We start from the raw sequence: 57671 nt of genomic DNA on the forward strand, positions 1-57671 counted from the left end.
CGCAACAGAGCAAGCACAACCGGCTAAATTGAAAAACAACATCAACCATTCGGTCTGTCGGTGGTGCTTCAATGACGTGCCGCTCGACGAGCTGTGCGCGGCAGCCAAGAGTATGGGCATCAAGGGCATCGATTTGGTGGGCCCTAAAGAGTGGCCGACGTTGAAAAAGCACGGTTTGGATTCGTCTATGTGCAATGGGGCCGAGATAAACCTGACCGACGGCTTCAACGACCCGCAGTACCACGCTACACTGTTCAAGAACTACTCGGAGATGATACCGCTGGTAGCCAAGGCCGGGTACAAAAACCTGATTTGCTTTAGCGGCAACCGCCGGGGCAAAGACGACGAAACCGGAATTGCCAACTGCGTGAAAGGTTTGGCCCCCTTGATGGACCTAGCCGCCAAGCACAAAGTAGTGCTGGTGATGGAGCTGCTCAACAGCAAAGTCAACCACCAAGACTACCAGTGCGACCGGACGGCTTGGGGAGTGGCACTTGCCAAAAAGCTGGGGTCCGAGCAGTTCAAGCTGCTCTACGACATCTACCACATGCAGATAGACGAAGGCGACGTTATCCGCAACATCACCGACCATCACGCCTACATTGCCCACTACCACACAGCAGGTGTGCCCGGCCGCAACGAAATCGACGATACGCAGGAGCTGTACTATCCGGCTATTATGCGGGCCATCAAGGCAACAGGGTTCAAAGGGTACGTAGCGCAGGAGTTTATGCCCAAGCAAGCCGACAAGCTGGCCTCCTTGCGCAAGGCCATCCAAATCTGCGACGTTTAGTTTTCACCTTCGGCAGCGGGCAACCGCTTCTACTTCTCTCCTCATGATGCAAAGAAGAGCGTTTCTCAAACAAGCGGGCCTGGTGTCGGCGCTTTCATTGATTGACCCGCGCGGCCTGTTTGCGGCTCCAGCACCCATGAAAATTGGTCTGCAGCTGTACACATTGCGAGAGTACATTGGCAAGGACGTGAAAGGCGTACTGGCTAAAATAGCTAAGGCCGGCTACCAAGAGGTGGAAACCTACGGCTATAGCAAGGAGAAAGGCTTCTGGGGCTTGAGTGCGCAAGAATTCAGTGCTGCTCTGAAAGCCAACGGCCTGACTTCTTCCAGTGGCCACTACGAGATGAACGGGTTTGTGCAAGACGGCAACCCGGAAGCGCTGAAAACATACATCGAGGCCGCCAAAATCTGTGGCCAAACTTATGTGGTAGTGCCCCACCTGAACGACCAGCTCCGCGCCACTCCCACCGATTTCAAGGCCGTTGCCGACAAGGTGAACAAGGCTGGGGAACTCTGCAAAGCGGCGGGCCTGCGGGTGGCATACCACAATCACGACTTCGAGTTCAAAACGGTAAGTGGCACGTCGTTGTATGATGTTCTGCTCAAAGAAACCGACCCCGCACTGGTTGATTTCGAGCTGGATTTGTACTGGGTGGTGCGGGCCGGCCTCGATCCGCTGAAGCTGATGGCCGCTCATCCAAAGCGCTTCACCATGTGGCACGTCAAGGACATGGACAAGGCAAAGCCGGAGCTGAACACGGAAGTGGGTGCGGGCTCCATTGACTTCAAAAAGATATTCCAAAGCGCTTCCACTTCCGGGCTCAAGCACATCTATATGGAGCAGGAGAACTTCGCCAAGGATGCCTTCCAAAGCATCACGCAAAGCGCCGCTTACATCAAAAAGAGCCTGCTGGTATAGAACAGCCGCTGCCGAATAGTGCCTACTGGCCAGGACGTGGCACTACACTTCCATTCCCGATTCCCGCAACTCCCACCTCCATTTCCATTCCTATGAAACGTTGCTTGGCTCTCTCTGCCTTACTGATTGGTAGCTTAGGTGTCGCTAGCGCCCAACAAACCGCCAAGCCCGAAGACACCGAAGTGTGGGAGCCCGTACCGAAAGTGGTAGTTCCAGGCAAAACCAGCAACGACGCCCCCGCAGACGCTTTGGTTCTGTTCGACGGCAAAAACCTCGACCAATGGGTGATGACCGACGACCGGAACACGCCCGCCAAGTGGACGGTAGCCAACGGGATGTTCACCGTGAAAAAGGACGTAGGCAACATTGAAACCAAGCGCTCCTTTACCAACTATCAACTGCACTTAGAGTGGCAAGTGCCCGCCAACATCAGTGGTACCGCGCAGGGCCGCGGCAACAGTGGGTTGTTTCTGGCGTCGTTGGGCAAAGGAGACTTAGGGTATGAGCTGCAGATTCTGGATTCGTACAACAACAAAACCTACGTCAATGGCATGGCGGGCAGCGTGTACAAGCAGATTATTCCGCTGGCCAACCCCACGCGCAAGCCCGGCGAGTGGCAGACGTACGATGTAATTTGGACTGCGCCCACATTCAGCGCTGCCGGGGCCATGGCCACCCCAGCCCGGGTAACGGTGTTGTTCAACGGCGTGTTGGTGCAAAACAACGTAGCTCTGCTAGGACCCACCGTGTATATCGGCAAGCCTGCCTACCAGAAACACGGTCCGGCTCCTATTAAGCTGCAAGCACACGGCGACAAGAGCGAACCGCTTAGCTTCCGCAACATCTGGATTCGGGAGCTTCCTACCGTTAGCCAGTAGAACCCCACGCAAAACGGCCCATCAGGCAGCGGCAAGCCGTGTCTGATGGGCCGTTTCAGTTCAACCAAGCGTCTACGCCAGGTTCTTCTTGATGTAGGCAATGCTCTTCGTTACGCTGTCGAAGGGCGAACCGGGCGTAGCGTCTTGCTCCACAAAGAAGTATTGCAAACCCGCTTTATCGGCTTGCGCGAAGATCTTCTTGAAGTCGATGCTGCCGTTGCCAACCTCCGTAAATGCCTTCTGGGGTGTTTTGTCCATGTCTTTGACGTGCCAAAGCGGGAAGCGGCCGGGGTGCTGCTGAAACAAGGCCAATGGGTCTTGGCCAGCTTTAGCCACCCAATACAGGTCTAGCTCCATCTGCACTAGTTTCTTGTCGGTGCCGCTCAGCAGGAGGTTATAGGGTAGTTGGCCGTCTTGGGCATTGAACTCGAAGTCGTGGTTGTGGTAGCAGAGTTGCAAGCCTGCCTTCTGGCACCGCTCGCCGGCCTTGTTGAGTTGGTCGGCCACGTATTTGTAATGGTCCATGTTGCCCCGCTCAGACTCCGAGAGGTAAGCGCACACCATGTATTTAACGCCGGCCGCTGCCGCATCGTCCACCGCCTTATCCCAGCCGTGCAGCATGGTGCCTTGTACGGGGGCGCCGTTCATCTGCTCTTCGCCCAAGCGGTAGTGGCTGCTGGGCATAATCAAGCCGTTCTGCTTGAGCAAGGCCGCAAACTCCTTGGGCGTCATGCCGTAAAATTTCTGCGAACCGGTGTAGGTAGCACCCTCCACCGAGTTGTACCCGATTTTAGCAAGCCGGGCCAAGGTGCCCGCTGGGTCTTTCTCCATGGCCTCGCGCACAGTGTACAGTTGGAGGCCTACATAGCGCTTGTTGTAAGCCAGCAAGGAAGGCGAAACCAATAGGCCGGCGGAGAGAAGTGCCGCGGAGGTGAGGAAGGATCTACGAGTGGTCATGAGCTTGGTGGGTTATAAAAAGGATGTTGGCCGTGGGAGCCAGGTGGAAGTGCACAGCAAGATAGGATTCTCTGCCATATAGCAGCCCAACCAACTGATTTGCCGTTGCCTAAGGCGAGAAACATGCCAAGCTTTCAGGGTGGAGAGAAATAGCGCCTGGCCTTTGCTGTCGCCCTTTGCGCTGCCACCAGCCACCGTTGCTAAATGCCGCCAATAGTTGTCTGTAAATAGTTGGTTATTGCCAATGCCTTAGCGTGGTAAGCCGCTGCATTTTTTCGTTCTCGAATCTCTTTCACCCTCTTCCCAACTATGCCCACTTCCCGCCGTCGTTTCCTGCAAGACGCCACCACCTTGGCGGCTGCCCTAACCGTAGCTCCTGGCCTACTGGCCGCTGAGCGCGCAAAAGCGCCTTTCTTCGAGATATCCTTGGCAGAATGGTCGTTGCACAAGTCATTGTTTGCCAACAAAATCAGTAACCTCGACTTTCCAGTCATTGCCAAAAAGCAGTTTGGTATTAGTGTGGTCGAGTACGTCAACCAGTTTTTCAAGGACAAAGCAAAAGACCAGCAGTATCTGAGTGAGCTGCGCCAACGCTGCCTCGACAACGGTGTGAAGAACCACTTGATTATGATAGATGGGGAAGGCGATTTAGGGTCAACCAACCAACAGGAGCGAACAACGGCCGTGGAAAACCACTACAAATGGGTGGATGCCGCCAAGTACCTCGGCTGCCAGACCGTGCGGGTGAATGCCTTCGGCAAAGGATCGGCCACCGACGTGCAGCAAGCCGCCACCGACGGGCTAGGCAAACTGAGCGAATATGCTCAACAAGCCGGCTTGAACGTGATAGTGGAAAACCACGGTAGCTACAGCTCCAACGGGCAGTGGCTTCTAAAAACGATTCAGCAAGTCAACAAGCCCAACGTGGGTATCCTGCCCGACTTCGGCAACTTCTGCATCCGGCGCGACACCGGCGAGCTGTACCGGGGCAACTGCATTGAAGAGTACGACAAGTACCAGGCAGTGAAAGAGTGGATGCCCGTCTCGAAAGGTATCAGTGCCAAGACCTTCGACTTCGACGCCAAAGGCAATTGCGTGGAAACCGACTACTACAAGATGTTCAAGATCATCAAAGATTCGGGCTTCAAAGGCTACGTGGGCATAGAATACGAAGGCGAGAAAACACCCGAAGCCGAAGGCATCACCAAGACCAAGCAGCTGCTAGAAAAAATAGCAAAGAGCCTCGGCTAAGCTGGTTGTGGTAGCAGGCTTCTCAGCTTAATGCAAGTGCGTGAAACTCGCGCTGCTTCACCTACGGGCTTGCGCTTTCTCGCTAGTCACGACCAACTAGTATAAAATCAAAACGACCGGAGTTCCTCGCTCCGGTCGTTTTGCAGTATAGCCTCAGATAAGTATAGATAGCGCTTAATTCATAGAAAGCTTTTGCATCGGATTAGCAGAGCCGTTGCTTACGGCCTGTAGAGCCTGCTTCACTTCAATGTCCTGCTCGTGTAATACTGCGTAGTAAGTCGGCTTGCCGTAGGCGCTGCGTGCAATGTGCGCCTTGAGCTGGTTGCGCAACAAGTTGGCGCAACGGCGCAAATGAGTGGGGTTGGCTGGCATTCCGTCACGGGCCGCCAGTTCAGCTAAACCCTGCAGCTGTGCGTCGCTGATGCGGAAAGTGGTCAGAAACTGCTCGGGCTTTAGCGCTTCCAGTTCCACCTTGTGCTCTTGAAAGTAGTTCAGGGCGTATTCTCGCACCAGATTGTGGCTCTGCAGGCGCGTATAGTATGCCGAGAAAGCGGAAGTATCACGAGGTACAAACAAGTCGGGCATAATACCGCCGCCGCCGTACACTGTGCGCCCGTGGTCGGTGTGGAAGCGCAACGAATCAGCAAAATGAATACTGTCAGCGTGGAATAGTTCTCCGTGGCGCAGGCGGTTCTGAAGGTCCTGCTCGTAAGCAGCCAAGCCCTTCCGGTATGACTTCTGGATACTGCGGCCGGAAGGAGTGTAGTAACGCGCAATAGTCAGGCGCAACTCAGAGCCATCGTTCAAAGCTATAGGCTGCTGCACCAAGCCTTTGCCGTATGTGCGGCGACCAACTACCAAGGCGCGATCATGGTCTTGCAATGCGCCAGCTACCACCTCGGCGGCGGAGGCACTGCCTTCATCCACGAGCACCACCAACGGGCCTTGCTCGAACTCACCAGCTACCCGCGAAAAGGTTTGTGTATCGTACTGGTCGCCTTTGCCGTCCGTGTACACAATCTTGCGGGTGCCACCAATAAACTCGTCGGTTAGCTTGGTGGCGCGGTCGAGGTAACCGCCAGGGTTGCCGCGCAAATCCAGCACCAAGCTGGTCATTCCCTGCCGGCGAAGGTCGCCGAGGGCTTGCTTGAACTCATCGAAAGTGCCATTAGCAAAGCGACTCACTTTGATGTAGCCCGTCTGCTTGTCAAGCAGATATGCTACATCAATTGAGTTGTTGGGAATGCGGTTGCGCAGCACAGCTACATTCAACGGCTTAGCCTGATGGCGGCGTAGCAGTTGCAGAACAACCTTCGAGCCGCGTGGTCCACGCAGCTTGCCAAACATCACCTCCGTGGTGATGTGCATTCCCGATACCCGCTCACCGTTCACGGCCAGAATACGGTCGCCGGGCTGCAAACCTGACAGCTCGGCCGGGCCACCGCTCAGCGGGGCCACTACCGTTACGGTATCGTGAAAGATGTTGAACTCCACACCGACTCCATCAAAATCGCTCTGCAGAAAAGAAGATGCTTGCTGCTGTTGCTTGGCGGGAATGAAGACGGAGTGCGGGTCGAGTTGTTCCAACATCCGGCCAATCGCATAGTCCGATAATGCTTCTGCATCCACTGAATCCACATAGTCGCGGTCTACATAGCTCAAAATTTCCTTGAACTTGAGGTAGCCGCGGGCTGTGCCGTCAGGGTTTTGGTTGGAGGGTCGGAAAGGGTTAGCCCCCACCAACACCCCACAAGCCAAGGTCAGAGCTAGCAACAGCGGCTGCCGTACCTGCCGCCACGAGTTGCGAGGCAGGTTGTTTGGGGCAGACTTCACCTGGGGCGTAGACTCTGTTGCCATATGACACTGGAGAGAGGGAGAAGATCAGACTGTGAATGATGCTGTAAGAACTGCTGAGCATTCAAAAATATTAAAACTTTTCTAAGAAATTGAGGCTGTTTCTAGGTGTATATGAATTTTCAAATAACAATGCAATTTGTTCTTTATTTTCATCAAGATATTCGTCGAAAATGCTGTTTGCTCACATCGCCAACACACGATAAGGGCTGCAATGGCGTAGCTTTATTTTATGATTTTATGGATATGTTCCGTTAGTGGCTTCCTCACGTGGTAGTAGGGAATGCAGATAGTTATAGCAGTGGCAGTAAAATGATGATATTCGGTCGGTTCTAATGGTCCGTTGTATCTTTGAGGCAGCAGCCACACTGGCTCCGCTGTAGCCTCACTCTGAATATCTTTCCGCAATGGGCCGTATTCTCGCCATTGATTATGGCAACAAACGTGTCGGACTTGCCGTGACGGATCCGCTCCAGCTTATTGCCACGCCCCTCGACACGGTCCATAGCAAAGACCTACTCGTGTATCTGAAAGCGTATCATCAGCGTGAGCCACTAGCCGCGTTGGTGGTGGGTATGCCCAAGACGCTGCTTAACGAAGCCACAGACAGCACTAGTGCGGTGGTAGGCCTATTGCGGAGTCTGCGCCGGGAGTTTCCGGAAGTGCCTGTGCACGAGATAGACGAGCGGTTCACCTCGCGTATGGCCCACGCTGCTATGCTGGCGGGTGGCCTAACCAAAAAAGACCGCCGCGACAAAGCAACCGTAGACCGGGTGAGTGCTACCCTCATTCTGCAATCTTTTCTTGAATCCCGATGATTTACCCCATTGTTGCCTTTGGCGACCCCGTATTAAAAACCCGCGCCAAAGACATTCCGCAAGATTTTCCGGCCAGTGAGCTCAAGCAAATCGTGCAGGACATGTTCGAAACTATGTACCACGCCCACGGCGTAGGGCTAGCTGCCCCACAAGTAGGCAAGAGCATCCGTTTGTTTGTCATTGATTCGGAGCCAATGATTGACACCGAGGATGAGGAAACTGGCGAGGTGCTGCCCGATGCGGAGAAACCAGTGAAACGCGCCTTCATCAACCCCCAAATGGTAAGCGAAACCGGCGAGGAATGGGGCTTCGAAGAGGGCTGCCTGAGTATTCCTGGGGTGCGCGAAATGGTGTATCGCCACGAAAGCATCGTGCTTCGCTACGAAGACGAAAACCGCCAACTTCACGAAGAAGCCTTTAGCGGCATGACGGCCCGTGTTATTCAGCACGAATACGACCACCTCGAAGGCGTACTGTTTACGGACCTGATTTCCGGTTTCAAAAAGCAGCTCATCAAAGGCAAGCTCACGCGCATCAGCAAAGGAGACGTAAACGCCGACTATCGCATGCGCTTCACAGGCCAAGGCCGACGCTAAGAGCCTGTTTAACTGCCACCGCAACACAGGCATAGATGCGGCAAAGGCAGAGAAAGCAAATGATTCAGCTCTAATGCTGCCGTTGATCTTTATGCGTGTTTTGTATAGGATTGAGGAATAAGGGTTATGCTATAAGATAGGATTGGCTAATGAAAAAACTTCCGTTTCTGTTGCTTTTGGCATTGCTTCTACTGCCTCAGCAGCCGCAGGCGTGGGGTTTTTTCGGACACCGACTCATCAACCGGCTGGCGGTGTTTACGCTGCCACCGGAGATGATAGGGTTCTACAAAACTAATATCGAATACCTCACCGAAAACGCCACCCGGCCGGATTCCCGTCGCGCTGTGGTTCCCGGTGAAGCCGCCCGCCACTTCTTGGATGTTGATGTGTATGGAGACTCGGCTCTATCTAAGCTGCCCCGCTCGTATGCCGATGCGGTAGCCAAATACGGTGAGGATTCCTTGATGCGGCATGGCATTGTGCCGTGGCAAGTGGTACGGATGAAAAGTCAACTTACTGAAGCCTTCCGCCAGCGCGATGCCGACAGAATTCTAAGTTTGTCGGCTGATTTGGGCCACTACGTAGCTGATGCTTGCGTTCCGTTGCACACCACCCACAACTACAACGGCCAGCTGACCGGCCAGCGCGGTATCCATGGCTTGTGGGAGTCTCGGCTGCCGGAAATCTTGGCCGCCAACTACGACTTCTTCACGGGTCCTGCGCCTTACCTGGAGTCGCCGTCCAAGACCATCTGGGCTGCTGTGGCGCGCTCCAACGCCGCCGTCGATTCGGTGTTGCGGTTTGAAAAGGAAGTGACCAACAAGTTTGCCGACGATAAGAAGTACGGCTTCGAGGAACGCAACAACCAGACGGTACGGGTATACTCGCGAGAGTTCAGCCGGGAGTATCATCAGCGGCTGGCCGGCCAAGTGGAGCGGCAGATGCGGCTGGCCCAACGACTAATTGGGGCCTTCTGGTACACCTGCTGGGTGGATGCCGGGCAGCCCGACCTAGACAAACTACCCAAGCAACCTTCGCAGAAAGAGCAGCTTCGCTTAGCTCAGGAGGCCAAAGAGTTGCAGCAGGCGCCTACCGTTGTAGTGCCGGGCCATGAGGAGTAACGCGCAACACCAGAATTAAACTAGCTTCTTTTGGTACTGCCAAGAGAGTAAAGATTTATAGTGGAACTTTGTGGCTTGTCTGATTGCTGAACAGATTCTATGCCTAGCTCCGCTTTTCTAGCTCAACCTCTCCAACCCGGCGACTATTACCTCACACCGGAAGGCTATATGGTTTTCACAGAGCAATATCACCGTCGCCGGGGCAGCTGCTGCGGTAACGGGTGTCGGCATTGCCCTTGGCGCAAAAACAAAGCAGACAAGTAGCAAACCCCACTTTGTCTCCTAGTGCCGATTGAACCAAGCTGTAGCGTAGAGTGGCTGGCAGGGCGACTTACTTGGCCCGTAGCGAGGCTCGAAGCCTGCTTTCCACTGCAGAAAGCAGGCTTTAGAATTTTAGTGGCACAAACTGATACAGCGCCTTCAGTGTAAGAAAGAATAGTTGCGAGGAGTAGCTTGGCTGTTGCAGATGAGTCGGCAGCTGATAGAGCCACGAGAGTTTCTAAGCTTCTCTTTTCGGCCTTGCAAGCACCCTACAAAAGAAAGTACAATACTTTCCTATCGACTTGTTGAGGAAGCATTTGGCTATTGTCAAACTTATACCGATATTTGCGCCCCTGTTTCCAGCATTGTAACATCAACCTTCAGATATCATGGCCCGAGTTTGTGATTTGACCGGCAAGCGTACCCGCGTAGGCAACAACGTGTCGCACGCTAACAACAAGACCAAACGCAAATTCTACCCGAATTTGCAGAAGAAGCGCTTCTACATTCCCGAGGAGGATTCTTGGGTAACGTTGAAAGTAGCGACTAGCACCATCCGTACCATCAACAAGAACGGCATCATGTCGGTCCTGAAGAAGGCCAAGGAGCAAGGCTTCATCGTTTACTAGTCCGGCAAACAGCCAACTCTAGAGCGAGCATCTTATCTGACGCGTACCCGAACTGAAAAGCAATTTTTGGTTCGGGTACGCGTCTTTGTTGTGTTCACCCTAGCTTCGTTCACGTGCTCCTACCTTCTGCCATGACCCGGTTTTTACGCCCGCTGCTACTGGCCTTTGTCTTAACTGCCTCATTGGCTGAAGCTAGTGCTCAACGCGCGGCGGGAGCAGGCCGCCCCGCCGACTTTCTAGACCCTGCCTTCCACAAAAGCCGCCGCGAGTTGCTGCGGCAGGCCTTGCCTGCGGGCTCGGCTGCCGTGCTGTTTGCGGCCCCAACCCGCACCCGGGCCAATGATGTCAGCTATATCTATCATCAGCACCCGGACTTCTATTATCTAACTGGTTATGATGAGCCGGATGCGGTTCTGGTGCTTTTCAAGGAGCCCCAAACGGTAGGAGGGCAGGTCGGCGTTACGGAAGCGCTGTTTGTGCAACCTCGCGACCCGAAAGCGGAAGTTTGGACGGGCCGCCGGTTGGGAGAGGAAGGTGCCAAGCAGCAACTCAAACTGCAATTCGTTGCCAACAACACCAGCTTTAGTGGGGCTGGCATTCGGTGGGTGGACTTTCAGCACATCCATTTCCTGGACTTGCCCACCGATGTGCGCGACGATGCCCAAGACCCCGCCGACCTCTTTGACCTAATAGCCACTTTCCGCCAGCAAGCTGGAATTCCGGCAACTTCCGATGGCGGGAAGGCCGAACTGTATCATTCGGTGGAGCGCTACGGCGTCACGAATGCGGCCAGCGTCAAAATGTACGTGGAGCGTCAGATGAAAGCACATCCTGTCCTAGCTGCTGATACCTATTTGCAGGGCTACCTGCAAGCGACTACGGATACCGAACGCCAGAAAGCAATGGCGGCCCGCCCCACTAGCCGCTTCGAAAGTAGCGTGTTGAATAATGCGTTAAACGAGTTGCGGGCCGTCAAGACCCCGGAAGAGCTGAGCTTGCTGCGCCGGGCCATTCGCATCAGCACGGTGGGGCAGCAAGAGGTGATGAAAGCGTTGCGCCCCGAAATGGGCGAGATGGAAGTGCAAGGCCTACACGAATACGTGTACAAAAAGTACGGTGCAGAGTTTGAGGGCTACCCGAGCATTGTAGGCGCTGGCAACAACGGTTGCATTCTTCACTACGAAACCAACGACAAGCCCCACGTCGGTAATGATCTGGTGCTGATGGATTGCGGTGCCGAATACCACGGCTACACGGCTGATGTAACTCGCACGGCTCCGCCATCTGGTAAATTCAGCGCTGCCCAGCGGCAGATATATGAGTTGGTGCTGGCGGCGCAAGACGCGGCTATCAAGGAATGCAAGCCCGGTAACGACTTTCAGGCTCCCAACAAAGCGGCTCAAAAGACGGTGGCGGATGGTCTGATCAAACTGGGTATCATTCAGAAGCCAGAAGAAATGCGCCGATATTTCCCGCATGGCACCAGCCACTACTTAGGCCTTGATGTGCACGACCGAGGACCCTATGGACCCTTGAAAGCCGGCAACGTTATTACGGTGGAGCCGGGGATTTATATTCCAGAGGGGAGCCCCTGCGACCAGAAATGGTGGAATATTGGAGTCCGAATTGAAGACGACGTACTCATCACGGCCACGGGTGCCGAAAACCTTTCCAAAGAAGCTCCACGCACCGTAGCAGAGGTGGAAGCCATGATGGCCAAACCCAGTGTCCTCGATGATTTCAAGCTTCCAAAGCTGTAAATAGTTGAATAGCTGAATCGTTAAATAAGAAGGTGAACGGTACTTCGTTTGGGCAGCAACCATTTAACAATTCAGTTATTTAACAATCAACTGCTTGTACATTCCGAAAAGACCCGTACCTTTGCAGTCCTTAATCCCAAAAACCCCGTCGAGATGGCTAAGAAAGGAAACCGGGTGCAGGTAATCCTCGAATGCACCGAGCACAAGAACTCGGGTCAGCCGGGCACCTCGCGCTACGTCACCACCAAGAACCGCAAGAACACCCCTGAGCGCATTGAATTGAAAAAATTCAACCCCGTGCTCAAGAAGATGACCGTTCACAAGGAAATCAAGTAATTGAGTTATGGCTAAGAAAGTAGTAGCAACCCTGAAAGTAGCAGGCGGCAAAGACTGGGCGAAAGTTATTCGCGCTGTCAAGTCCGACAAGACTGGTGCCTACACCTTCCGCGAGGAAATGGTGCCCGTTGACAAAGTGCAGGAGTACTTAAGCACTGGCGTTAAGTAGTTCAGCGCCTTCGTGGCTCCCTGACCGAAGTGAAGAAGTCCCGCCAGTGTGGGACTTTTTTGCGTTGTATATAGAGGTAGCGCGCAGCTCCAGCTTCGCATACTGTTGAACGAGCGGGAAGGCTTTCTCTCGTTTATTCTCCGCCACGCCGCGCGAAGCTGGAGCTTCGTGCCACACCCTATCTCATGGGCCTCTTCGATTTTTTCAAAAAAGACAAGGAAAACAAAGAGCAGCAGGAGTCGTTGGACAAAGGGCTGGAAAAAACCAAAACCAGCTTTTTCGACCAGCTCAGCAAAGCCGTGGTAGGCAAGGCCACCGTGGACGAGGCCGTGCTCGACGATCTGGAAACCTTGCTGGTGCACGCTGACGTCGGTATTGATACCACCGTGAAGGTCATTGACCGGATCGAGAAGCGCGTGGCGCGCGACAAGTACGTAAGCACCTCAGAACTGGACCGCATCCTGCGCGAGGAAATTGTGGACTTGCTCCAAGACAACCGTACGTCTGGCTCCAATGCTATTCTGGACCGACCAGACAGCCCCGGTCAGCCCTTCGTGATTATGGTGGTGGGCGTGAACGGGGTGGGCAAAACCACTACTATTGGTAAGCTGGCGCACCGCTTCCACAGCGCCGGTAAAAAGGTGGTGCTGGGTGCCGCCGATACGTTTCGGGCCGCTGCCGTCGACCAACTTATTATTTGGGGCCAGCGGGTTGGGGTGCCGGTTATTTCACACGGTATGAACACCGACCCGGCTTCTGTGGCGTACGATGCCATCAAGCAAGGGGTGGAACTCGGCGCAGACGTGGTGATTATTGATACGGCGGGTCGTCTGCACAACAAGGTGAACTTGATGAACGAGCTCAACAAGATCAAGCGCGTGATGCAGAAAGTGATTCCGGATGCACCGCACGAGGTATTGTTGGTGCTGGATGGTAGCACGGGCCAGAACGCGTTTCTGCAAGCCAAAGAATTCACCAAAGCCACCGAGGTATCTGCGTTGGCTATCACCAAGCTCGACGGCACGGCCAAGGGCGGCGTGGTCATCGGTATCAGCGACCAGTTGCAGGTGCCAGTACGGTACATTGGGGTGGGAGAGAAGATGACGGACTTGCAATTATTCGACCGCCGCACCTTCGTTAACTCATTGTTCAAGAAATAACAGGCTGCTTTGCAAGCCTTATAAGTGCGCATGCAGAAGCCCTACCGGTAAGTAGCCGGTGGGGCTTTGTGCTTGTTGCCCCTAGCGTAGGTACTTGCCAACGAACAGGTGACACAGCAGATGCAACGCTGCTTGGATTAACTCTATAGCGTTTGGAACATTCACAGTAGGAAAAGGTGTTGCCGACGTCGTACCTTTGCGGTCCAAATTTCGCCGCGGGCTTGCGGAGTCAAGTTTCTCACTTAGAAGAAATTGACTGGTAGTCCGTTTATTCCATTCGCATGAAAGTTAGAAGCCAACTGGCTAATAAAGTAAACGTCATCACCCTGGGTTGCTCGAAAAACATCGTCGATTCGGAGGTGCTGATGGGGCAGTTGCGCGCCAACCAGTTCGAGGTGACGCACGAAGCCGACAAGAGCGACGCCAACATTGTGATTATCAACACGTGCGGCTTCATCGACAATGCTAAGCAGGAAAGTATTGACACCATCCTGCGCTACGCCGACGAGAAGGAAGCAGGCAAGCTGCAAAAGCTCTACGTAACCGGCTGCCTTTCGCAGCGCTACAAAGACGACTTGGAGGCGGAAATTCCGCAGGTAGACGCCTACTTCGGTACCCTGGAACTTCCGCAGTTGATGAAAACGCTGGAAGCCGACTACATGCACGAACTGGTAGGTGAGCGGCTGCTAACTACGCCGCAGCATTACGCCTACTTCAAAATTGCGGAGGGCTGCAACCGCCCTTGCTCGTTCTGCGCCATTCCATTAATGCGCGGCAAGCACGTAGACCGCCCGATGGAAGACTTGGTGCGGGACGCCAAACGCCTGGCCTCGCAGGGAACCAAGGAACTGATTCTGATTGCGCAGGACTTAACGTACTACGGTCTGCAAGCGTATGGCGAGCGGAAGCTAGCCGATTTGCTCCGTCATCTGTCGGATGTGGAAGGCATCGAGTGGATTCGCATGCAGTACGCTTACCCGTCGCAGTTCCCGCTGGAGGCGCTGGATGTCATGAACGAGCGGAGCAACATCTGCAAGTACCTGGATATGCCCTTGCAGCACGTTTCCGACAGTATGCTGAAGACCATGCGCCGTGGCATCAGTCGTCGGCGGACCGTTGAGCTGGTGGACACCATTCGGCAGCGGGTGCCCAACATTGCGTTGCGCACCACGCTGATTGCTGGGCACCCCGGCGAGACGCAGCAGGACTTCGAAGACCTATATGAGTTTGTAGAGCAAACCCGCTTCGACCGGCTGGGCATTTTCACGTACTCACACGAAGACAACACGCATTCCTACACGCTCCCCGACGACGTACCGGCTGATGTCAAGCAGGACCGCGCCGACCAAATTATGGAGCTGCAGCAGGGCATTTCGATGGAGCTGAACGAGCAGAAAGTGGGACAAACCTACAAAGTGCTTTTCGACCGCAAGGAAAGTGGCTATTTCGTGGGGCGTACCGAGTTTGACTCCCCGGAAGTGGACAACGAAGTGCTGGTGCCTGCCAACAAAAGCACGTTCGTGCGCCTCGGCGACTTCGCTAACGTTCAGATCAACGAGGCTTCCGACTTCGACTTGTACGGCCAAATAGTGTCGTAAACCGCTAGCTAGTAGTACAAACTAAACGGGCGCTCTTCACAAAGAGCGCCCGTTTAGTTTGTGTAGCTCCTAAGCAGAAGGGCTTGCCAAATCGAGATGCATCAGTTGCCCAGTCGGAGTAACAACGGGTTGAGTAACCTCGCCAGTGGTTGCTACCGTTGTGACGGGCTTGTGCTTGTTCTTGAGCAGCAGGAAGTACTTCTCAAAGTACGTGTAGCTCAGCCACGCCAGCCCGGCGCTAATAGGCAAGCCAACCGCAGCCCGGACAAGGGTGTTGAGAGGAGAAGGCGTTAGATGTAGGTAGTCGGAACCGGCAGCCAGGGCTTCCAACACAATGGGGTGCAGGCAGTAAAAACCGTAAGTGAAAGTGCCCCAATACGTAAGCCAGCGAAACCGCTCGATCTTAAACCAGGAGCGGGAAGCGTAATTCTGCTCTAGGATAACGAGTACAAAGAAGAGGGATTGGACAATGTGCTGACCAACCACTGTGCTCACTGCTGCCGGAAGAAGCTTTTGAGGCGCCAGAATCAGAAGCCCCAACAGATAGATTCCGGCAATCGACCAGCGGGACCACCCTGCTATGTGTTGGCGGAACGCGGGGTAGCGGAAACACAGCCACCCCGCCGCGCCCCCCATGGCCATATCTGATACTACCGCCAACGAATGCCGATAAACCAGAAAGAAATTATCGTCGTGGGTGTAGCGAAACCAGGTGGAAGCCACGATAACCAACACAAAGGCGCCGGGCCGCCACCAACGAAATAGGAACATCAGCAGCACCGGCCATACCAAGTAGAACTGCTCTTCGACAGCTACCGACCACAGTACGGCCAAGCTATGGGAGGTAGGCTGCATTCCTTGCCACACAGAATCCAAATTGCCGAGAAAGGCCACGTGTAGTCCCAAACTTGCCCTTTCCTGATAAGGTAGGCCAAGCAGGCGCATCAGGAGTGGGAACACCACGAAGCCGTACACGATGCAGGCGTAGAACACCGGCCAGATTCGGAGGATGCGGCGCCGGTAAAAAGCTAATAGGTGTATCTGGCCGTGGCGTTGCTCTTCCTCTAACAAGAGGTGAGTGATTAGAAACCCGGACAGTACGAAAAAGAAGTTTACGCCTAAAGTGCCCCGCATGAATACGTTGAATACAGGGGATGTAACGTTGCCCTGAGGCACAATGGAAATGAGGCTATGAAACATATAAACGCCCAAGCATGCCAGCGTGCGCAATCCATCTAGGTTAGGAAAATATGTTTTGAGCTGTGGAGATGTAGCACTCATATAGGATAGCATTAAAGAGTTTTAATGTGCGAACCACGTAGAAGCACGGGAGTTGGTTGCTTCGCTTCTGTTTTTTCATTTCAAGCATCCACTTCTCACTTCCTTCTGCGCAGGCCTGCCATTTTCACCCTTCCCCGTCCCCGATGCTTTTTACACCACGCATTACGCTTGCACTGTATGCAGTGGAGGTACTTTACTTGCCGTAGAAGATAGTATTTGCTTTCTCGATTAAGTACTTGGAAAGTAAGAAGTTAAATAGTGTAATACTAGTAAGCTTGTGGGAGGTCTACGCCTTCGGCTGGTTGATCCCACAAATTGCCAGTTACTTTGTGGCGGCTGGCCGGTTATAGCCGAATTATTCTCCTCTGTATGTCCGTCACGACCTTGCGCTACGCCGACACCGGCGCGTTTTCCCCTTTGCTTACCGCATATCTGGCCCGGCACGAAGCCCTGACCCCATTTTACCACCGCTTCCCTGCCCTCGAAGAATTTCAGGCGCAAATAGAAGAGAAGAAAGCCCACTACACCCCCGAAGTCCGACAGCGGCTGGTGGCAGCTCTCCGCGAGCAATATAGCGTGCTCCCCGAGGTGCACACGCAGGTGAAAGCCAACCTCGACTTGCTGGAAAAGGATACCACTTTCACCATCACGACGGGCCACCAGCTCAACCTACTGACTGGGCCTCTGTACTTTGTGTACAAAATAGTAACGGCCATAAAGCTTAGCCGCCAGCTGAAAGAACAGTATCCGCAGTATGATTTCGTGCCTCTGTATTGGATGGCCACCGAGGACCATGATTTTGCCGAAATCAACCACCTGCACTTGTTTGGCAAGAAATACGAGTGGAATTCCACCGAGCAGGGCGGGCCAGTGGGGCGCTTGAAGCTAGACGGTTTGCGCGAAGAGCTGCTCGACCACTTGCCGGCTGATGTACCAGCAGCTTTCCGCGAGGCGTACCAAGAGTCGCAGACGCTGGCTGAAGCTATGCGCCGGCTTACACACAGTATGTTTGGCGAGTATGGCTTGGTAAGCTTAGATGCCGATTCGCCGGCCTTGAAGCAAGTGCTGGTGCCGGTGTTGGAGCGCGAAATTCTGGAGCAAGCATCCAACAAAGCGGTGCAAGCAGCCAACGGGCAGCTGGAAGCTTCTGGCTTCAAGCCGCAAGTGTACTCGCGCCCCCTGAACCTGTTCTTCCTGACCGATACTGGAAAACGTGAGCGGTTGGAATACGATGCCGCCGCTGATTGCGTGCAGATAACGGTACGCAACACCAACCGCTGCCACTCGCAGGAAGAGCTGCTGGACTTGGCCCGGCAGCACCCCGAGCAGTTCAGCCCGAACGTAGTGCTACGGCCGCTGTATCAGGAGCTGCTGCTGCCCAACCTTTGTTACATCGGGGGTGGTGCCGAGGTGGCGTATTGGTTTCAGCTGAAACAGGTATTTGCCGATAACCACGTGCCGTATCCGATTCTGCTGCTCCGTAATTCAGCGCAGTATGTTGGCAAGGCGCTGGCAGGCAAACTGCGGAAGCTGGGCTTAACAGCAACCGATATTTTCCGGCCCCTGCCAGACTTGAAAAAGCAAGTAGGAGCCTTGCTCGGGCAAGAGGAAGTGAGCTTAGCCGCGCAGCAGCAGGCGCTGGCAGCCGTGTTCAAGGAAGTGTCAGACGTGGCGCAGCGCCTCGACCCCACCTTGGTGCGCACCGTAGCCGCCGAACAACAGAAGGCTGCTGGCAGCCTCGCCGGGCTGGAAAAGCGCCTCAGCAAAGCGGCCGAAGCCAAACACGAAACGGCCTACAGCCAGCTTGCAGCCCTCAAAGACAAGCTCATGCCGGAAGGCCAGTTGCAGGAGCGCATCGACAACGTACTTAGCATCCTCATCAATAACCCGCAGTTCATCGAACAGCTGTTGGACGCTTTCGAGCCGCTGGCGCTAGAGTTCACCGTGCTGGAAGAGGAATAAGGCAGCTCAAATGCACGTTTGCGTTCCTACACGCTCGTCACCAAGTTGCTACGCGCAAGAGCAGTTAGGTGACGCGCGTGTAAGAGCGCAGAAAAGCAGTTGCCATCGGCCTATCTCCCTACGTCATTGCAACGCTCACTATGCTTAAAGCAGACTTACGGCGCGAGATGCTGGCGCGCCGCCGCTCCTTATCGGCGACGGCGGTAGAAGAGCGCAGTGACAAGCTGCGTGAAAAGTTGTTCGAGCACTTCGAGGTGCGCCGCTGGAAGTGGCTGCACGTGTTTTTGCCCGCAACTCACCAGAATGAACCCGATACCTGGAAAATAATTCGGTGGATCTGGGCCCAAGAGTTCCCGGTGCAGGTAGCCGTGCCAGTGGTGCAGCCAGATGGCGTAAGTCTGCGCCACTATCATCTTACCCCAGCCACCCAACTAGCCAACAACCGGTGGGGTATCCCGGAGCCGGTCGGGGCTCCCGAGGTTTTGCCGCATCAACTGGACGCCGTTCTGGTGCCCCTCTTGGCCGTTGATGAGGCTGGGCACCGGGTGGGTTATGGCAAAGGCTTCTACGACCGTTTTCTTGCCGACTGTCCACAGACCACCCGCCGCATCGGCCTGAGCTTGGAGCCACCAGTGCTACGTATCGACGATGCGTGGCCGGGTGATGTGCGTTTGCAGGCTTGCGTGACGCCAACCCAGGTGTGGCAGTTTTGAAGAGAAGTAGCTATGCAGGGTTAAGAAAATAAGGCAGTGAATAGCTCACAATAAGCTGCTTAGCGGCACCGTTGGGATGTTAGCACTTCACTATATACTCTTTCCGTTATGGCTGAAATTCAATCCTCCGCTCCCACTGGACGTGGCACCAAGTCGCGCGGCAAGAAAATGTCGACCCGCATCGACATGACGCCCATGGTCGACCTGGCCTTTCTGTTGCTCACCTTCTTTATCCTGACGGCGTCCTTCAACAAGCCAACGGTGATGGAACTGACCATGCCCGATGGGAAGGGGCCCCGAACTCCTCTTTCTGAAAAGAGGGCGCTTACCTTGATTCTAGGCAAAAACGGCCAAGTGCATTACTTCTTCGGCCTGAACACCGAAGCCGAGCCTGCCACTTTGCACACCACCACATTTAGCGCCGAAGGACTGCGGCGGGTGCTGCTGGAGCGGCAGCGGCAATTGCCGGCGCCCACGGTGCTCATCAAGGCTGGTCAGGATGCCAAGTACCAAGACCTGGTGGATGCGTTAGACGAAATGACTATCACCGACCAGCAGAAATACGCGTTGGTGGATTTGTCGGCCGCCGACAGAAAGCTACTGGCAAAGAACTCGTTGTAAGAGCGTCGTAAGCTAGTCACCTTCCACTGCTGTTGGCCTCATGGCGTCGTTGTCGGCACCGGAGAAGGTGGCAGCACATCTACCTGCTTGATGCGGGCCTGCCCCCAGGGGGCAATACTGATTTGCACGCGCAAGGACTGCTTGGGCTTCAGCTTGCGCCCGGTGTTTTCAGGCACGTAGTACCGCTCGAAGCCGTAGCGCAAGCGCATACTGCGCCGAAACGTATCGGCTACCCAGCCGCGGAGTACCACTTGGCTGGCAGGCACAGTAGGCTCTTGTGCATATACGGCCACTGCCTCGTAGTTGCCTTGTCGGGACTCCAGTACCACATACACCGCTTGTTTGCGGCGGGGCACAGAAGAACCGCGCCATAGGTGGCCGGGAATTTGGCTGATGCTGTAGTTGAGGTTGAGATGGTCGCCGTACAGTAGGTCGCGCGGGTCGATGGCAGTGGTGCGTAGCGTGATGATACGGCCCAACGCGGCGGTAGCATAGCCGGCGGCCGCCACTCCGAGCACAAACAACACCTGCGCCACCACCAGCCACCGCACACCCAGCCGCCGCCGCGACTCATGCATCGGCGGCAACGGAGCCGGCGTTGGGAGGGCCGCCGTCAGGGGAGTGGGAAACGCCGAGGAATCAGGAGAAGTAGGCATACGTTAATCGGGGGCTTTCACCGAAAAGGTTTGGGTGGCCCGGCGGCGCAGAAACCACCACAGGCCTAATAGCAGCAACCCGCCGAGTAAGAAAAACAACGACTTATCCATGAAGCCCCAGGTGAGCTTGAAATACGCCACCGCCGTAGTCAGAATAAAAAGAGCAGTGCCCAACGTTACGCGGTCCTGGTTCTGCTCGTAGTGGGCGCGAGCCAGCACCGACCCCGAATACGCATACAGTACCACCAGCGTAGCTACCGCCAGCGGTAAACCACCTGGCAAATAGAACCCCGGCAACAGTAGCAGCCAATCGGTGGCACTACTCAGGCGGCCCCTGGTGTGCTTACCCCACAAGGAAAGAGCTAACACTGCCCCTAGCGCTGCCAAATAAACGAGTAGCGGTGGTCGCAGCTCTCCGGCGTAGGTTTCTGTCTCGCCAAACAACGCCAGCCCGAGCGTAAACAAGAAAGCTGCTACCAGCGGAGGTCCTTGTAAGGCGCGCCCGGCCGGCCGGTTTGCCTGCCAGTCGCCAGCGGCGTAGATGAGCATGGCGGGCACAAAGAACCAAGTAATTTTGATATGCAAGTGATTCACCAGCAGAGCTATTTGCCAGAGCAGGCCTGTCGCGAGCACACCTCCTAGCAAGGAATCGGGGCGGCGCCACCAGTAGTAGCCCAGCCCGCCCGCCGTGAGGGCTGCCGTGAAGTAGCTGAACACGCCCAGTTGGCCGGTGTTATAGCCCTGCACAATGCCCCCAATAATAACGGTGAGCAGAAACACGAACTGGCTGCGGTACAACCATGTCAGCAGGATGCCCACCACCGCCCAGGCCAGTAGTCCAGTCAGGTCGTAGCCAATGAGCTGGTACATCTGGCTGGTAAGCACAATGCCGGCACCAAACAGAATCAGGCCCAAGCCAACCAACCCCATACCTAGGGCCTCGTACTGGCGCCGCAAAAAGTACTCGGCGGCCGCATACGCACCAGTCAAAGAGCCTAGAAGCAGGCCCAGTCGCATCAACTCGGGCATCTCCTGCCAGTTGGCGGCCACCACGCTCAGCGCGCTCAAGCCAATAAGCAAGCTGCCCAGCAGCGGCAATAATCCAATAGCCCGTTGTTCGGCCGGGTAAAGCGCCAGCAATTGCGCGTGCTGCTCCGGGCTGATAATGCCTTTGCGCACCCACTCCAGCCCGTCCGTTTCTACTACTTTACGACTCATAGATACTGCAACTTACGCAGAAGGTGTAACTCCTGGGCTTCTGTAACGGCGTATAAAATTCTCGTGCAGTATAGCGTTAGTTGGCTCTCCGCTTCACCTTCTGTCCTAGTTCGGACTGAGTTGCTGAAACCACTGCACGTCTGCGTCGCGGTACCAGGCAATGTGCTTTGAAACACATCCACAGGCTGGACACCACGTGTCCAACCACTGTTTGCGGCAGTTCGGACACTGGCCAGCCGTGTCAAATGTATGCCACTGATGCAGGCAGGTGCATTGCCAGAGTGCTTCGCCGCTAACAGGCTGCCAATTGCATTTCGGGCAAGCAATGATGAGCTGATGTTCAGGTTTCAAGCGGTATTAATTTTCGGAGTTGAGAGTTGGGCGCATCATCCTGCTTTCCTGGCTCGCGTCATTTCGCGCTTGCCAGGTGGGCCCGGAATTTTCTCTACCAGCCAGCCCGCGGCTTTCAGGCTGCGGCGGAAGCTGCCTTTGGCGCAGTAGCTCACCAGCACGCCACCCGGTGCGGTAGCGGCGTAGAGTTGCGCAAACACGTCATCAGTCCACATATCCGGCTGCTTCTCCGGCGCAAAGGCATCGAAGTAAACGACATGGTAAGTGTCGGCCGGCAAAGATGTTTCTTGCAGTGCGCCCGCCATTTTATGGAGCGCAAACCGTGGCGTGAGTTTCACTAAGGTGTCCCAAGTGGCGCTGTGCAGCAACTGATGATACTCGAGCAGTTCCGGGTTAAGTACGTATCGCTCCACGCCAAGCTCCTCGATGATAGGGGCTGGTAACGGGTACTTCTCGATGGTGTCGTAGCGAATGGGGTAGGGGCTGGCCAGACTGCGCTGCAACGTCAGCAGGGCATTGAGTCCGGTGCCGAACCCGATTTCCAATAGGCGCACCGGGCTGGTAGCACCTGCCAGCACGGGTTCTAGGCCGGCTCCTAGGTATACGTGTTGTGCCTCCTGAACTGCTCCGTGAGTGCTGTGGTAGTGCTCGTCTAGCTCGGGTACGTACAGCGTACTAGAGCCGTCGGCCGTGACGCGGACTTCTACTTTGGGAGTAATCATGGGGGTGAAACGATAATAGCGCTAGCAAAAAATAAATAGCAGGAAGATGTACGAGGCTGGGGGTGGCGCGGCGTGTTTGCTGGTTGGTCCGTATGCAGAGAGCCGCCTAGCAATCCTGGTTTTCAACGAAGCTCTTCTTATGCCCCGCGTCAAAGTAAATCTACCCGAAACTTTTCTGTTCTCGGCTGTTCTTCCCGTCCGCATCACCGACCTCAACTACGGCGCCCACCTCGGCAACGATTCCCTGCTCGGCATACTGCACGAAGCCCGGGTGCAGTTCCTCCAGCACGTAGGCCAGTCGGAAGTGGACCGCGCTACGGGGCAGGGCTACATCATGGCCGATGTGGCTATCGAGTACAAGGGCGAGGCTTTTTACGGAGACACGCTGCACATTCAGATGGCCGCCAACGACCTGCACCCCTACGGCTTCGATGTGGTGTACAGCGTTGTAAACCAAGATAATCGTGAAGTAGCCAGAGCCAAAACTGGCATGCTCCGCTTCGACTACAATACGCGGAAGCTGCTGCGTTTGTCGGAGGAAGTAACGGCGCGGTTGAGCGTCTGAGCTTTTGTTCTCGATAGTGTGTTATCTTCCATCCCAACGTTTCCTCTGCTATGTCTCTATTTGTCAGGTTATTTGGTCAGTTGTTGCTGGTCGCTTTACTTCTTTCGACAGCAGAGCAGGCAAGTGCGCAGTCCCAAGCTCCCAAAGCGGGTGTTCAAGCAAAACCACCCATTGCTGCCGATTCCTCTATAGTCTACCAGTATGTGGAGCGTATGCCCGTGTACCCCGGGGGTGGCGGACTGAAGGCGCTGACAGCTGACTTCCTGCGCGAATTTCGAGGTGCCAGCGCGGCGGCTGGGTGTGCTCCTCCTTCGCCGGTGTTTGTGAGCTTCACCGTTGGGCCCAGTGGGGTTATTTACAACGTAGCAAGTGTCAAAAACGTGGTAAGCGTCAACAATCAACCTACTTCCAACAACTTGCCCAAGCTGTCTGACGCTTGCGAAGGGGCCTTGGTTGCGGCAGCCAGTAAACTGCCGCGCTTCACCCCAGGCACGCAAAATCGTCGCCGAGTGGCCGTGAATATAACTTTGAAACTAGCCGAGCCGACTCGCTAACAGAAGTTGAATTTCCAGGAACCCAACTGCCTCACTCGTTGTATCTTTGCAGCTATGATGATTGACCTGCCAGTAGTTTCCAAACGCGACATCCGCAAAATCAGCCCCGACGAGCTGAAAACCTTTATGGTAGAGCACGGCGAAAAACCGTTTCGTGCCAAGCAGGTAAGCGAATGGCTGTGGAAGAATACGGCCTCCTCCTTCGAGGAGATGAACAATATTTCGCTGGCTACCCGCCAGCTCCTGGCCCAGCACTTCGTGATTAACGGCGTGACGGTGCAGAACAAGCAGCTCTCCAACGACGGCACTATCAAGTCGGCCTTTAAGCTCTATGATGGCAACGTGGTGGAAGGCGTGCTCATTCCGCACGATACCCGCATGACGGCCTGCATCAGCTCGCAGGTAGGTTGCTCACTTACGTGCAAGTTCTGTGCTACCGGCTACATGGACCGCAAGCGCAACCTTGACGCCGCCGAAATCTACGACCAGGTGGTGCGCATCAAAGAGCAGTGCGAAGCCGAATACGGTACGCCGCTTACCAACATCGTGTACATGGGCATGGGCGAGCCGTTGCTTAACTACGCCAACGTGGTGAAAAGCATCGAGCGTATCACCGCCCCCGACGGCTTGAACATGGCCCCACGCCGCATTACGGTGAGTACGGCTGGCATCGCCAAGATGATCAAGAAGCTGGCCGATGACGAGGTGAAGGCTAATCTGGCGTTGAGCCTACACGCCCCGAACGATGCCAAGCGCAACGAAATCATGCCCATCAACGAAGCCAATTCGTTGGCCGCGTTGAAAGAAGCCCTGCAGTACTACCACCAGAAAACCGGCCGCAAAGTAACTTACGAGTACATTGTGTTCGAGAACTTCAACGACACACTGCAGGACGCTGAAGAGCTGCTCCAAATTTCCAAGTGGCTGCCGTGCAAGGTGAACCTGATTGAGTATAACCCCATCGAAAATGCCGACTACCGCAATACGGGTGAGGCGAAACTGATGGCGTTCCTGAAGTACCTCGCCGACCGAGGCGTGCAAACCAACCTGCGCCGCAGCCGCGGTAAGGACATCGATGCCGCCTGCGGGCAACTAGCCGTGAAAGAAAAGTCTGAAGCCGCATAAGCTGTATTTTCAAACAAGCAGAAGGTCCGTTCCTACTCAGGAGCGGACCTTCTGCTTGTATAGCGGCTGCCTTTACCGAAGCGAAGTACAAAGTCTAGATAGACAGGTCCAACTACGAAAGCATCCTCGGTGGCACCAAAAGGCAAGGCGTAGATGCCGCCTAGTCCCAAGCCAAAGCGGCGCGTGGTGTATCGGGCTCCAAACAACCCAAGCGTCCCGGGGTCATCGTTGATAAGCAGGAAGTTCTCGATAACCAACGACCAGCCCCGGCTGATCCGCTTCTGCGCGCCGTAGTGCAACACAGGCGTTTTGTCTATTCCCGCCTTCCCGATGCCATAGCCTAGCCCCGCACTCACGTTGTTGTCGGCGGAGCCGTACGTTGCGACGCCATAACCGATACCCGTGTTGATTGCCTGAAATTCCTCGTCCAGCTTAGGAATGCGCGTGTATAGCACGCCTCCCCCTACGTGCCATTTCTCGCTGAGGCTGGTCGAGAATTTGGGGGTGAGAAGCAAAAATTGGGAACGGACTGGTAGCGCGGGATACACCGAAAACAGCGCCCCCATAGAAAAGTAGTCGGTGATGCCGTAGCTGACGCCCAACAGAATGCCGTCGGTTTGCTGCACGTAGCCTTCGCCGCGGCGAAGGTTGCGGGCGGTAGGCACCAGAAACAGCCGATGACCGTTGCCGACGTCGAACCGGGTAGTGGCCGTGCTGGTCGGGGTAGAGGTTCGAGACGCGCAATGTCGGCTCGTTCTACTATTACCAGCCCAGAATCAAGGGTAAGAAATTCCAACTGCGTGCGGTAACGGGCCAGCAACTCGCCTTCTAATTCAGCACCCGATTTCAGCACTACCCCAATCCAGCGAGCAGAGCGTGGCACGACGGGCTTGCTGGTTTCAACAAGTTTGCGAGTTATAGTGGGGCGCTGGCTACCTAGTTCTTGCTGGCGCGCTTCAATCGTTTGACGCACAGCAGCTAGCTCCGATAATGTGAAGGCACGCACGACGGTGCGGCCGTCGCGGAGCACCGTGCGCAACCGAATGGCGCTGTCGGGAGCTAGGCTCTGTTCAAAGCGGGCTTCCACAAAGTTGTCGGCAGGGTAATAGACGAACAAGCCATAAGTGGCTTTCTCCTGCCCATCGATGACTTCTCCCACCACCGGACTAACAACCAACGGGCGTATACCAGACTTAGTGGACTGCTGAGCGCTGGCTACACCCGATAATAGTAGGCCACAGTAAGCCAAGAAAAGCAAGCGTTGCATAACAATAGTGGTATAGGAAATAGATACTTCAGGTGTAGTTACCGGTCGATTACATGTAAGCAGGAAGAAATAGCAAAAACTTAACAAGAGCTACAACAGAGTGTAGGCACGTTGGCTATTGGTTGGTTGAAGGTTCGTTTCTCGGCAAAAGCTCATGGCACGATGCCACCTTTAGGCACTTCCCGACTACTAAACGCTATGCAGGCTGCACACAAACAGAAAGCTCTTTCAGCCGAGGCCGAAAGAGCTTTCTGTTGTGTTCTGATAAGTAGTTACTGATGCAAGCCAGTAGCGGGCAGGTTAGGCTGTTTGCTTTACTACCAACTCTTCAACGAGCAAAATGAGGATGTGAATCACTTTGATGTGTATCTCCTGAATGCGGTCGGCAAAGCCTTGGTGCGGGGCCCGAATTTCCACGTCGCTCAGGGAGGCAAGAGCACCACCGTCTTTGCCAGTTAAGCTAATTACCTGCATGCCAGCGGCCTTGGCAGCCTCTACAGCACGCAAAATGTTCGGCGAATTGCCGCTAGTGCTGATAGCCAAAAGCACATCGCCAGGGCGGCCCAAGGCTTGCACGAAACGGCTGAAAACAAACTCAAACCCGTAGTCATTGGCTACGCAGCTCATATGCGAAGCTTCGGTTAGGGCAATGGCGGCCAGTGGTTGGCGGTCTTGGCGGTAGCGGCCACTAAGCTCTTCGGCAAAATGCTGCGCGTCGCAGAGGCTGCCCCCGTTGCCGCAGCTAAGGATTTTGCCGCCTTGCTGCAAGCTAGTTGCGATGGTGCGGGCTGCTTTTTCCACCACTTGCGCAGTGGCCGGATCAGCAATAAACTGTTCTAATACAGTGTGAGCTTGCCGCAGTTCGGCTTGGATAAGGTCAGTGAGCTGTACAGCCATGAAATAAGAGCAGGAAGTGAAAAGTGCGGTGCAAAGATGAGACTATAAAGGGACAAGATGCATTATTACGCCGTTATCTGCAGGTTAATAGTCATATATTTCCCTGCAACTAGTAGCTATACTACTCGCTAGAGCCCATATTCGACAAAACTTTTGTGTGCCGAAACCTACAAAACACCACCAGCCTATTGGCCTGAACTAGGAAAGAATACGTGGTGAGAAAAGCTGATTGCCAGCGCCGATATTGCCAGAGTCTTACCTATTATATTAATAATTAAAAATAGCACCCGTACTTTTACGGAGAGAAGTAAGCTTTAAGCTGTACAGTTGACCAAAACCAAGAAGACGTTATGATTGAATCCCTGCCCTCGCTACTCGAAAAACTCAGTGAAGCCCGAGTACTGGTAATCGGTGATGTAATGCTCGATCATTACGTTTGGGGAGATATACACCGTATATCTCCGGAAGCGCCCGTGCCCGTGGTGAATGCAACGCGTGATACCTACACCGCCGGTGGTGCCGCCAACGTGGCCCTTAACCTAGCTAACCTGGGGGTGCAGACCTCTATCCTGGGGCACTACTCGCCAGATGAGGCTGGCCTTCGGCTACAACAGATTCTAACCCAGAGCGGCGTGGAGTTAATTCGTCCGCGCCAGTTTTCCGAGGCTCCCACCATCATCAAAACCCGCGTTATCGTGCGCAGTCAGCAGCTGTGCCGCATCGACCGAGAAGCCTCTCCGGAGCGCTACTGCATCGATGCCGCTCCCGATTTCGAGCTGATGCTTGATGCTGCCCTGGCCAACGTGGATGCTGTCATCATATCCGACTATGCCAAAGGCGTGGTTACGCAGTCATTGGTAGAGCGGCTCCTGCAAGAAGCTGAGCGCCGGCCCGACCTGCTTATTGCCCTCGACCCCAAGCCTTCCCGCCGGCTTGCTTTCCGCGGCGTGGGCTTGCTAACGCCCAACCTATCCGAGGCGTTCGAGCTGGCTGGCCTTACCGAGCCCCGGCACACCGAGAACTACCCGTTGGCCGATATTTGCCGCCACATCCACGAAACCTACGACCCGCAGCTGCTCATCCTCACGCTTGGAGCCCGAGGAATGGCCATTTGCAACGAAGGCAAGATTATCGAGCACCTGCCCACCGTAGCGCGGGAAGTGTATGACGTGTCGGGTGCCGGCGATACCGTAATAGCCACGCTAACGGCTGCGCTGGCCGTTAATGCATCGCCTTCTCAGGCAGCTCGCCTGGCCAATGCGGCGGCTGGGTGCGTGGTTTCGCACATGGGTACTGTGCCGATTGTGCTGGATGAGCTTACGCGGTGGCTAACCCAAGCCCCCGAAGTGGAGAAGCTTGCCTAAGAGCGATTCGCTCCGTTCCAACCTACTTGTAAAGCAACTACTTTGAGTTCATCCAAGGAGAACGTCCTAATCTACAGGCTTGGTAGCTTAGGCGATACGGTGATGGCATTGCCTTGTTTTCATAAGGTCCGGGATTCCTTTCCAGATGCCAACATTACCTTACTGACCAACCAGCCAATCATGGCCAAAGCGGCGCCGCTGCAGGCCGTATTAGGTAACGAATACTTTTTTGATCGGGTGCTGGCCTACCCCGTCGGGACGCGCAATCCGCTGGTGCTATTATCCTTGATCCAGAAAATCAGGGCTTTGCACATCGACACCGTAGTGAACCTGACGGCGGCTCGCACCAAAAAGTCGGTGCTGCGCGACCAGTTGTTCTTCCGGGCCGCCGGTGCCAAGCGGCTGATTGGGTTTCCAAGCACGCCCGAGGATTTTGGCGTGACGGACCCCGTAACGGGCGAGCAGGAGTGGGAGGCGTTGAAGCTAGCCCGCCGGCTCGAGGAGCTTGGCCCCGTGGCGCTCGATGACTCGCACTACTGGGACATGCGCCTGACGGTGGCCGAGCGCAACGTGGCCGCAGAAGCCCTGGCAGATTTTTCGCCGCACAGTCCGATGCTGGCTATCAGCATCGGGACCAAGCTGCAGGCCAACAACTGGGGCAACGAGAACTGGATAGCCCTGATGCAGCAGCTCAGAACCACGCTACCCGGCTGGCAGCTCGTGACGCTGGGAGCCGCCGAGGAAGCCGCCTTTTCCGATACCCTGCTCCAAGCGTGGGGTGGCGTAGGCCGCAACCTGTGCGGCAAAATGTCGCCCCGTGAATCGGCGGCCGTGTTGCAGCAGGCTAGCCTGTTCATTGGGCACGACAGTGGACCTATCCACTTAGCGGCCTGTGTCGATACCCCGTGCGTAGGCATATTTGCGGCCCGCAACCTGCCGCGCCAGTGGTATCCGCGGGGAGCGAACAACCAGATTATCTACCACAGAGTGGAGTGCGCGGGCTGTGGTCTGGAAACCTGCATCGTGCAACAAAAGAAGTGTATCCTGTCCATCACCGTTGCTGAGGTACAGCAGGCTGTTCAGAAGATTGTAAGCACCCATCAACCCAGGATGCTGCCTACTGCCTAGCTCTATTTCCTTTACTTTTCAAACAGAAAAGGCCCCTTCAGCACGCGCTGAGAGGGCCTTTTCTTTACGTGTTATTGCAGAGTGCTACTTCGTTTTGCCAAAGCGGTAAGCCACTTCCACATAGGCTGGATAAATGCCTCCTATATAGCTTCCATACAAGAACCCGAGACTACCACTGAGGCGAGTAGCTGCAATACGTCCACCAACCAAGCCGAAAAAGCCTTCATTGGTAATATACGTTTCGTTGAGTATAGAAAAACGGCGTGACACACGTGTAGCACCGCCTACGACTACTACCGGCGTGCTTTCATTTTCTCCATCAACAAAAACATATCCTAAACCCAGCGTAGCGTTGTGGTCAGCACCACCATATGTTGCTACGCCGTATCCAATTCCGGCGCCGCTACTACCACCAAAGCCAAAAGCACGACCATAGAGAACACCAGCTCCTACACTGAATTTCTCGCTCACTGGCGCACTCACCTTGGGCGTGATGGCCAGGACTCCACCAAGACCCGGAACGAGCGGAAATAGTACACCGAGTGAAAAGTTGTCGGTGATACCGTAGTTAGCGCCAAAAAAGATAATATCAATATTTTGCACGTACCCTTCGCCTTTGCGCAGATTTCGGGCAGTAGGTGCGAAGAACATACGCGTACCGTTGCCTACTGGCTCCCAGCCCCGCTGGGCCTGAGCAGGGGTAAGTGGCACAAGCTGACGAATATTTGCTTTTTGGATGGTGATACGGCCTAGATCCGTAATCGTAAACTCTAGTTCGGTTTCTCGTTGAGCTACTAGCACACCAGTGAAGGAACTGCCTGCTATGAGTTCAACAAAGTAGGTCTGACCCAAAGAGTCAGCAAGCATCTTGTTGCGCTCAATTTGATTGCGTACATCTTCAAACTCCCGCTCAGTGAAAGGCTGTGACCGTTCTTTGCCATTGCGGAAAGTGGTTTGCAACGTAATCGTGCTTCGAGCGCTATCAGCTGCCAGGAAACGAAGAAAACGAGCTTCCTGAAACTTGTCAGCCGAGTAATAAGGGAATAAGCCGTATGTTATTTTTTCCTGCTTATTGATTGTCTCGCCCACGGCGGGATGTACAATCAATACATTGGCATTCCGTTGTTGCGCGTGCGCCACAACACTTGTTAAGCAGACTAAAAATGTCAGCGCCAGCTTCGCTTTATAGAACATAGTATATACCAAATAAGTGGATAGGCAAACCTACCATTTCCGGCATATACTCAGTGAAAAGCTCGCAAAAAAAACACTCAACTTCAGACTTCTAAACCACTCGAATAAAAGTCAGATCCTCATCTAAAGAATGCCTATGCACACAAAACAGTGGACACAAACGCACTTCAAATCTGACTTTCCAAGGGCTGCTGTTAGTCTTTCCAGCGGCCCACAGCGCGAGGGCGGCCCGTGGCAATTTCCTCGTTGGATTCGCCTTCGGGCACTTCACGAGTTTCGATGCGGACGGCGTGGGCCTTGGGTTGCACTTTCTGCCCAAAAGCATCAGCAAACTCTTGCGTAAACTCGGCTCCGAAGAAAATAATCAGCGACGAGTAGTTCACCCACAGCAATAGCACAATAGCCGAGCCTGCTGCTCCGAAAGCTGAACCCGGATCAGATTCGGCGATATAGAACGCAATCAGGTATTTGCCAATCAAGAATAGCAGTGCCGTGATAAAAGCTCCAATACCCACATCGCGCCAGCGAATAATGGCATCGGGCAGAAAGCGGTAAATCAAGGCAAACAGCAGCGAGGTAATGAACAAGGACAATGCGAAATCGACGAGGCGAATGATAACGACGGTAACTTCCGGCAGTAATTGTTGCAAATAACCCGTGAACACGCTTAGTACTGCGCTGATTACAAATGAAATGAGTAGCAGCAGAGCCACACTCAGAATAAGACCGAAGGACAAAAGCCGGTCACGGACGAACTGCCAGATACCATTGCGCGGCTTCACTTTCAAGTTCCAGATGTCGTTGATGCTTTCCTGCAGCGTCACGAAGAAGGTGGTAGCCGCAAAAATTAGTGTACCGATACCGATTATAGCAGCTACGCCGCTCTTTTGCTGCTTGGTGAATTCGGCAATAGAGTCTTGCAGAAACTTAGCGGAATCGGCTCCTAGTAGCCCTTTCATCTGACCGTATACTTGCCCGGTCACGGCCTCGGCCCCATACACGGAGCTAGCCGCCGTAATGACAATAATCAGCAGCGGCGGCAATGAGAAAATGGTGTAGTAGGAAAGGGCAGCGGCGTGGCGAAACGAATTGTTGGATATGAACTCGCTGGCCGTTGTCTTGAGCGTGTTGAGGATGTCGGAGAAGCGGTAGTGAGTAGCCATAAAGCAGAGTAATCGAAGGAAGGCACTTCAGCTAGTACGGTCATAAGGGCGTGGCGTTGGGAGCCGCAAGGCAAAAGCTGGTTGGCTACGCCGGTTAACTGTTCTCATGAATAGGACAAGAGCATATTTTTTCTTTGTTTTAGTCTATGAACGTTCTTCCTTTCACACGTCGCCTAGCTGCTCTGTGGCCGGCCGTATTGGCAAGTGCCCTCGTGGCCTGCAGCTCCACTCCCGAGAAAACTCCTGTTGCTACAGCAGAAACGCCCAGCGCCGATAGTACGGCTTCTTATCCGGCCGCCGAAGGCTTCGACAAAGCCAGCTCCGACGCTCAAGCCTTGGCCCTGGCCGACGAGGTGATGCGTGAAATGGGAGGCTACTCGGCGTGGCAGCAAACCCGCCTATTGGGCTGGGATTTCCTCGACGGTTCGTATCAGCTCTGGGACAAAAAGACCGGCGACTTTCACTGGCAGAAAGACAGCTTGGTGGCCAACTACAACCTCACCAGCAAGCAAGGGCAGGTGTATAGCAACGGCAAGGACATATCGAGCACCGAAGAAGGTAAAAAGCTGCTCGACAAGATGTACCCCATTTGGGTGAACAACTCGTGGTGGCTCCTGATGCCGTTCAAACTGAAGGACTCGGGCGTTACGCTCACCTACAAAGGTGCCGGCAAACTCATGGATGGCACCACGCCAGCTGAAGTGCTGAACATGACCTTCAAAAATGTGGGCGTCACGCCCGACAACAAGTACGAAGTGCTGGTGAACCCTAAGACGAAGCTGGTGGAAGAGTGGGCCTTCTACCCCAAAGCCACGGATGCACAGCCTGCTTTCCGCCGGCGCTGGTCGGAGTACAAGCAGTACGGGCCCCTCAAGCTCGCCACCGACCGCACCGATGGCAAGGATGGCCGCCGCCTCGACCACGTGTACGCCAGCAATGAAGTGCCCGCTGGTGTCATGGACAGCAAAACCCCAGTAACGAAATTATAATTATCGTCTCGCTCGAGTAAGAAAGGAGTCCGGGGAAAGAAACGTTTCGCTTTCTTCCCCCGGACTCCTTTTTCTGTTCAAAAGAACAGTTACTGTTTGAACTCCCAGATAAGGGTAGTGATGGGCGCTGCCCGCAAAGCGGCGGCTAATTCAGCGTCGTCTTTGAATTGCAGCTGGCTCAACAAGTTGGCTTCCACGCTCACGGTGAACTGCTTGGAGTGAAACGGCCACGGCTGCACCGTAATGGGGCCCTCCTCGGTGGGGCGCAGCACGTCGTAGCGCTTGCCATCTGCACCGGTGTAGATTTCCAGCGCGCGGCCCATTTCGGGTAGCTCGTGGCGGCACAAAATCAAGCTGAGCCGGTCGCACCAGTGCATGAGGTCGTAGGCTTGTTGGGCTTCCGCTTGTTTGAGGTGTAGCTCTTTCAGCCAGCGTTTTTGGTTCGCTTGCTGCTCGTCTAGAAAGGGGCCTATAGTCGTGTTTTCACCCCGCATGCTTTCGTAGAGCTTGCTCATATGCATGCTGGTAAGCAAGCTGCGCCACCGGCCCTGAAAGCGGGCGGCGTGCAGTACACCTTGTGCTTGCTCCAAGGAAAACTCTTTCATGGTGAAGTTGGCGGGCGCACCGGCCGGGGTCAGGCCATAGTGCCCATCCCAGTTTTGTTGCTCGTCGTCGTGCTGGGCTATGGCGGAAATCGTATTCACCCACCGGTCGGAGGGACCGAAGGGCTTCCAGTGCCACGCTAGTTGGGCCGCCAGCTGGCCGTGCGCTTGCTGATAGATGATCTGCCAGCCTTCCGCCGTGTAATTTACAATCATGAGGTCGAGTCCGGGTTCCGAAACAGAAACGTAGCCGAAACGCGGAGGTTGGCAGAAAGCGCACCTGACCGGGAAATAGAAAGCCCCGCCGGTTAGGGCAGGGCTTATATAGGATACAACGCTAGCTAGGGTTTATCCTGCGTGCGCAGGCTCGGCTATCAGCTGGCGCAGGTGCAGCAGCATATCATCCGTCATTCTATCCAAACTAAATTCCGGTTGCCAGCTCCAATCGAGGCGGGCTTGGGTGTCGTCGATGCTGGCGGGCCAGGAATCGGCAATCTGCTGGCGTGAATCGGGCTGGTACGTGGTATGGAAATCGGGGTAATAGCGCTGAATGCTGGCGGTAATTTCTGCGGGCGAGAAGCTCATGGCGCCTAGGTTGTAGCTGGAGCGCACCGTAAGTTTTTCAGCTGGCGCGTGCATCAAATCCAGGGTAGCCTTCAGCGCGTCGGGCATGTACATCATCGGCAGGTAGGTGTCCGCCTTCAGGAAGCACTCATAGGACTGGCCGGCCACGGCTTTGTGGTAGATGTCCACAGCGTAGTCGGTGGTGCCGCCGCCGGGCAGGCTCTTGTAGCCAATCAGGCCGGGGTAGCGCAAGCTGCGTACATCGAGGCCGTGCTTGCGGAAGTACCACTCGCACCACTGCTCACCGGCTAGCTTGCTGATGCCATACACCGTGTTTGGGTTCATCACCGTTAGCTGGGGCGTATTTTGGCGAGGCGTATCGGGGCCGAATACGGCAATAGAGGAAGGCCAATACACTTGCTTCACGCCCAAGTCGATGGAAGCGTCCAGCACGTTGAATAGGCCGTCCATGTTTAGCTGCCACCCGAATTTCGGGTTCTTCTCGGCCGTGGCCGATAGCAGAGCTGCCAAGTGGTAGACTTGCTTGGGCTTGTAATGGCGAATCACTTCTTCCAGCCGGGGCTTGTCGAGCACATCCAGTAGTTCGAAGGGGCCCGCTTGCTGCACTTCCTCGTGTTGGGGAGCCCGCACATCGGCTGCTACCACGTTGGTGGCGCCATATAGCTGGCGTAGCTCCTGGGTTAGCTCCAAGCCAAGTTGTCCTCCGGCTCCTATTACCAGAATAGTGTCGGGGTGGGAGGTGGCAGGGCGGGGGGTATTTTCCATGCGGGCAGTTTTGGGGATGGGGGCCACAAAGATAACTGGCCGGGATGGTTATCTTTGTTTAATGCTCTCAACCAAGATATAATACACCAGGGGCAGGGTAGCGCTAAATCCTAGTACCACCCCGTCCGCGCCCCAAACAGATTCTGTGGTGATATCCGATTTTGTTTCTCTGCTTTTTCTGGGGGCGCTAGTCTGGCTGCTGCTCCTGCTTCCGCTATCTATATGGGGGCTCAATAAACCCCGAAGCTCAGCTGGAACACCACTTGTTCGGAAGCGGGGGATACACGAAGTGGTGGCACTAGGGGCCAGTATTCCTTTTGTCTTGATGGGCTTAGCCCTGTCGTTGGAGCTAGGGCACAAAGTATGGGTAAGAAAAGACACAGGTTTTAGCCTTGAGATTCTGCTGCTACTGCTTGGAATCGGGTTCTTCTTCTGCTTGCCAGCCATTACCGTATACCTGCACGCTGGGTATCGGCGCCACGAACAAGATGCCGTGTTGTGGCTCTATCCGGAAGAGCAGTGGCTGGAATACCATAATTTCAATGAAACCTGGGTTGTTACCGCCTCGGATATCAAACAGATTACCCACTACACCCCTAAAAACTACAAGTCTTTGTGGAAGGATTATGACTATCTGGCGCTGAAAATGCACAACGGCCAAACTATAGTTATCACTTCCTTATTAATAGACTACTTCCGGGTGCTAGAGGTATTTCCGCAAACCCCGCAAGCCACAGTATATAAGTGGATCAACCCGCTTATTCCCACCTCACTCAACGCCAGCGCACTGGGCACATCTTCTTCTCGGCTCGCTGAGCCGGTATAGTTCACCTACCTACCCATTCTTCCCATGTATACTACCCTCCAGCCCGACCTCGAAAAGCAGCTTCAGGATATCAAAGACAATGGTCTTTACAAAAAGGAGCGTGTGATTACCTCGCCGCAAGGTGCGGAAATTACAACCCAGGAGGGCGGCGAAGTGCTGAACTTCTGCGCCAACAACTACCTGGGCCTTTCCTCGCACCCCGAAGTAATCAAGGCGGCCAAAGAAGCCATTGACACCCACGGCTACGGCATGTCGTCGGTGCGCTTCATTTGCGGCACGCAGGATATCCATAAGCAGCTAGAGCAGAAGCTGGCCGAGTTCCTGGGCACCGAAGATACCATCCTCTATGCCGCTGCCTTCGATGCCAACGGGGGCGTATTCGAGCCGCTGTTCAATGAGCAGGACGCTATTATTTCCGACTCGCTTAACCATGCCAGCATCATTGACGGAGTGCGGCTCTGCAAAGCCCAGCGCTACCGCTACGCCCACAACGACATGGCCGACCTGGAAAAGCAACTTCAGGACGCGCAAGCCAAAGGCACCCGCCACCGCATTATCGTCACGGACGGCTCGTTCAGCATGGATGGCACCATCGCGCAGCTCGACAAAATCTGTGACCTGGCCGAGCAGTATCAGGCCCTGGTGATGATAGACGAATGCCACTCGATGGGCTTCCTGGGCAAAACCGGCCGGGGCACCCACGAGTATCGCAACGTGCTCGGCCGCGTCGACATCATCACGGGTACGCTCGGGAAGGCGCTGGGCGGAGCCATGGGCGGCTTCACCTCGGGCCGTAAAGAAATTATCGAGATGCTGCGGCAGCGTAGTCGGCCTTATTTGTTTTCCAATACGCTGGCCCCCGCCATTGTAGGCGCCTCGTTGCGGGTACTGGAACTGCTGACAGAAAGCACTGCCCTGCGCGACCAGTTAGAGGAAAACACCAAGTACTTCCGCCAGAAAATGACGGAAGCTGGCTTCGACATCAAGCCCGGTGAGCACCCCATTGTGCCCGTTATGCTCTACGACGCCAAACTCAGCCAGGAGTTTGCGGCCAAAATGCTGGAAAAAGGCATCTATGTAGTGGGTTTCTATTACCCCGTGGTGCCGCAGGGCCAGGCCCGCATTCGGGTGCAACTCAGCGCCGCCCACACCCGCGAGCACCTCGACAAGGCCATCAACGCTTTCCTGGAAGTAGGGCAGGAGCTCGGTACGCTCAAGGACCGCTCGGCCGCTAAGTCCGAAGCCGGCCAAGTGGTGACAAACACTCCCTAGGTCGGAACGCAAGTTGGGCTCTACCCCGATAGATTCTAAGCCCGCTGCGGCCTGCTCTGCTAGGCCGCAGCGGGCTTAGCTGCTGTAGCGCCGGAGCCAAACGGGGTGAGACTAACGAAACGGTAGAGCAATGGCAGCGTGGCAGTAAGCGCGGTGAGGAAGGTCTGGGCTTCGTTCAGCACACTGCGTTGCGTAACGAAGATGAACAAGGCCGCCGCAGATAAGGCCAGGAATATGGGCAGGCTGCGCCGGGCCCAGGTTCCGTCTCGCTCGGCTTCCTCGGAGGCTTCGCGCTCGATGCGCAACGCCTGTTGAGGAGGCAGCCCGTTGAGAATGAAATGGCGGAAGCTTTCATTGACGAGCCGCAACCCCACCTGATTGTACACCAAAAGGCCTTTCTGTAGCAAGCCGTTGAGTACCTGCGCGTCGCGGCTGTTGACTAGGCCGTCCTGGGCTACGTCGTAGAGGACGTAGTGCTCATGAGGGGTAAGGGTATCCCAGAGCTGGCGGAACTGCAGCTGCGCCCGTTGCTGAATACTGAGCACAATATCGTCTTCGCGTAGCAGCTCCCCCCGCCGGAAGTTGGAAAGCAGGAGTTGTTCTAACTCGTTTTCCAGGGGCTGGCTCAGAAAAGGCAACGCGGAACACTCCACTTTTATAAACCAGCGCAGGTGTACCAGGCCGGTTCTGGGCAGCTTGCCGGTTGGGTCAGTTGCTTTCAGCTTTTCTTGAAACAGCGCCCTTTCCTTGGGCATGTTGTCCCAGTACGCATAGGGCTGGAGCGCCGGTGTGCGTACCATAGGCGCATATAGCATCTCGAAATCGGCCAGTGCATCCAGCAGCACGTCGCCGGTGTGCCAGATGATTTTGTGGTTGACTTGGTCGGTGCATTTGTCGCGCGTGTGGCCGCAGTCGGCGAATACCACGGGGTGCACTCGCGAAGCAATGACGATGTTCAGGGTGGAAAACTGTTGCAGATACGCCAGAGCGTTGATTTTTAGCTGCGTCAGGTTAGGGTCGTGCGGTTGGTCGTCGAAGTAGTCGAGCGCCACAGTCTTGTATTCTTCAAGCTCCATCTGCGTCTGCCATTCCTTTGAAATAAGCTTTGGAATGTTGTTGGACAGCAGCAGCTTCCGGCAGTCTAGGTGCAGGGTGGTGGCCTGGAAGGCTTCGGGAACGGGGTACGTGCTTTCGGTGGCGCATAGCCGGTACTCGCGGCGGGGTACTGTAGAGTCGGGGAGGCGTAGCGTGGCGGGGCATACCAAGGTTCTGATATCCAGCATATCCAGGTTGAATACCCGGCGGGCCAGCAGGTGCAAGAGTTGGTACAAGCCGACAAGCAGCAGGACCAGGCCAACAACCAAGCGGAACCATTCTCCCCAATCGGCGATGGTGAAAGACTGCCCTTTCAAGAGGTCGGTAGGCAAATACCAATGGCCGCCCCAGTGCCGGTCCCTCACGTCGGACACGAAGTGCTGCGCCGCTCCCGGGAGTGGCACCTTCGATTGGAGCTGCGTGGTGGTATTCCAGGAAGAAGCAACCGTCCAATCCGAAAAGCGGGCGTTTTCGCGTGGCAATACCCGCTGCGTGCTGCGCCCCAGCGTATCGAAGCTCGGGTGCAGCCACGTGACCAGCTCCCGGTAGTTGTTCTCGGCTTTGTTGAAGGAAGCTGGGGCCGAACGAGGTGGGCCGGATTGGGTGTCGAAGAAGAAAGGGGTGTACGCCACTGCCTGCTGCGCATCTCGCTGCACGGCGTAGGCCAGCGCCATGTGCGCATGCCGGATTTGCAGCTCCCGCTCGGCCCGGTAGGCCACGTGGTAGCAGTAGATGGCCGGCACGAAACTGAGCACCACCACCCAACTCAGCAGCATGGTGGAGTAGGCCCGTTTAAGCGCCACCGTAGAGTACGTCGGCTTGCCCGCAAAATCAGTGCGGGGCACGTTGCCTAGCGGCGAAGCCTCTAGCTGCCGGCCTGCCCAAGTAAGTAGCAGCATCAGCGCCACCAGGGCTATCTGGAGCAGCAAGCCAAACCCCCAAGCGGAACCAGCCCAGTGCCAAGCCGCCAGATTATAGCTGAGCACAAACCACAGGGTAAGGCGGCGTACCTGGCCTACCGCGCCAGTGGCCCGCCACAGCACCCACACAGATGCCAGCGGCCCCAATGAAGTGCCGGGCTCTAACGTGTCAGACGCGGGGTTGTCGGTGGGGAGACGAAGCTTGTAGAAGCTAAACAAGAAGCAGTAGCTTGGCACTAGCGGCAACAGCAAGAGCTGCACCAGCGGCCCCACGTACAAGCTAGCGGCAAACAGCAGCCCCGTGCCGCCCAGCAGCGCCCCAGCTATCTGCATGTAGGTAGGCGTGCGAACTACCCGCGGCCATAGTCGTCGTAAGCTGTACGAATTCGTCATCACGGTAGTGCGCGACGGTAGCAGCAAAACGTACAAGGCCAGGAATACGGCAGTCAGTAAGCTAAACGCGGCTAGTAGGGTGGCGGCCAAGCTCAGGGTTTGCATCTGCCGGTCGTGCACCAGGTGCAAATCAACTAGCGTTACCAGAAACAGCGGCCAGTCTTGTAGGGGTTGAATCCGCAGCATATACTCCCGGCCCTGGTAGCGCACCTCCACCGTAGCCGTGTCGCGGGCGAACATGGCCGCCCGTAGGTTGTCGCCGGGCTCACAGTCGCCCAGAATATTCTCGCTCAGGTTCAAGCGGGAGTCGGAGTGAAATTTTATTTCCCCGTTGTCATCCACCACGCAAAAGCTGTAGCCTGGCGGAAGGATGGGGTTGGTTAGGCTGCGCAAATGGGTACTGTAGATAGCAAGCAGCCCTTCTGCCTTTTCACTGCCGGCTCCCGCCTGGCTTGGGAAGCGCACTTCACTAGGGCGGGCATAAACGGCCACCTTGTCGCCGCTGCGGCCGAAGGTAACCACCGATTCCAGCGTGAACCTAGTGTCGGTGTCGGTGTCGGGGGTTGCGGGCGCAAGTCGCCACAACTGGTCTTTCTTCCACCGCTTGAAATATTCCCGCTCCCGCAGGTTGGGCAAAAACGAGTCGGGCACACTATCCACGCTCAATACGCCGTTGCCTGCCCCGTTTATCCACAGCATCTGGTCGTTGTTCTGCCAGGGGTGTTCCCGAGAACCACGATAAGGCGTATTCGGTGCTACGTCTCGGGGATGAATCTTCTGGATGAGCGACGAGCTGGTGAGACTAAGTTGTTTGCCACGAATCAGGCTGTCGGGTAACCGGCCGGTATTGGCCAGCGCCTGGTCGGTTTCGCGCAGCATCCGGTCAATGGTATACAGCTCCTGGTGCACCGTCTGGTCTACTTGCCGGGCCAGTGAGCGAAGCTGGGTATGAAGCAGGCTCGGTTCAATGGTATGCTTGGCCACCGTGGAAAGGCTTAGCAGCAACAGAAAAGAAGTGCCCAGCACCAACGACAAGCCGCACAGCACCACATCCGACCGGCTCAGCCGTTCCCGCGCGCCCATAAGCGTGATTTTAAGAAAGGGCAAGGCCAGCATACCCAGCAGGATGGTGGCTATGGTCAGCTCCACCAAATTTTCGGGGAGCTCCTGCCGCTGAGCATTGAAGCGCTGCGTCGATACGGCCCCGCACAGCAGCCACGTAGCAGTGGTGCCCAGGCGCACGGGCTGCACAAATACCTTGTAAGGTTGGCCGTGAATGGTAAGGTCGGCGAGGCGGGTAGCCTGAATGGCGGTGGTATCGCGCAGCCAGTACGGCACGGGTTTCTTGGCTTCGGTTTCCAGGTTGAGGGTGAGAGGCGCCGGAAAGGAACTGTAGTAAATCTGGTCGAGCTTCTTCGAGCCCGTCTTGTCGTTGCTGGGCCCCAGAATCAGGAAGTGCTCGAAGGTTTCGGGGCGCAGCAAGCCCTGCACAAACTCCCGGATACCAGTTGACACTGCGAGCCGCAAGGAGTCCTCGAAGTGGTACACGAACCGCACCCGTTGGTCGGCTTCCTGCCAGTGAATAGCGGGCAAGGCGTTGCGGCGTGGCTGCGCTGCTAGTGGCGTGATGGAGTCGAATTCCGGAGAGTTCAGGCCATCCTGGCGCCACTTCTGGCCCAAGCGGTTCGCCACCGCCCGATACGTTTCGGGGGCTGCCGTGGGGCCTTGCGGTACTTCATAGCGAATCTCGCGCACCATGGCTTCGCTGCGCTTACTGAAAGCCCCTATCTTCTCCTGCATGTTCCAGCCGATGCGGCTCACCACCCGGAAATAGCGGGCGCGCAGGTCTTGCTCGCGGGCCGGCAAATAGCCAAGCACGTACCACGCGACGCCCAAGGCCATCAGCAGGCTAAGCCCAATGGTCACGGCGTTGCGGCGCAATGGTTCAGTGAAAGAATGCATACCTGCGGAGGGCGCGCGGCCTATCTACTGTGCGTACACGTACCTAATTGTCTCGCCAACGTGCGCTTACTGGTGCGCCACCACCGGCGCTTCGGTCCGCATATAGCTCGGCCGGATGCCGCCCGGCCATTCCAGTTCGGCCGCGTGGGGCTCGGGGTGAGGTGTGTCTTTTTGGGCGTCCAGCATCTGGGCTTGGTGCACCACATGCACCTTTTCCTTGCGTAGCTTCTTGTAGCCCGCCCAATCAAACTTTGTTAGGAACTCCACGGCCCCGCGCACGCCCACCGCAAACAGCTTCAGCTTTTCTTCGCGAGGCATGTTGAAATCCAGCCAGTTGAAGCCATCCACGTTCAGGCAGTGCACCAGATGACGGTAGTCGGAGTTGCGCTTGATGAAGTCGAAGTCAGACTGGGTGCGGGCCGCGTCGAACATGGCGCCCAGCACTTGCGGCAGCGTGCCGGTAGGGCGCAGCGCGGCCCGATCGACGCCCAGCTTCACGCCGAACGTAGGCGAAGCCGGCACCTGTGTATTGTCATGAAACAAGTCGATGGGGAAGTTCGACATGATGCCACCGTCCATGAAGGCCGCCGTTTCCGGAATCGGGCCGGTGTAGCCGAGGGCATTCCAGGCGTCGAGGTACTGTTGGGCCTGCGTTGGTGGCTCCCCAAAGCCAGGTAGCGGCCCCAGGCGGTAAGGTTGAAAAAACAGCGGCACCGACATAGAGGCTCGAACCAGTTCGGCGGGGTGTACCTGCGCCCAGTTCTTCCAATAAAGCGAAGCCATTTCCGGGAATATCACCTTGGTTTGGGTGGTAATGTCGGCCGCCACAATGGCCACCCGCTGCAGCACTGCCGACTCGTAGGGCTGCGAGCGGCCGTTTTCGTCGAGGCGGCAAAGACCCCCCGCGGGCACTTGCTGACGTAGGGCCGTGAGCTGGGCAATAGTTTGGATACCCCGGCCATCGAGCAGTTTTGCCAGCCAGTCGCGGAACACCTGGCCGCGGTGCAGACCCTGGTCGTCGCGCAAATTGTCCACTATTTGCAGCCCGTCACTGATAAGGTCGGCTTTGCTAACGAAACCCTTCAGCCAACCCCAGACGCCACGTTCGACTTTCGTCGGTTTCAGCAAGTCGGCAGTGAAGTCGCGGGCATCTTGGTCACCGTCCACAAACTCGTAGAAATTCTGGTTGGCCAGTTCTTGAATCAGCCATTCGGTGCTGGTTTCGTGCCGAGGCCCCGCGGCGGCCATCAGCATGGCGTTGATGGCCCCGGCCGAGGTGCCCCCGAGCTGCAAGAACCGGATGCCAGCTTGCTCTAAGGCGTACACGTAGCCCACCAGCGCAATGCCCAGCATCCCGCCGCCTTCCATCACCAGGTCCACGTACTGGTGCGGCCGTTCACCTGGCGCCGTAGCTTCATCGGTGATGTCGGAAACCCGCCATGTACCGTTCTTGGAGTCGATGTAGGTGGTTAGTTTTTGGAGAGCCGCCGTCACCTCGGGCTGACCAGTGAAATCGAGTGGAGTAAGCGTAGAAGTGGCCATAAAAGCTAGGGAGTTGAGGAGCCGTAAGCCCTGGGGTGAGAAGAAGCGTTAAGTGCAGCCCTACCCTGACGTGCGAACAGGGCAACAGGCCATTGGAGGCAAGACACGCCGCAACTAGCGCGCCGAACAACACCTGGAAAACCGATGCGCGAGTACACGCCACCCCAGGCCGCACAGTTCATGCTTGGGGCAAATGCGAGTACGATACCACCCGCTGCGGCATAGTCGCAAAAGGATGGCAACCGACCCTCCGGTCAGAGCAAGACAGGAGCCAGCAGCAGGCAGCCTACTCGAGGCAGGTAGTCGCGGTGGTGCAGCAAGAAGAGCGGGTTTCGGTACGGGTGTAGGCGTAGCCGAAAAAGAGAGGCAGCGGTTACGCTACCGGATACGAGGACAGCACGGGTTCCAAACAGGCCTAACGGTCACCTGTTCAGAGGATAGGACGACAATGAAAGCTAATATAATAGGTAATCCTATATATTTCAATAGTACCACTAAATAACTGCTTATTACTACTGTCGAGTAGCCTGTAGGTGCGCAGTGCAACCACGCAAACCGGCCCCTCCTGCCTAAGCTGCCACCTCGGTAGCGGCTGCGCCGGTTGCGGACGTGGCGGTGGTTTTCGGTGAGGCGTCAAACAGGAACTCGTTGAGGCGGGCGCGCAAGTCGGCGGGCGCCAAGTTGCGGAACACTTCCCCGCCCCGAACCAGAGAAATCTGGCCGGTTTCTTCGCTTACTACCAGCACCACCGCGTCTGTCACCTCGGAAAGGCCGATGGCGGCCCGGTGGCGCAAGCCTAGCGCAGCCGGTACGTCGGGGTTTTCACTAACGGGCAGAATGCAGCGCGCCGCCTGAATTCGGCCCCGGCTGATGATGACCGCGCCATCGTGGAGGGGGCTGGTTTTGTTGAAAATGCTCATCAGCAGGCGCTTGCTTACCGTGGCGTCAATCAGGTCGCCGGAGTTGGCAAAAGGCGTGAGGTCGGAGGCCAGATTGAAGGCCACGAGGGCGCCGGTGCTCTTGCCCGCCAGGCTTTTGGCAGCTTCCACAAAAGGCGTGATGTTCATGCGCTCGGAAGCCGAACTGTCGCGGCGCCAAGCAAAGTTGCGCATCCGGTCGAAGGCCGTGGCCTTGCCGATGTGCAGCAGAAAGCGTCGTATTTCTTGCTGAAACAAGATAATGCCCGCCAGCACTCCCACGCTCATAAACTGCCCCAAAATGCTGGTTAGCAGCTCCATGCCCGCGGCCTTCACTACCAGATAAAACAGGTAGATGGACATAAAGCCCAGGAAAATTTTCAGCGCAACACTTCCCGTCAGCAGCTTGTAGAGCTGATAGAACAGCACCGTGACCAACAGCACGTCGATGACGTCTATCCAGCCGATGCGCAGGAAGCCGATGCTGAAAGAACCAATCACGGAGAGGTGGGCGGGAAGGTGGGAGAAACGAGCTGAATAGTTTGAACGGCTTCGGCTACATCGTGTACGCGCAGGAGGCGGGCCCCGTTGAGCACGGCCAGGGCATTGACGGCAACCGTACCGGTGAGGGCTGCATCGGGGGTGAGGCCCAACGGCTTATACACCATGCTTTTGCGGGAAAGGCCCGCTAAAATGGGCAGGCCCAACACGGCCAGCTCGGGGAGCCGGCGTAGCAGTTCCTGGCTCTGGGCCGGCGTTTTGGCGAAGCCGAAGCCTGGGTCCAGCACCACATCCTTCACGCCGTGCTGGCGGAGCTCGGCCAGCTTGTCGCGGAAGTAACGAACCAGCTCTAGCACAATATCTCCCTCGTAGTGGGTGTGCTGCGTCATGGTTTGCGGCGTGCCGCGCAGGTGCATCAAGATGTAGGGCACGCCCAAGCGGCCGGCGGTAGGCAGCATATCAGCGTCGAGGGTACCGCCGCTGATGTCGTTGAGAATGTCGGCGCCCGCTGCTACGGCTTCCGTTGCTACAGCTGCCCGGAACGTATCAACGGACAGAAAGGCCTCGGGAAAAGCGCGGCGCACCGCTGCCACAGCCGGCAACAGGCGGCGCTTTTCTTCGTCTTCGCTGATGTGTTCGGCACCGGGCCGGGAAGAGTAGCCACCCAAATCGAGGATGGCAGCACCGGCCGCTAGCATAGTTTCGGCGCGACGGAGTAGGTCGTCTTCGGCTTGAATGCGGCTACCGGCAAAGAACGAGTCGGGGGTGAGGTTGAGGATGCCCATCACCCGTGGCCAGCTAATATCGAGCACCCGCCCGCCCGGGCAGCACAAGGTTTGTGCGGCCGGAAAACACGTATCTTTCGGGGCCTGGAGCATGGGTTTCGGGTGGTGAGGGCAGATAAATCAGAACAGCTCCAACGACTTCAACAACTCCAAGGAGTTCCTTTCCGCGGGACGCCAGAGGGGGATGACGTTCTTGCTACTGACGTGTTCAACGTCAACCAACAAAATAGGCGTAAAAACTTGGAGAATCAAACCCAACTCGAGTACGACCAGATAATAGAGCAGTGCCGGACGCTGTTTTTGGCCAAAACCCACGACTACGGTACGGCCTGGCGCATCATGCGCCTGCCCAGCATCACCGACCAGATTTATATCAAAGCGCAGCGCATCCGGAGCATTCAGGAAAAGGGCACCCAGCTAGTAGCCGACGACGTGAACGGCGAGTTTGTGGCCATCATCAATTACTGCGTGATTGCGCTGATGCAGCTGCGCCTGCCGCCCAACGCCCCCCTCGACCTGGACCCCGCTGCGGTGGCCGAGGCCTACGACCAAGAAACTGCCGAGAACCGCCGCTTGCTGTTCGCCAAAAACCACGACTACGGCGAAGCCTGGCGCCAAATGCGCATTGAAAGCATCACCGACATCATCTTGATGAAGCTGCACCGGACCAAGCAGATTGAGGACCTAGCGGGTCGCACGCAGGTGTCGGAAGGGGTGGAAGCCAACTACCGCGACATGCTGAACTACGCCGTATTTGTGTTGATTAAGAAAGGCTTCGCAGCATCCTAGCAGCTAGTTGTTCCGGCGCGAGCGGAATCTGATTCACGCCATTTTGCTACTGCACTCAGATTTTGCCCGCGTCAGACAACGGTTGCTTGTTGTTGCTAAACAGACTCTTGCGTTGCATCGAAATGTGCTGTTTCGCTGAGTAACTTGCACAGCCTAGAATTACGTAGGAGCAATCTGTGTTCCGGAAGCAGCACGATTAGTAGCTTAAACGCTAGGCACTCCATACTACGCACTACCTATATGAAACAAATTACCCGAATCTGCTGGCTGCTGCTGGGCGTGATATTCATCTTCTCGGGCCTGGTGAAGCTGAACGATCCGGTGGGCACGGCCCTCAAGTTGGAAGAATATTTCGAGGTGTTTGCCGAGGATTTTGGCAGCTTCTTTTTAGTGTTCAAAGGCTTCTCGCGCACCATGAGCATCGTGCTCAGTTCGTTGGAAGTGGTGCTGGGTGTAGCGCTGCTACTGCGTTGGATGCTGCGCAAAACCCTCTGGGTGCTGTTGGTGCTACTGGTGTTCTTCGGTTTCCTGACCTTTTATTCCGCTGCTTTCAACAAAGTCACAGACTGCGGTTGCTTCGGCGACTTCATCAAGCTCACTCCCTGGACCTCGTTCTTCAAAGACCTGTTTTTGCTGGGCCTCTGGGCCGTGGTGTTCACGAACCAGCGGTATTTGCGCCGGGTGTTTGCCAAGGGGCAGCTCGGCGTGATGTATATCACCGTGGCGTCGGCGGTGGCTATTGGCATAGGGGTGCGGGCCCTCGGGCACTTGCCGTACTTCGACTTTCTGCCCTATAAAGTGGGCAACAACATCGGGCAGTTGATGAAGTCGTCGGCTCCTCTGCGCTACAAGTACATCATGGAGCGCAACGGTGCCAGCCAGGAGTTTACCGACTACCCCACCGATTCCACTTGGAAGTTCAAGCAGATGGTGGCGCTAAACCCAGAGGCTGGGCCTAAAATCACCGATTTCCGGGTGTGGAACGATGAAGGCGACTTCACGCAAGAGCTGCTGCAAGGCAACCGGCTGGTGCTGATTGTGCAAGGCACCGAGAAGGCCGACCGGGACCGGTTCAAACTCATCAACACCCTATTTGCAGAGGCTCAGAAGTCGCGCCGCAAGATTTCCGTGTTGGTCCTGACTAGCAGCAGCCCCGCCGCCTTTGATGCCTTCCGCCACGACGTAAACCTGAGCGCGCCCTTCTACTACGCCGACGCCACGGTGCTTAAATCCATGATTCGATCCAACCCCGGCTTGATGCTGCTCCAAAACGGCACCGTGAAAGGCAAGTACCACTACCACGATATTCCGGCCATCGGAGATATCGAGAAGAAGCTGTAGGTCTGTCTATTGCTGATTGTTGAAGGGTTGATTGATGCAAGACAACAGCCACCAACAATTAACCCTTCAACAACCAACAATCAACTACCTACTTGCTGTCCTTCGTCCTTCGTCGCTTGGTGCATGGCCTGCTGATACTGGCGGGTGTGGCGTGCACGGTGTTTTTCTTATTTCAGGTGCTGCCCGGCGACCCAGTGGCGCTGCTGGCTGGCCAACGTTCCGATGCGGCCACCCGCGCCGCTATTGCCGCCGACTTGGGCCTCAACGAAACGCTACCCGCGCAGTTGGGCGGCTACCTCAACGACATTTCACCGCTGGGCATACACCCGCGCGATTCGGCAGGCGTGGCCAAGTATGGGGGCCTCACCGTCTTGCCCTTAGGCGCCAAGGCGCTGGTGCTGAAAGAGCCGTATCTGCGTCGTTCGTTTCAAAGCAACAAAGCGGTGCTCAGCATCTTGCTCGACCATTTTACGGGTACGCTATGGCTGGCGCTGGCCGCCATGCTGTTGGCCGCAGTACTAGGTATAGCGTTCGGCATAGCCGCCGCCCTCAAGCCCCACACCTGGATTGATAGAGCGTTGATTACTACCTCGGTGCTGGGTATTTCCGTGCCTTCTTTTGTGGCGGGCATCCTGATTGCCATTACGTTTGGCTTCTACTGGAGCCACTGGACGGGCCTCAACCTAACCGGGCAGCTCTACGAAACCGACCCGTTTACGGGCCGTCACTTGGTGTTGCGCAATCTGGTGCTGCCCGCCTTTGCGCTGGGCATCCGGCCGCTGGCCGTTATCACGCAGCTCACCCGCTCCTCAATGCTGGATGTGCTTAGTCAGGATTACATTCGTACGGCGCGGGCGAAGGGCCTCTCCAGCTACCGGACCGTTATAGGGCATGCTCTCAAAAACGCGCTCAACCCCGTCGTGACGGCCGTATCGGGCTGGCTGGCTTCGCTGATGGCAGGAGCTTTTTTCATTGAGTACATCTTCAACTGGAAAGGCCTGGGTACCGTTACGCTGCGGGCCGTCGAGAACCTGGACTTTCCAGTTGTAATGGGTTCTACCATCTTTATTGCGGCGCTATTCGTGCTCGTGAATATTGCCGTTGATGTGCTGTATGCGCTGCTCGACCCGCGAGTGAGGCTAGGGTAGCCTGCCATTCTTACGTAATCTTACATGCGGCTTTATCTAATTGGCATGCCGGGAGCCGGCAAAACTACCTTGGGGCGCGGATTAGCAGTAGCCTATGAAGTGCCGTTTGTAGACCTGGACGAAGAAATAGTCCGGCACGAGGGCCGCAGCATCCCCGACATCTTTGCGGCCGAAGGAGAAGCGTACTTCCGTATGCGCGAGGCCGCCGTGCTGCGCGAAGTGCTGGCTCAACACCCGAAGCTGGTACTGGCCACTGGTGGGGGCACGCCCTGCTTTCACGATAACGTAGAGGTCCTGCTTGAAACCGGTATCACGCTCTACTTGGATGTGCCCGTTGCGAAACTAGCCGGCCGAGTGCAGGCCGCGGCCAAAACCCGCCCATTATTAGCCGCCCTGCCCGATACCGATACGCTGGAAGCCCATCTGAATGAAACCTTACACTTCCGTAAGCAGTTTTACGACCGTGCACCTCTACGCTGCCAGGCATCGGCCTGTACGGTAGGGGCCGTACGACAACTCCTAGCCCGGTACGAGGCTTCGGCCTGAGACACCACTAGGATTCTTTTGCGCTAGGATGCGTACTTTTGCTCCCTGAAATAAGCACATTACCGACGATGTCAACAGAAACTGCAGCTTCCCCACTGCCAACCCCTACGCCCGCCAAAGCTCCTGAAAACGTGAAGCCTAAGCACAAAGGGTCGGCTCAGCTTTTCAAGAACCCGGTGCTGGAACGTCTCTCGCATACGCACATTGCGCTACCGGTTTCTATCTTCATCCTGACGGCAGCGGTCAGCTTATACTATGGCATTACGCAAGGCTTCACGACGGGGCTAGCCGCATTCGGACAGTTCCTGGGGGGCTGGTTCCTGTTCACGTTTGCGGAGTATGCCATGCACCGCTACCTCTACCACATTCCGGCTACCACGCCCGGCCGCATCAAGTTTCAGTACACCATGCACGGGGTGCACCATGAGTTTCCGAAAGACAAAACTCGGCTGGCTATGCCGCCTATCATTACGGTGTTCGTAGCATCGTTACTGTTTTTCATTTTCCGCTTTGCGTTCGGTAGTGCTGCTTTCGGCGTGCTGGCTGGCTTTGTGTTCGGCTATGCGCTGTACCTGTTTGTGCATTATGCCATCCACGTGTACGCACCGCCAAAGAACTTCTTGAAAGTATGGTGGACTCACCACGCACAGCACCACTACCGCCAAGACGAAATTGCGTTTGGCGTAAGCAGCACCCTCTGGGACCATATCATTGGCACTATGCCTGAGAAAGGAAAAAGATAGGGCACTGCTGCTCCTGCTTCTTACAATCGAAAAGCCTGTTGGATATCCAACAGGCTTTTCGATTGTAGGGGGCTATCCTCTTGGTGTAGAATTATACTATTCATGTAAATAATAAGACCTAGTGCAGATAAAAAACGGGAAATTCTATTCTATAAATATTTCATAGTGTTAGGACTTTACTATAATCGTAAATTTGGGGTGTGCAAACAAGAAGCTTTTTCTTGCCAGTGCCAATCAAAGTGTTCCGCAGTCACCCCTATCTTTTATGAGAAAAATTTACAGCTTACTTACCGCGTTGGCGGTAGGACTTAACACTGTGCCCGTCGCGGCGCAGCACACTTGGACAGATGCCAGCAATCTGGCTCCGTATACCCAGAATTTCAATACTTTAAGTGGTACGGTTAGCTTCCGAAACAATTCCACTATACAAGGTGTGTACGCGGAAGCCGAGTTTCCTAGCTTCACTTACCCACCCGCTTCAATTGCTGCCAACGACGGCTCTACTATTGATGCGAACTATTATCACTTTGGTGATGCAAGCGGAACTGCTAGCATGGACCGCTCTTTCGGGGGAATTGCTGCCACGACCACGGGTGATGGTATCGGGCACGTTGGTATTCGGTTGAAGAATGGTACTAACACAGCCATTCGGAATTTAGATATTGTGTATGCCATGGAGCACTGGTACAACTCTGGCAAGCAAGACAAAGCCCGCGTGGATGTAAGCTATCTAAAATCAGCTGTGGGAGGTACAGTTACTAGCTTATTTAACAGCACTGGGGTTTGGCAGTCTATTACCGATTTGAGCGTTGATGCTCCCTCCACGGCTACCGTCATTGCCAGCCGTGACGGCAACTCACCTTCGAACCGTCGCGTGCGGCAGGCGACGCTCAGCAACATAGATTTAGCCCCCAATCAAGAAATCATGATTCGGTGGAGCTACGTGCTCAACAACACAACCAACGGTAATGGCCTGTCGATTGATGACGTTAATATCTCGGCCTTTACCAATATCTTTTATTCGAAAGCGTCCGGCAACCTAAACTCTACTAATACGTGGAGTACCACAGCCGACGGCACGGGCGCTCTGCCTAGCGGATTCAGCTTTGTGCTGCCTAATGCCACGTACTATGTGCAAGGCAATACCACTGAATCGAACACGGCCAGCGCTAGTCGTATAAATGGAAATACCGCTTGGACGGTCAATGGCGCCAATTCCAAAATCGTAATTGGATTGCCGAGGGCAACCACTGCCACACGCTTTTACATGTACAACGATGACAACATTGTAGGCCGGGTAGATTTAGAATCCAACGCAGCGTTGGCCATTCAGCAGACCAACTACTCCTTCACCTTAGGCGAGCTAGACCCGACGAGCACAGTGGAGTATTTAACCACAGGCAACCCTATCAATATTGCATCGGCAGCATACGGCAACTTAAAAGTTACGGGAGCAGCAGACAAAGTTTTAACTGGTAACACCCTAGTTAACGGCAACTTAATTTTTGCTACAGCTACGGCCGGTAACGTGACGGCAGCACCTGATTTGCTGCTAGGAGACTACAACTTAACGGTACAGCGCGGCGGCCAGATTCAAGGGTACAATAACTCGGCGTTTGTGGTTACCAACGGTAAAGGCGTACTAAAACAGACTGTTTCGAATACGGGTGCTGACGTGGTTTTCCCCGTAGGAAGTTCTGCAACTAGCTATACGCCAGCTTACTTGCAACAGCCCAACAGCACCACCGCTCGCAACGAAGATGTGTACTCAGTGCGAGTGCTAGACGGCCTCTATCGTCGCTACGACACAGCTGAGAACGGTACAGGTACGACGGTTACCAATCAGAATGTGAAAAAAACCTGGCTGGTAAGCGAGGAAGTAACTGGAAATTCCAACGTTACGATGGCCCTGCAATGGAATGCGGCTGATGAAGTAACGGGAGGTGCGGCTGGTACCAACTTCAATCGTGCCAATGCATACATTGGACACTACCTCACGAATGGCTCGTTCACCTATTTTGATAAAGTAGCTCCGACGGCAGCCGTTATAGGCAACCCCAATACCAGCTACAAAATTACCCGCGCCGGACTTACGTCCTTCTCGCCTTACGCGGTGTCGTCTAATGCGGCAGGGCCGTTGCCGGTACAGCTAGTGGCCTTTGGGGCCGGGCGCGTGGGCACTGCGGTGCAGTGCAGCTGGAAAACGGCTTCCGAGAAAGACAACGGCTATTTCGAGGTGGAACGCAGCTTTGATGGTCAGCAATTCAAGAACGTGGGCACGGTAGCTGGGGCGGGCACTTCAACTAGCAGCCACAGCTACAGCCTGCTTGATGCCCAAGCGCCTACCAGCACCCTCTACTACCGGCTGCGGCAAGTGGACGTGGATGGCACCGCCACCTACTCGCCGGTGGCCGTGGTGCAAGGCTGTGTCAACTGCGCCGCAACGGCATCCGTGCTGGCGGTTGTGCCAAATCCTGCCACCGACGATGTGCGGGTAGCTGGCCTCAACGGAGCGGCAGTTCCGCTGCATGGTACGCTGTACACAGTGCTTGGCTCAGTTCGGCAAACCTTGCAGGGCCAAACAGCACTGGACTTGCGCCACGAGCCAGCCGGCGTGTATCTGCTCCGCCTTACGACAGAGCAGGGCCCAGTAACATTGCGTGTAGTGAAAGAATAAGGTTCTCAACCTGGAAATAGCATACACAGAAAAGGCGGTTCCTAAGCAGGAGCCGCCTTTTCTGTGTATGGAAAGAAAGAAGCCGCTAGCGGCTACGCATTTTCGTGACAATAAACCACAACAGCAGTACAACTAGGAACACGCCAATGAGGCCCGTCCAAGCGCCGGCTTTGAAGATGGTACCAATAGCGTCGCAGCTACTGACGGTGAACGACAGGGCGACAAAGAAAAAAACGACAAGAAAACGATAGGCGGCCATGGCAGTGTGGTTGGAGGAAGGAGGGAGTCTGCCCCGCACATAGGGAGCAATACTCTAGATACTGCGCGCGCCAGAAAAAGTTGACTTTGCGCACTATACCACCTAGCCGTGTAGCTTTTCAGCGGGCCTTGTCTACTTCCTGCAACCAAGAACTAACTCGTGCAGCAGGTCCCGGCGTGGGACCTTGCCTGGAAGTCCTTGAAACGTGAACACAACTTTATCCTCCAGACTGCTCGCAGCTATTAAGCACAGCAGTTACCCAGAGCAACCTGAAATCAGGAGTTGAGGGTTTCGGGGGTGCTACGCAACAGCAGATACCCAATGGTGCCTGCAAGCAGCGAAGCCAGCAGAATGGCCAACTTGGCTACGGCTTCTCCTTCTGAGTGTTCACCCAAGGCTAGCAAGGTGATAAACAACGACATCGTAAAGCCAATGCCGCCTAAAATGCCAGCTCCCCACAAGTGGCGCCACGATACGTTGGGGGGCAGCGAGGCCCACCCTAGCCGCACCGCCACCCACGATAGGGCGCCAATGCCCAGCGGCTTACCTAGGAGTAGCCCAGCCATAACTCCTAGCCCCAAAGGAGAAAGCAACTCCCCAAAAACAGCAGTATCGATGGCTAAGCTGGTGTTGGCGAAGGCGAAGAGAGGAATAATGCCAAATGATACCACCGAGTGAAGCCGCTGCTCTAGTTTTTGCGCCGGTGAGCTGATGAGTTCCGACAAATGTTCCAACTCCTCGCTAATTGTGCGCGGGTCGGAGTCGGTGCCGTGCGCTTCGTCTCGTAAATACTGAAGCCGATCATCGAGTAGCCGCAGCAACTCCGGCCGGTCTTGGCTGATGCGCGATGGAATGGAAATGGCCAGCAGCACGCCGGCCAGTGTGGCATGAATGCCAGATTCCAACATGAAATACCACAACAGCGTCCCCAGCGGCAAATACAGCCACAAACTGGGAATATTAAGCACGTTCAGTAGTAGCAATACGCCCCAGGTGCCGAGGGCCAGATACAGAAAATTCAGATGCAGATCTTGGGTGTAGAAGCCCGCAATAACTAATACGGCACCCAAGTCATCTACTATGGCCAGCGCGGTCAGAAACACCTTTAGCCCCAACGGAACGCGCGACCCCAATAGCTGTAGTACGGCCAAGGCAAACGCAATATCGGTGGCCATGGGGATGCCCCACCCGCCGGCCGTGGGGGTGCCGCGGTTGATGAAATAGTAGATCAGGGCGGGTACCAGCATGCCGCCCAACGCCCCCATGATAGGCAAGGCCGCTTGCCGCATCGACGACAGCTCACCGTCCAGCACTTCCCGTTTGATTTCCAGGCCAACAATCAAAAAGAAAATGGTCATCAGCCCGTCGTTGATCCAGTGCAGCAAGCTTTTGTCGAGCACAAAACCATTAAGGGAAATGCGCAGGTGCTCGTCCCAGACGGCCGGGAAGTATTGCCCTGGGCCCCATTCCGTGTTGGCTAGCACCAAAGCTAAAACAGCGCTGAGCATCAATACGATACCACCAGCCGCCTCACGACGAAAGAACTCAGCGAAAGGCCGCACCAGCGGACGTATTATCAAAGCAACAGCCATACAGACAAGAAGATACACCTCCCAGCTATGTGGGAGCATCAAAAGAAAAATGAAAAGGCAGTGAAGCGAAGCCGAACAGGGTGCTTGCTTCCACCACAACCTTGTACGCACAAGCGGCGCCAATCTATCGGGCGCGGGTGCAACTACAAGCGCGCCTCACCTGATACCGAAACGTGCAGGGCAGTATCAGTGCCTTCACTCGGCATCAGGCGAGTAGCTAGCTCAAAAAAGCATTTCGGGGCAATGACAGAATATCACATAAGCACGTGCGCAGATTAGAGAGGTACAGAATTTCGGGAAGGCTCCCGCACTTTCGTGAGTTCAGCATGCCGCATGCGCGGCCACCTCACTGGCTCAGCTCCACAAGTGGGGTATAGCGCTTACCAAAAGGCCCAGCACCATGCCAAATACACATACCACTGACAGCCACCAATACAGACGCTGCTCCAAGTCGGACGGCCGGGGCCACCAGAGCAGAAAAGGGAGTATCAAAGGCAACAGGCTCACGCCCTGCCCATTACCAGCCAGCCGCAGACATATGCACGCAGTGACGGCCAGTAACGTACCCGTCAGCAGCAGGTATTGCTGCCAGCGGGGAAGGTCTGGCACCGGTATCATAAAGATATTCCGGTCGTTACCGCCTACCTGTCTCAATGACTTGGCGAAAAGAGGAAAGGGAAATTCCGGTCGTGCACATCACCTGGGGCGGACACCAACTTCTGGCTGACCCTGGCGTGTGCTCCGTTCTGGTAGTAGCTGGACGCTGCCACCGTTTGGCGAACAAGCCAGATAACACCATACCCGCCAAGCTTCTCATGATCTGTCCAGAGCCTGCAACAGACGCGGCAAACCCAGCTCGCACTAAAGCGAGGCAAGGTATCTGGGAGAAGGAAGTGGACCCTGCGGCTAGGGTCAGGCGTGAAAGAATTTCGTTTTTATAGTTGACTGCGTACCGGGTAAAGTACGGAATGGAATGCTGCATAAAACACACTGAAAAGGGCAAAACAATAGCCGTCCGCTCCTGGTGGAGAGCGGCGACTGACTACACGTTGCCCGCGGTCAGGGTGGGGTGAGTTTGAAAATAAAACAGAAATAATAGTGCATAAGCAATAGCTAAGGTACGCAAAGAGGTTGGTAGATAGAATTCACGGGTGTTTTTACCTGCCAACAGCTACCCTCTATACAGGGTACTGGTTTACCGGGTCAGTAGGTTGCACACTACTTGCTTGAGTTCACAAAAAACACAGCACCGAACTGGAAATCGGCGCAAAGGGTGAAGCCGCCAAGGCCTGGCTACCTCTCTATTCCGGCCGTTTACTTCGGGCCCTTGTGCGTTGGCAACGCCCATACCGGTGCGGGCTACCGCTTAGCTCTAGCCATAGCTTTCTGCAACTAGAAGAGCAGCCGCCACGAGCATCTAGCTAGGCGGCAGCTAGGTGGCACTTTCCACACAACTTTTAGGCTTTTTACTGCTTTGCGGCCGGGTTGTATGCTGCTTCTTGGGCGAGCTTTTCATAAGTTGGCACTTGCATTGACGATCAAACCAACGAGTAGTGGGGCAATAGTTCAGCAAATAGTGTTTGCTGTTCAGGATAACTGCGAATGCCTCAATGGGTTGTGTTTGGTTTATGCAATACAGAGTGCATTTTTCTCTGGAAATAATGGTGGGTGCCGCGTGGTGCTGCACTCCAGCAAGCTTCCAACTAGTTCTTTTTTCAACTTCCCGCCTATTATGAGTTTCACCGCTACTTTTTCTGTTTCCGGTGCCAAGTTGTTTGGCAGCTGCTTTTCGGTTTTGCGTATGGCGTTGTGGGGCCGCAAGGAGCGCAACAGCACCCAGCAAAAACCGCTATTACTCGGCAAGTGGAAACAGCGGGCGTGGCTGCTGGCCGGCCTTGCACCGGCCCTAGCAAGTTCGGCTTTGGCCCAAACGATACCCGTAACCGTGCAGGCCGGCGACCCCAAGGTGCAAATCAGCAAGCACATCTACGGGCATTTTGCTGAGCACCTGGGCCGTTGCATTTACGACGGCTTTTGGGTGGACGAAAAGCTGAACGTGCCCAAACAAGGCCGCATCCGCATGGACATTGTGGAGGCCCTCCGCAAAATTAAAGTGCCGAACCTGCGCTGGCCCGGCGGCTGCTTCGCCGATACCTACCATTGGCGCGACGGTGTGGGCCCTACCGCGCAACGGCCCAAAATGCTGAACATGTGGTGGGGCAACAACTTGGAAGACAATAGCTTCGGAACGCACGAGTTTCTGGAGCTGTGCAAGCTGCTGAATACCGAGCCCTATTTGGCGGCCAACGTAGGCAGCGGCACGGTGCAGGAAATGGCCGGCTGGATGGAGTACCTCAACTCCAACGACGACACGCCGCTGGTGCTGGAACGCCGGAAAAACGGCCACACCGAGCCGTACAAAGTAAGCTGGTGGGGCATCGGCAACGAAAGCTGGGGCTGCGGCGGCAACATGACCGCCGAATACTACACCGACGTGTACAAACGCTACGCCACCTTTGCCCACAACTATCCGGCTTCGCCGCCGCTCAAGAAAATTGTGAGCGGTGCCAACGGCGACGACGCGCACTGGACGGAGACGTGCATGAAAAATATTCCCCTCAACCAGATGTGGGGCCTCACCTTGCACCAGTACACGCTACCCACCGGTAGCTGGACCGGCAGCAAAGGCAAAGCCACCGGCTTCAGCGAGCAGGAATACTTCAACACAATGAAGAACTGCCTGAAAATGGATGCCGTCGTGACCAAGCACGCGGCCATCATGGACAAGTACGACAAAGACAAGAAGGTGGCTTTGCTCGTAGATGAGTGGGGCGTGTGGACCGACGTGGAGCCCGGTACCAACCCCGGCTTCCTGTACCAGCAAAACTCGCTACGCGACGCGCTGGTGGCCGGTACTACCCTCAACATCTTCAACAACCACTGCGACCGGGTGCGCGGGGCCAACCTGGCCCAGGCCGTTAACGTGTTGCAGGCGCTCGTCCTCACCGACAAGGAGAAGATGCTGCTCACACCCACCTACCACGTGTTCGACCTGTACCAGGTGCACCAGGATGCGCAGTTCCTGCCCCTGCAATTCACCAGCCCCGACTACGTGATGGGCAACGACAAAGTACCGGCCCTGAATGCTTCTGCTTCCAAAGACGCTAGCGGCGCCGTACACATTTCGCTGGTGAACCTCGACACCAAGAAAACGCTGAAACTGGAAACGGCCCTGCCCGGCGTGACCTACAAAACCGTGTCGGGCCGTATCCTGACGTCGGCAAAAACCAACGATTACAACACCTTCGACAACCCCAACAAGGTGAAGCTGGCCAGCTTCACGGGAGCTAAAAAGCGCGGCGGCAACCTAAGCGTGGAGCTGCCGCCGCAGTCGGTGGTGGTGCTGGAGCTGAAGTAGGTGCCGTCCACGGCGCCTATGCGCCGCGGGCAGATAGCAAGTGAAAAAGGGACGTCCTGCTGACCGTGTCGAAGCAGGACGTCCCTTTTTGCGTGCAGCCCCGTTTTTGCATGCTATGCTTGG

The 57671-nt window shown here is 55.6% G+C and carries 51 protein-coding genes (1 of these 51 only partly in view); 32 read left to right on the forward strand and 19 right to left on the reverse strand.

The window, feature by feature from the left end; all coding sequences use genetic code 11:
- The 3 genes from MTX78_RS00735 to MTX78_RS00745 all read left to right on the forward strand — a co-directional run.
- Window positions 1–793: the 3' portion of a hydroxypyruvate isomerase family protein gene (locus MTX78_RS00735; RefSeq protein WP_243799002.1), read on the forward strand. 95 nt of this gene lie to the left of the window's left edge; the window shows 793 of its 888 coding nt (coding positions 96–888); its start codon lies beyond the left edge, outside the window; the stop codon is at window positions 791–793.
- Between the two features lie 43 nt (window positions 794–836).
- Window positions 837–1712 (forward strand): sugar phosphate isomerase/epimerase family protein, encoded by an 876-nt coding sequence (locus MTX78_RS00740; protein ID WP_243799004.1) that lies wholly within the window; start codon window positions 837–839, stop codon window positions 1710–1712.
- A 92-nt stretch (window positions 1713–1804) separates the two neighbouring features.
- A complete protein-coding gene (locus MTX78_RS00745) occupies window positions 1805–2590 on the forward strand; it encodes a 3-keto-disaccharide hydrolase (protein WP_243799006.1) in 786 nt (261 codons plus the stop codon).
- Window positions 2591–2662: 72 nt separating this feature from the next.
- Here MTX78_RS00745 and MTX78_RS00750 read toward each other — a convergent pair whose 3' ends face one another.
- Window positions 2663–3547 (reverse strand): sugar phosphate isomerase/epimerase family protein, encoded by an 885-nt coding sequence (locus tag MTX78_RS00750; RefSeq protein ID WP_243799007.1) that lies wholly within the window; start codon window positions 3545–3547, stop codon window positions 2663–2665.
- Between the two features lie 309 nt (window positions 3548–3856).
- On the opposite strand from MTX78_RS00750, the gene MTX78_RS00755 reads away from it, so the two are divergent.
- Window positions 3857–4798, forward strand: a complete 942-nt coding sequence (locus tag MTX78_RS00755; protein ID WP_243799009.1) for a sugar phosphate isomerase/epimerase family protein — start codon at window positions 3857–3859, stop codon at window positions 4796–4798.
- Window positions 4799–4972: 174 nt separating this feature from the next.
- On the opposite strand, the gene MTX78_RS00760 is transcribed toward MTX78_RS00755, so the two are convergent.
- Window positions 4973–6655 (reverse strand): S41 family peptidase, encoded by a 1683-nt coding sequence (locus MTX78_RS00760; RefSeq protein ID WP_243799011.1) that lies wholly within the window; start codon window positions 6653–6655, stop codon window positions 4973–4975.
- Window positions 6656–7059: 404 nt separating this feature from the next.
- On the opposite strand from MTX78_RS00760, the gene ruvX reads away from it, so the two are divergent.
- The 10 genes from ruvX to rimO all read left to right on the forward strand — a co-directional run bounded on the left by ruvX (window position 7060) and on the right by rimO (window position 15100).
- Window positions 7060–7470: a Holliday junction resolvase RuvX gene (gene ruvX, locus MTX78_RS00765; RefSeq protein WP_243799013.1), complete on the forward strand. Its 411-nt coding sequence runs from the start codon at window positions 7060–7062 to the stop codon at window positions 7468–7470.
- Window positions 7467–8066, forward strand: a complete 600-nt coding sequence (gene def, locus MTX78_RS00770; RefSeq protein ID WP_243799014.1) for a peptide deformylase — start codon at window positions 7467–7469, stop codon at window positions 8064–8066. The genes ruvX and def overlap by 4 nt, the downstream gene beginning before the upstream one ends.
- Window positions 8067–8215: 149 nt before the next feature.
- The gene (locus tag MTX78_RS00775; RefSeq protein WP_243799016.1) at window positions 8216–9187 is read left to right on the forward strand and encodes a zinc dependent phospholipase C family protein; all 972 of its coding nucleotides are present in this window, start codon (window positions 8216–8218) and stop codon (window positions 9185–9187) included.
- A 168-nt stretch (window positions 9188–9355) separates the two neighbouring features.
- A complete protein-coding gene (locus MTX78_RS25320; RefSeq protein ID WP_317258945.1) occupies window positions 9356–9451 on the forward strand; it encodes a DUF5522 domain-containing protein in 96 nt (31 codons plus the stop codon).
- Between the two features lie 386 nt (window positions 9452–9837).
- On the forward strand, window positions 9838–10077 hold the full coding sequence (gene rpmB / locus MTX78_RS00785) for a 50S ribosomal protein L28 (RefSeq protein WP_022825070.1): 240 nt from the start codon (window positions 9838–9840) through the stop codon (window positions 10075–10077).
- Between the two features lie 131 nt (window positions 10078–10208).
- Window positions 10209–11837 carry an aminopeptidase P N-terminal domain-containing protein gene (locus MTX78_RS00790; RefSeq protein WP_243799020.1) on the forward strand — a complete coding sequence of 543 codons (1629 nt, stop codon included), beginning with the start codon at window positions 10209–10211 and terminating at the stop codon, window positions 11835–11837.
- 153 nt (window positions 11838–11990) lie between these two features.
- Entirely contained in the window at window positions 11991–12173 is a 183-nt protein-coding gene (gene rpmG, locus MTX78_RS00795; protein WP_227610342.1) for a 50S ribosomal protein L33, read from the forward strand.
- A gap of 7 nt (window positions 12174–12180) precedes the next feature.
- Entirely contained in the window at window positions 12181–12342 is a 162-nt protein-coding gene (locus MTX78_RS00800) for a DUF4295 domain-containing protein (protein WP_022825072.1), read from the forward strand.
- Between the two features lie 185 nt (window positions 12343–12527).
- Window positions 12528–13502: a signal recognition particle-docking protein FtsY gene (gene ftsY, locus MTX78_RS00805; RefSeq protein ID WP_243799022.1), complete on the forward strand. Its 975-nt coding sequence runs from the start codon at window positions 12528–12530 to the stop codon at window positions 13500–13502.
- Window positions 13503–13783: 281 nt separating this feature from the next.
- The gene (gene rimO / locus MTX78_RS00810; protein ID WP_243799024.1) at window positions 13784–15100 is read left to right on the forward strand and encodes a 30S ribosomal protein S12 methylthiotransferase RimO; all 1317 of its coding nucleotides are present in this window, start codon (window positions 13784–13786) and stop codon (window positions 15098–15100) included.
- Window positions 15101–15169: 69 nt separating this feature from the next.
- Here the strand turns inward: rimO and MTX78_RS00815 are convergent, their stop codons facing one another.
- Entirely contained in the window at window positions 15170–16381 is a 1212-nt protein-coding gene (locus MTX78_RS00815) for an acyltransferase family protein (protein ID WP_243799026.1), read from the reverse strand.
- Between the two features lie 369 nt (window positions 16382–16750).
- Here MTX78_RS00815 and bshC point away from each other — a divergent pair, with 369 nt between their 5' ends.
- The 3 genes from bshC to MTX78_RS00830 all read left to right on the forward strand — a co-directional run bounded on the left by bshC (window position 16751) and on the right by MTX78_RS00830 (window position 19677).
- Window positions 16751–18343, forward strand: coding sequence for a bacillithiol biosynthesis cysteine-adding enzyme BshC (gene bshC / locus MTX78_RS00820; protein WP_243799028.1), 1593 nt, complete (start codon window positions 16751–16753; stop codon window positions 18341–18343).
- Between the two features lie 140 nt (window positions 18344–18483).
- Window positions 18484–19056, forward strand: coding sequence for a 5-formyltetrahydrofolate cyclo-ligase (locus MTX78_RS00825; protein WP_243799030.1), 573 nt, complete (start codon window positions 18484–18486; stop codon window positions 19054–19056).
- Between the two features lie 108 nt (window positions 19057–19164).
- Entirely contained in the window at window positions 19165–19677 is a 513-nt protein-coding gene (locus MTX78_RS00830; RefSeq protein WP_243799032.1) for an ExbD/TolR family protein, read from the forward strand.
- A gap of 38 nt (window positions 19678–19715) precedes the next feature.
- Here the strand turns inward: MTX78_RS00830 and MTX78_RS00835 are convergent, their stop codons facing one another.
- From MTX78_RS00835 to mnmD, 3 genes are all read right to left on the reverse strand, one after another.
- The gene (locus tag MTX78_RS00835) at window positions 19716–20333 is read right to left on the reverse strand and encodes a GDYXXLXY domain-containing protein (RefSeq protein ID WP_243799033.1); all 618 of its coding nucleotides are present in this window, start codon (window positions 20331–20333) and stop codon (window positions 19716–19718) included.
- A 3-nt stretch (window positions 20334–20336) separates the two neighbouring features.
- A complete protein-coding gene (locus MTX78_RS00840; RefSeq protein WP_243799035.1) occupies window positions 20337–21551 on the reverse strand; it encodes a DUF2157 domain-containing protein in 1215 nt (404 codons plus the stop codon).
- Between the two features lie 386 nt (window positions 21552–21937).
- The gene (gene mnmD, locus MTX78_RS00845; protein ID WP_243799037.1) at window positions 21938–22624 is read right to left on the reverse strand and encodes a tRNA (5-methylaminomethyl-2-thiouridine)(34)-methyltransferase MnmD; all 687 of its coding nucleotides are present in this window, start codon (window positions 22622–22624) and stop codon (window positions 21938–21940) included.
- A gap of 139 nt (window positions 22625–22763) precedes the next feature.
- On the opposite strand from mnmD, the gene MTX78_RS00850 reads away from it, so the two are divergent.
- From MTX78_RS00850 to rlmN, 3 genes are all read left to right on the forward strand, one after another.
- The gene (locus MTX78_RS00850) at window positions 22764–23189 is read left to right on the forward strand and encodes a thioesterase family protein (RefSeq protein ID WP_243799039.1); all 426 of its coding nucleotides are present in this window, start codon (window positions 22764–22766) and stop codon (window positions 23187–23189) included.
- A 212-nt stretch (window positions 23190–23401) separates the two neighbouring features.
- A complete protein-coding gene (locus MTX78_RS00855; protein ID WP_243799040.1) occupies window positions 23402–23743 on the forward strand; it encodes an energy transducer TonB in 342 nt (113 codons plus the stop codon).
- Between the two features lie 57 nt (window positions 23744–23800).
- A complete protein-coding gene (gene rlmN, locus MTX78_RS00860; protein WP_394805611.1) occupies window positions 23801–24868 on the forward strand; it encodes a 23S rRNA (adenine(2503)-C(2))-methyltransferase RlmN in 1068 nt (355 codons plus the stop codon).
- Window positions 24869–24900: 32 nt separating this feature from the next.
- Here the strand turns inward: rlmN and MTX78_RS00865 are convergent, their stop codons facing one another.
- Together MTX78_RS00865 and lpcA are read right to left on the reverse strand one after the other, a co-directional pair.
- On the reverse strand, window positions 24901–25533 hold the full coding sequence (locus tag MTX78_RS00865; protein WP_243799044.1) for a hypothetical protein: 633 nt from the start codon (window positions 25531–25533) through the stop codon (window positions 24901–24903).
- Window positions 25534–26435: 902 nt separating this feature from the next.
- Window positions 26436–27032, reverse strand: a complete 597-nt coding sequence (lpcA, locus tag MTX78_RS00870) for a D-sedoheptulose 7-phosphate isomerase (protein WP_243799045.1) — start codon at window positions 27030–27032, stop codon at window positions 26436–26438.
- Between the two features lie 350 nt (window positions 27033–27382).
- On the opposite strand from lpcA, the gene MTX78_RS00875 reads away from it, so the two are divergent.
- Together MTX78_RS00875 and MTX78_RS00880 are read left to right on the forward strand one after the other, a co-directional pair.
- Window positions 27383–28396 (forward strand): bifunctional heptose 7-phosphate kinase/heptose 1-phosphate adenyltransferase, encoded by a 1014-nt coding sequence (locus tag MTX78_RS00875; protein ID WP_243799047.1) that lies wholly within the window; start codon window positions 27383–27385, stop codon window positions 28394–28396.
- Window positions 28397–28498: 102 nt separating this feature from the next.
- Complete coding sequence (locus tag MTX78_RS00880) at window positions 28499–29524, forward strand: glycosyltransferase family 9 protein (protein WP_243799048.1); 1026 nt, start codon at window positions 28499–28501, stop codon at window positions 29522–29524.
- 84 nt (window positions 29525–29608) lie between these two features.
- On the opposite strand, the gene MTX78_RS00885 is transcribed toward MTX78_RS00880, so the two are convergent.
- Together MTX78_RS00885 and MTX78_RS00890 are read right to left on the reverse strand one after the other, a co-directional pair.
- Window positions 29609–30718, reverse strand: coding sequence for a hypothetical protein (locus MTX78_RS00885; protein ID WP_243799050.1), 1110 nt, complete (start codon window positions 30716–30718; stop codon window positions 29609–29611).
- Window positions 30719–30912: 194 nt separating this feature from the next.
- Window positions 30913–31881, reverse strand: a complete 969-nt coding sequence (locus MTX78_RS00890; RefSeq protein ID WP_243799052.1) for a YihY/virulence factor BrkB family protein — start codon at window positions 31879–31881, stop codon at window positions 30913–30915.
- Window positions 31882–32027: 146 nt separating this feature from the next.
- On the opposite strand from MTX78_RS00890, the gene MTX78_RS00895 reads away from it, so the two are divergent.
- Window positions 32028–32870: a hypothetical protein gene (locus MTX78_RS00895; protein WP_243799054.1), complete on the forward strand. Its 843-nt coding sequence runs from the start codon at window positions 32028–32030 to the stop codon at window positions 32868–32870.
- Window positions 32871–32959: 89 nt separating this feature from the next.
- Here MTX78_RS00895 and MTX78_RS00900 read toward each other — a convergent pair whose 3' ends face one another.
- Both MTX78_RS00900 and MTX78_RS00905 read right to left on the reverse strand, forming a co-directional pair.
- Window positions 32960–33688, reverse strand: a complete 729-nt coding sequence (locus tag MTX78_RS00900; protein WP_243799056.1) for a DUF3891 family protein — start codon at window positions 33686–33688, stop codon at window positions 32960–32962.
- 132 nt (window positions 33689–33820) lie between these two features.
- The gene (locus MTX78_RS00905; protein ID WP_243799057.1) at window positions 33821–34822 is read right to left on the reverse strand and encodes an NAD-dependent epimerase/dehydratase family protein; all 1002 of its coding nucleotides are present in this window, start codon (window positions 34820–34822) and stop codon (window positions 33821–33823) included.
- A 325-nt stretch (window positions 34823–35147) separates the two neighbouring features.
- On the opposite strand from MTX78_RS00905, the gene MTX78_RS00910 reads away from it, so the two are divergent.
- Together MTX78_RS00910 and kbl are read left to right on the forward strand one after the other, a co-directional pair.
- The gene (locus MTX78_RS00910; protein ID WP_243799059.1) at window positions 35148–35648 is read left to right on the forward strand and encodes a hypothetical protein; all 501 of its coding nucleotides are present in this window, start codon (window positions 35148–35150) and stop codon (window positions 35646–35648) included.
- Window positions 35649–35672: 24 nt separating this feature from the next.
- Window positions 35673–36920, forward strand: coding sequence for a glycine C-acetyltransferase (gene kbl, locus MTX78_RS00915; protein ID WP_243799061.1), 1248 nt, complete (start codon window positions 35673–35675; stop codon window positions 36918–36920).
- A gap of 59 nt (window positions 36921–36979) precedes the next feature.
- Here the strand turns inward: kbl and MTX78_RS00920 are convergent, their stop codons facing one another.
- The 4 genes from MTX78_RS00920 to folP form a co-directional block, all read right to left on the reverse strand.
- On the reverse strand, window positions 36980–41290 hold the full coding sequence (locus tag MTX78_RS00920) for a cache domain-containing protein (RefSeq protein WP_243799063.1): 4311 nt from the start codon (window positions 41288–41290) through the stop codon (window positions 36980–36982).
- Between the two features lie 66 nt (window positions 41291–41356).
- Window positions 41357–42832 (reverse strand): patatin-like phospholipase family protein, encoded by a 1476-nt coding sequence (locus MTX78_RS00925; protein WP_243799065.1) that lies wholly within the window; start codon window positions 42830–42832, stop codon window positions 41357–41359.
- A 569-nt stretch (window positions 42833–43401) separates the two neighbouring features.
- A complete protein-coding gene (cdaA, locus tag MTX78_RS00930; RefSeq protein ID WP_243799066.1) occupies window positions 43402–44250 on the reverse strand; it encodes a diadenylate cyclase CdaA in 849 nt (282 codons plus the stop codon).
- On the reverse strand, window positions 44247–45128 hold the full coding sequence (gene folP, locus MTX78_RS00935; RefSeq protein ID WP_243799068.1) for a dihydropteroate synthase: 882 nt from the start codon (window positions 45126–45128) through the stop codon (window positions 44247–44249). The genes cdaA and folP overlap by 4 nt, the downstream gene beginning before the upstream one ends.
- Window positions 45129–45275: 147 nt before the next feature.
- On the opposite strand from folP, the gene MTX78_RS00940 reads away from it, so the two are divergent.
- From MTX78_RS00940 to MTX78_RS00965, 6 genes are all read left to right on the forward strand, one after another.
- Entirely contained in the window at window positions 45276–45824 is a 549-nt protein-coding gene (locus tag MTX78_RS00940; protein ID WP_243799070.1) for a DUF1599 domain-containing protein, read from the forward strand.
- Between the two features lie 240 nt (window positions 45825–46064).
- Entirely contained in the window at window positions 46065–47165 is a 1101-nt protein-coding gene (locus MTX78_RS00945; RefSeq protein ID WP_243799072.1) for a BT_3928 family protein, read from the forward strand.
- Window positions 47166–47257: 92 nt separating this feature from the next.
- Entirely contained in the window at window positions 47258–48313 is a 1056-nt protein-coding gene (locus tag MTX78_RS00950; RefSeq protein WP_243799074.1) for an ABC transporter permease, read from the forward strand.
- 24 nt (window positions 48314–48337) lie between these two features.
- Window positions 48338–48859: a shikimate kinase gene (locus MTX78_RS00955; RefSeq protein ID WP_243799075.1), complete on the forward strand. Its 522-nt coding sequence runs from the start codon at window positions 48338–48340 to the stop codon at window positions 48857–48859.
- A 68-nt stretch (window positions 48860–48927) separates the two neighbouring features.
- The gene (locus MTX78_RS00960; RefSeq protein WP_243799077.1) at window positions 48928–49602 is read left to right on the forward strand and encodes a sterol desaturase family protein; all 675 of its coding nucleotides are present in this window, start codon (window positions 48928–48930) and stop codon (window positions 49600–49602) included.
- A 265-nt stretch (window positions 49603–49867) separates the two neighbouring features.
- Complete coding sequence (locus MTX78_RS00965; protein WP_243799079.1) at window positions 49868–52279, forward strand: T9SS type A sorting domain-containing protein; 2412 nt, start codon at window positions 49868–49870, stop codon at window positions 52277–52279.
- Window positions 52280–52364: 85 nt separating this feature from the next.
- On the opposite strand, the gene MTX78_RS00970 is transcribed toward MTX78_RS00965, so the two are convergent.
- The 3 genes from MTX78_RS00970 to MTX78_RS00980 all read right to left on the reverse strand — a co-directional run bounded on the left by MTX78_RS00970 (window position 52365) and on the right by MTX78_RS00980 (window position 54739).
- Window positions 52365–52538 carry a hypothetical protein gene (locus MTX78_RS00970; RefSeq protein WP_243799080.1) on the reverse strand — a complete coding sequence of 58 codons (174 nt, stop codon included), beginning with the start codon at window positions 52536–52538 and terminating at the stop codon, window positions 52365–52367.
- Window positions 52539–52813: 275 nt separating this feature from the next.
- Window positions 52814–54130: a Na+/H+ antiporter NhaA gene (nhaA, locus tag MTX78_RS00975; protein WP_243799081.1), complete on the reverse strand. Its 1317-nt coding sequence runs from the start codon at window positions 54128–54130 to the stop codon at window positions 52814–52816.
- A 354-nt stretch (window positions 54131–54484) separates the two neighbouring features.
- Window positions 54485–54739: a hypothetical protein gene (locus MTX78_RS00980; protein ID WP_243799083.1), complete on the reverse strand. Its 255-nt coding sequence runs from the start codon at window positions 54737–54739 to the stop codon at window positions 54485–54487.
- Window positions 54740–55862: 1123 nt separating this feature from the next.
- On the opposite strand from MTX78_RS00980, the gene MTX78_RS00985 reads away from it, so the two are divergent.
- A complete protein-coding gene (locus tag MTX78_RS00985; RefSeq protein ID WP_243799085.1) occupies window positions 55863–57548 on the forward strand; it encodes an alpha-N-arabinofuranosidase in 1686 nt (561 codons plus the stop codon).
- Window positions 57549–57671: the final 123 nt, after the last annotated feature.

Source organism: Hymenobacter tibetensis (assembly GCF_022827545.1).
In the GTDB taxonomy this organism is placed as follows: Bacteria; Bacteroidota; Bacteroidia; order Cytophagales; family Hymenobacteraceae; genus Hymenobacter; species Hymenobacter tibetensis.

Excerpts from the sequence above, each read along its gene's own strand:
- MTX78_RS00740 (WP_243799004.1), top strand. The coding sequence starts at position 837 with ATGATGCAAAGAAGAGCGTTTCTCAAACAAGCGGGCCTGGTGTCGGCG.
- MTX78_RS00745 (WP_243799006.1), top strand. The coding sequence starts at position 1,805 with ATGAAACGTTGCTTGGCTCTCTCTGCCTTACTGATTGGTAGCTTAGGT.
- MTX78_RS00750 (WP_243799007.1), bottom strand. The coding sequence starts at position 3,547 with ATGACCACTCGTAGATCCTTCCTCACCTCCGCGGCACTTCTCTCCGCC.
- MTX78_RS00755 (WP_243799009.1), top strand. The coding sequence starts at position 3,857 with ATGCCCACTTCCCGCCGTCGTTTCCTGCAAGACGCCACCACCTTGGCG.
- MTX78_RS00760 (WP_243799011.1), bottom strand. The coding sequence starts at position 6,655 with ATGGCAACAGAGTCTACGCCCCAGGTGAAGTCTGCCCCAAACAACCTG.
- ruvX (WP_243799013.1), top strand. The coding sequence starts at position 7,060 with ATGGGCCGTATTCTCGCCATTGATTATGGCAACAAACGTGTCGGACTT.
- def (WP_243799014.1), top strand. The coding sequence starts at position 7,467 with ATGATTTACCCCATTGTTGCCTTTGGCGACCCCGTATTAAAAACCCGC.
- MTX78_RS00775 (WP_243799016.1), top strand. The coding sequence starts at position 8,216 with ATGAAAAAACTTCCGTTTCTGTTGCTTTTGGCATTGCTTCTACTGCCT.
- MTX78_RS25320 (WP_317258945.1), top strand. The coding sequence starts at position 9,356 with ATGGTTTTCACAGAGCAATATCACCGTCGCCGGGGCAGCTGCTGCGGT.
- rpmB (WP_022825070.1), top strand. The coding sequence starts at position 9,838 with ATGGCCCGAGTTTGTGATTTGACCGGCAAGCGTACCCGCGTAGGCAAC.
- MTX78_RS00790 (WP_243799020.1), top strand. The coding sequence starts at position 10,209 with ATGACCCGGTTTTTACGCCCGCTGCTACTGGCCTTTGTCTTAACTGCC.
- rpmG (WP_227610342.1), top strand. The coding sequence starts at position 11,991 with ATGGCTAAGAAAGGAAACCGGGTGCAGGTAATCCTCGAATGCACCGAG.
- MTX78_RS00800 (WP_022825072.1), top strand. The coding sequence starts at position 12,181 with ATGGCTAAGAAAGTAGTAGCAACCCTGAAAGTAGCAGGCGGCAAAGAC.
- ftsY (WP_243799022.1), top strand. The coding sequence starts at position 12,528 with ATGGGCCTCTTCGATTTTTTCAAAAAAGACAAGGAAAACAAAGAGCAG.
- rimO (WP_243799024.1), top strand. The coding sequence starts at position 13,784 with ATGAAAGTTAGAAGCCAACTGGCTAATAAAGTAAACGTCATCACCCTG.
- MTX78_RS00815 (WP_243799026.1), bottom strand. The coding sequence starts at position 16,381 with ATGAGTGCTACATCTCCACAGCTCAAAACATATTTTCCTAACCTAGAT.
- bshC (WP_243799028.1), top strand. The coding sequence starts at position 16,751 with ATGTCCGTCACGACCTTGCGCTACGCCGACACCGGCGCGTTTTCCCCT.
- MTX78_RS00825 (WP_243799030.1), top strand. The coding sequence starts at position 18,484 with ATGCTTAAAGCAGACTTACGGCGCGAGATGCTGGCGCGCCGCCGCTCC.
- MTX78_RS00830 (WP_243799032.1), top strand. The coding sequence starts at position 19,165 with ATGGCTGAAATTCAATCCTCCGCTCCCACTGGACGTGGCACCAAGTCG.
- MTX78_RS00835 (WP_243799033.1), bottom strand. The coding sequence starts at position 20,333 with ATGCCTACTTCTCCTGATTCCTCGGCGTTTCCCACTCCCCTGACGGCG.
- MTX78_RS00840 (WP_243799035.1), bottom strand. The coding sequence starts at position 21,551 with ATGAGTCGTAAAGTAGTAGAAACGGACGGGCTGGAGTGGGTGCGCAAA.
- mnmD (WP_243799037.1), bottom strand. The coding sequence starts at position 22,624 with ATGATTACTCCCAAAGTAGAAGTCCGCGTCACGGCCGACGGCTCTAGT.
- MTX78_RS00850 (WP_243799039.1), top strand. The coding sequence starts at position 22,764 with ATGCCCCGCGTCAAAGTAAATCTACCCGAAACTTTTCTGTTCTCGGCT.
- MTX78_RS00855 (WP_243799040.1), top strand. The coding sequence starts at position 23,402 with ATGCCCGTGTACCCCGGGGGTGGCGGACTGAAGGCGCTGACAGCTGAC.
- rlmN (WP_394805611.1), top strand. The coding sequence starts at position 23,801 with ATGATTGACCTGCCAGTAGTTTCCAAACGCGACATCCGCAAAATCAGC.
- lpcA (WP_243799045.1), bottom strand. The coding sequence starts at position 27,032 with ATGGCTGTACAGCTCACTGACCTTATCCAAGCCGAACTGCGGCAAGCT.
- MTX78_RS00875 (WP_243799047.1), top strand. The coding sequence starts at position 27,383 with ATGATTGAATCCCTGCCCTCGCTACTCGAAAAACTCAGTGAAGCCCGA.
- MTX78_RS00880 (WP_243799048.1), top strand. The coding sequence starts at position 28,499 with ATGGCATTGCCTTGTTTTCATAAGGTCCGGGATTCCTTTCCAGATGCC.
- MTX78_RS00885 (WP_243799050.1), bottom strand. The coding sequence starts at position 30,718 with ATGTTCTATAAAGCGAAGCTGGCGCTGACATTTTTAGTCTGCTTAACA.
- MTX78_RS00890 (WP_243799052.1), bottom strand. The coding sequence starts at position 31,881 with ATGGCTACTCACTACCGCTTCTCCGACATCCTCAACACGCTCAAGACA.
- MTX78_RS00895 (WP_243799054.1), top strand. The coding sequence starts at position 32,028 with ATGAACGTTCTTCCTTTCACACGTCGCCTAGCTGCTCTGTGGCCGGCC.
- MTX78_RS00900 (WP_243799056.1), bottom strand. The coding sequence starts at position 33,688 with ATGATTGTAAATTACACGGCGGAAGGCTGGCAGATCATCTATCAGCAA.
- MTX78_RS00905 (WP_243799057.1), bottom strand. The coding sequence starts at position 34,822 with ATGGAAAATACCCCCCGCCCTGCCACCTCCCACCCCGACACTATTCTG.
- MTX78_RS00910 (WP_243799059.1), top strand. The coding sequence starts at position 35,148 with ATGGGCTTAGCCCTGTCGTTGGAGCTAGGGCACAAAGTATGGGTAAGA.
- kbl (WP_243799061.1), top strand. The coding sequence starts at position 35,673 with ATGTATACTACCCTCCAGCCCGACCTCGAAAAGCAGCTTCAGGATATC.
- MTX78_RS00920 (WP_243799063.1), bottom strand. The coding sequence starts at position 41,290 with ATGCATTCTTTCACTGAACCATTGCGCCGCAACGCCGTGACCATTGGG.
- MTX78_RS00925 (WP_243799065.1), bottom strand. The coding sequence starts at position 42,832 with ATGGCCACTTCTACGCTTACTCCACTCGATTTCACTGGTCAGCCCGAG.
- folP (WP_243799068.1), bottom strand. The coding sequence starts at position 45,128 with ATGCTCCAGGCCCCGAAAGATACGTGTTTTCCGGCCGCACAAACCTTG.
- MTX78_RS00945 (WP_243799072.1), top strand. The coding sequence starts at position 46,065 with ATGAAACAAATTACCCGAATCTGCTGGCTGCTGCTGGGCGTGATATTC.
- MTX78_RS00955 (WP_243799075.1), top strand. The coding sequence starts at position 48,338 with ATGCGGCTTTATCTAATTGGCATGCCGGGAGCCGGCAAAACTACCTTG.
- MTX78_RS00960 (WP_243799077.1), top strand. The coding sequence starts at position 48,928 with ATGTCAACAGAAACTGCAGCTTCCCCACTGCCAACCCCTACGCCCGCC.
- MTX78_RS00965 (WP_243799079.1), top strand. The coding sequence starts at position 49,868 with ATGAGAAAAATTTACAGCTTACTTACCGCGTTGGCGGTAGGACTTAAC.
- MTX78_RS00970 (WP_243799080.1), bottom strand. The coding sequence starts at position 52,538 with ATGGCCGCCTATCGTTTTCTTGTCGTTTTTTTCTTTGTCGCCCTGTCG.
- nhaA (WP_243799081.1), bottom strand. The coding sequence starts at position 54,130 with ATGGCTGTTGCTTTGATAATACGTCCGCTGGTGCGGCCTTTCGCTGAG.
- MTX78_RS00985 (WP_243799085.1), top strand. The coding sequence starts at position 55,863 with ATGAGTTTCACCGCTACTTTTTCTGTTTCCGGTGCCAAGTTGTTTGGC.